Annotated in this window: 53 protein-coding genes and 1 pseudogene (2 of these 54 cut by a window edge); 18 read left to right on the top strand and 36 right to left on the bottom strand. The window is 71.7% G+C overall.

Annotation, left to right across the window (positions count from 1 at the left end; translation table 11 throughout):
- The 5 genes from FB557_RS13595 to hemH all read right to left on the bottom strand — a co-directional run.
- Positions 1 to 572 carry the 5' portion of a DUF3710 domain-containing protein gene (locus FB557_RS13595; RefSeq protein WP_144858153.1) on the bottom strand. The gene continues 82 nt to the left of window position 1, outside the view, so only the first 572 of its 654 coding nucleotides appear in the window; the start codon lies at positions 570 to 572; the stop codon falls past the left edge of the window.
- Positions 559 to 1,041, bottom strand: coding sequence for a dUTP diphosphatase (dut, locus tag FB557_RS13600; RefSeq protein ID WP_144858154.1), 483 nt, complete (start codon positions 1,039 to 1,041; stop codon positions 559 to 561). The genes FB557_RS13595 and dut overlap by 14 nt, the downstream gene beginning before the upstream one ends.
- Positions 1,042 to 1,043: 2 nt before the next feature.
- Positions 1,044 to 1,343: a DUF4193 domain-containing protein gene (locus tag FB557_RS13605; protein ID WP_144858155.1), complete on the bottom strand. Its 300-nt coding sequence runs from the start codon at positions 1,341 to 1,343 to the stop codon at positions 1,044 to 1,046.
- Positions 1,344 to 1,505: 162 nt separating this feature from the next.
- Positions 1,506 to 2,399 carry an inositol monophosphatase family protein gene (locus tag FB557_RS13610; RefSeq protein WP_246074843.1) on the bottom strand — a complete coding sequence of 298 codons (894 nt, stop codon included), beginning with the start codon at positions 2,397 to 2,399 and terminating at the stop codon, positions 1,506 to 1,508.
- Complete coding sequence (gene hemH / locus FB557_RS13615; RefSeq protein WP_144858156.1) at positions 2,396 to 3,493, bottom strand: ferrochelatase; 1,098 nt, start codon at positions 3,491 to 3,493, stop codon at positions 2,396 to 2,398. Before hemH ends, FB557_RS13610 begins: the two co-directional genes overlap by 4 nt.
- A 91-nt stretch (positions 3,494 to 3,584) precedes the next feature.
- Here hemH and sepH point away from each other — a divergent pair, with 91 nt between their 5' ends.
- Positions 3,585 to 4,835 (top strand): septation protein SepH, encoded by a 1,251-nt coding sequence (sepH, locus tag FB557_RS13620; RefSeq protein WP_144858157.1) that lies wholly within the window; start codon positions 3,585 to 3,587, stop codon positions 4,833 to 4,835.
- A gap of 55 nt (positions 4,836 to 4,890) precedes the next feature.
- Here the strand turns inward: sepH and FB557_RS13625 are convergent, their stop codons facing one another.
- From FB557_RS13625 to FB557_RS13640, 4 genes are all read right to left on the bottom strand, one after another.
- Positions 4,891 to 5,598 carry a thymidine kinase gene (locus tag FB557_RS13625; RefSeq protein ID WP_144858158.1) on the bottom strand — a complete coding sequence of 236 codons (708 nt, stop codon included), beginning with the start codon at positions 5,596 to 5,598 and terminating at the stop codon, positions 4,891 to 4,893.
- Between the two features lie 27 nt (positions 5,599 to 5,625).
- Positions 5,626 to 6,780: an alkaline phosphatase family protein gene (locus FB557_RS13630; protein WP_144858159.1), complete on the bottom strand. Its 1,155-nt coding sequence runs from the start codon at positions 6,778 to 6,780 to the stop codon at positions 5,626 to 5,628.
- Between the two features lie 2 nt (positions 6,781 to 6,782).
- Positions 6,783 to 7,379, bottom strand: a complete 597-nt coding sequence (locus FB557_RS13635) for a DUF5998 family protein (RefSeq protein WP_144858160.1) — start codon at positions 7,377 to 7,379, stop codon at positions 6,783 to 6,785.
- Between the two features lie 61 nt (positions 7,380 to 7,440).
- Positions 7,441 to 10,161 (bottom strand): bifunctional acetate--CoA ligase family protein/GNAT family N-acetyltransferase, encoded by a 2,721-nt coding sequence (locus FB557_RS13640; protein ID WP_144858161.1) that lies wholly within the window; start codon positions 10,159 to 10,161, stop codon positions 7,441 to 7,443.
- A 157-nt stretch (positions 10,162 to 10,318) separates the two neighbouring features.
- Here FB557_RS13640 and FB557_RS13645 point away from each other — a divergent pair, with 157 nt between their 5' ends.
- Positions 10,319 to 12,760 (top strand): DNA gyrase/topoisomerase IV subunit A, encoded by a 2,442-nt coding sequence (locus FB557_RS13645; RefSeq protein ID WP_144858162.1) that lies wholly within the window; start codon positions 10,319 to 10,321, stop codon positions 12,758 to 12,760.
- Between the two features lie 81 nt (positions 12,761 to 12,841).
- Here the strand turns inward: FB557_RS13645 and FB557_RS13650 are convergent, their stop codons facing one another.
- Both FB557_RS13650 and FB557_RS13655 read right to left on the bottom strand, forming a co-directional pair.
- A complete protein-coding gene (locus FB557_RS13650) occupies positions 12,842 to 14,299 on the bottom strand; it encodes an APC family permease (RefSeq protein ID WP_144858163.1) in 1,458 nt (485 codons plus the stop codon).
- Between the two features lie 155 nt (positions 14,300 to 14,454).
- Positions 14,455 to 16,611, bottom strand: coding sequence for a DNA gyrase/topoisomerase IV subunit B (locus FB557_RS13655; RefSeq protein ID WP_144858164.1), 2,157 nt, complete (start codon positions 16,609 to 16,611; stop codon positions 14,455 to 14,457).
- A gap of 201 nt (positions 16,612 to 16,812) precedes the next feature.
- Here FB557_RS13655 and FB557_RS13660 point away from each other — a divergent pair, with 201 nt between their 5' ends.
- Together FB557_RS13660 and FB557_RS13665 are read left to right on the top strand one after the other, a co-directional pair.
- Positions 16,813 to 17,037: a DUF7455 domain-containing protein gene (locus FB557_RS13660; RefSeq protein ID WP_144858165.1), complete on the top strand. Its 225-nt coding sequence runs from the start codon at positions 16,813 to 16,815 to the stop codon at positions 17,035 to 17,037.
- A gap of 2 nt (positions 17,038 to 17,039) precedes the next feature.
- Positions 17,040 to 17,594, top strand: a complete 555-nt coding sequence (locus tag FB557_RS13665; RefSeq protein ID WP_144858166.1) for a DUF456 domain-containing protein — start codon at positions 17,040 to 17,042, stop codon at positions 17,592 to 17,594.
- A gap of 101 nt (positions 17,595 to 17,695) precedes the next feature.
- On the opposite strand, the gene FB557_RS13670 is transcribed toward FB557_RS13665, so the two are convergent.
- The 5 genes from FB557_RS13670 to metF all read right to left on the bottom strand — a co-directional run bounded on the left by FB557_RS13670 (position 17,696) and on the right by metF (position 22,067).
- Positions 17,696 to 18,160 carry a DUF3040 domain-containing protein gene (locus tag FB557_RS13670; protein ID WP_144858167.1) on the bottom strand — a complete coding sequence of 155 codons (465 nt, stop codon included), beginning with the start codon at positions 18,158 to 18,160 and terminating at the stop codon, positions 17,696 to 17,698.
- Between the two features lie 62 nt (positions 18,161 to 18,222).
- On the bottom strand, positions 18,223 to 19,482 hold the full coding sequence (gene dinB, locus FB557_RS13675; protein ID WP_144858168.1) for a DNA polymerase IV: 1,260 nt from the start codon (positions 19,480 to 19,482) through the stop codon (positions 18,223 to 18,225).
- 18 nt (positions 19,483 to 19,500) lie between these two features.
- Entirely contained in the window at positions 19,501 to 20,289 is a 789-nt protein-coding gene (locus tag FB557_RS13680) for a methyltransferase domain-containing protein (RefSeq protein WP_246074845.1), read from the bottom strand.
- Between the two features lie 143 nt (positions 20,290 to 20,432).
- Positions 20,433 to 20,990: an SAV_6107 family HEPN domain-containing protein gene (locus FB557_RS13685; protein WP_144858170.1), complete on the bottom strand. Its 558-nt coding sequence runs from the start codon at positions 20,988 to 20,990 to the stop codon at positions 20,433 to 20,435.
- Between the two features lie 138 nt (positions 20,991 to 21,128).
- Complete coding sequence (gene metF, locus FB557_RS13690) at positions 21,129 to 22,067, bottom strand: methylenetetrahydrofolate reductase [NAD(P)H] (RefSeq protein ID WP_144858171.1); 939 nt, start codon at positions 22,065 to 22,067, stop codon at positions 21,129 to 21,131.
- Between the two features lie 94 nt (positions 22,068 to 22,161).
- Between metF and FB557_RS13695 the strand changes: the two genes are divergently transcribed.
- Positions 22,162 to 23,277: a polyprenyl synthetase family protein gene (locus FB557_RS13695; protein ID WP_144858172.1), complete on the top strand. Its 1,116-nt coding sequence runs from the start codon at positions 22,162 to 22,164 to the stop codon at positions 23,275 to 23,277.
- Between the two features lie 20 nt (positions 23,278 to 23,297).
- On the opposite strand, the gene FB557_RS13700 is transcribed toward FB557_RS13695, so the two are convergent.
- The gene (locus tag FB557_RS13700) at positions 23,298 to 23,708 is read right to left on the bottom strand and encodes an Rv2175c family DNA-binding protein (RefSeq protein WP_170236302.1); all 411 of its coding nucleotides are present in this window, start codon (positions 23,706 to 23,708) and stop codon (positions 23,298 to 23,300) included.
- 220 nt (positions 23,709 to 23,928) lie between these two features.
- Between FB557_RS13700 and FB557_RS13705 the strand changes: the two genes are divergently transcribed.
- Positions 23,929 to 25,116: a LysM peptidoglycan-binding domain-containing protein gene (locus FB557_RS13705; RefSeq protein WP_144858173.1), complete on the top strand. Its 1,188-nt coding sequence runs from the start codon at positions 23,929 to 23,931 to the stop codon at positions 25,114 to 25,116.
- Positions 25,117 to 25,122: 6 nt separating this feature from the next.
- On the top strand, positions 25,123 to 27,030 hold the full coding sequence (pknB, locus tag FB557_RS13710; RefSeq protein WP_144858174.1) for a Stk1 family PASTA domain-containing Ser/Thr kinase: 1,908 nt from the start codon (positions 25,123 to 25,125) through the stop codon (positions 27,028 to 27,030).
- 40 nt (positions 27,031 to 27,070) lie between these two features.
- On the opposite strand, the gene FB557_RS13715 is transcribed toward pknB, so the two are convergent.
- Both FB557_RS13715 and FB557_RS13720 read right to left on the bottom strand, forming a co-directional pair.
- Positions 27,071 to 28,408, bottom strand: a complete 1,338-nt coding sequence (locus FB557_RS13715) for a class II 3-deoxy-7-phosphoheptulonate synthase (RefSeq protein WP_144858230.1) — start codon at positions 28,406 to 28,408, stop codon at positions 27,071 to 27,073.
- A gap of 129 nt (positions 28,409 to 28,537) precedes the next feature.
- Positions 28,538 to 29,350, bottom strand: coding sequence for a lysophospholipid acyltransferase family protein (locus tag FB557_RS13720; RefSeq protein WP_144858175.1), 813 nt, complete (start codon positions 29,348 to 29,350; stop codon positions 28,538 to 28,540).
- 73 nt (positions 29,351 to 29,423) lie between these two features.
- Here FB557_RS13720 and FB557_RS13725 point away from each other — a divergent pair, with 73 nt between their 5' ends.
- Positions 29,424 to 29,846: a hypothetical protein gene (locus FB557_RS13725; protein ID WP_144858176.1), complete on the top strand. Its 423-nt coding sequence runs from the start codon at positions 29,424 to 29,426 to the stop codon at positions 29,844 to 29,846.
- 17 nt (positions 29,847 to 29,863) lie between these two features.
- Here the strand turns inward: FB557_RS13725 and FB557_RS13730 are convergent, their stop codons facing one another.
- From FB557_RS13730 to FB557_RS13755, 6 genes are read right to left on the bottom strand one after another with little or no spacing between them, the layout of a single operon-like run.
- The gene (locus FB557_RS13730) at positions 29,864 to 30,577 is read right to left on the bottom strand and encodes an endonuclease/exonuclease/phosphatase family protein (protein ID WP_170236303.1); all 714 of its coding nucleotides are present in this window, start codon (positions 30,575 to 30,577) and stop codon (positions 29,864 to 29,866) included.
- Positions 30,574 to 31,584 carry an ROK family glucokinase gene (locus FB557_RS13735; protein ID WP_144858178.1) on the bottom strand — a complete coding sequence of 337 codons (1,011 nt, stop codon included), beginning with the start codon at positions 31,582 to 31,584 and terminating at the stop codon, positions 30,574 to 30,576. The genes FB557_RS13730 and FB557_RS13735 overlap by 4 nt, the downstream gene beginning before the upstream one ends.
- A complete protein-coding gene (locus FB557_RS13740) occupies positions 31,581 to 32,627 on the bottom strand; it encodes an ROK family glucokinase (RefSeq protein ID WP_144858179.1) in 1,047 nt (348 codons plus the stop codon). Before FB557_RS13740 ends, FB557_RS13735 begins: the two co-directional genes overlap by 4 nt.
- Entirely contained in the window at positions 32,624 to 32,878 is a 255-nt protein-coding gene (locus FB557_RS13745) for a hypothetical protein (RefSeq protein WP_144858180.1), read from the bottom strand. Before FB557_RS13745 ends, FB557_RS13740 begins: the two co-directional genes overlap by 4 nt.
- Before the next feature lie 7 nt (positions 32,879 to 32,885).
- A complete protein-coding gene (locus FB557_RS13750) occupies positions 32,886 to 33,911 on the bottom strand; it encodes a hypothetical protein (protein WP_144858181.1) in 1,026 nt (341 codons plus the stop codon).
- A gap of 32 nt (positions 33,912 to 33,943) precedes the next feature.
- Positions 33,944 to 34,390, bottom strand: a complete 447-nt coding sequence (locus FB557_RS13755) for an SRPBCC family protein (protein ID WP_144858182.1) — start codon at positions 34,388 to 34,390, stop codon at positions 33,944 to 33,946.
- A 182-nt stretch (positions 34,391 to 34,572) separates the two neighbouring features.
- Between FB557_RS13755 and FB557_RS13760 the strand changes: the two genes are divergently transcribed.
- A complete protein-coding gene (locus FB557_RS13760; protein WP_246074847.1) occupies positions 34,573 to 36,360 on the top strand; it encodes an AMP-dependent synthetase/ligase in 1,788 nt (595 codons plus the stop codon).
- A gap of 30 nt (positions 36,361 to 36,390) precedes the next feature.
- Here FB557_RS13760 and FB557_RS13765 read toward each other — a convergent pair whose 3' ends face one another.
- Both FB557_RS13765 and FB557_RS13770 read right to left on the bottom strand, forming a co-directional pair.
- Positions 36,391 to 36,678 carry a hypothetical protein gene (locus FB557_RS13765; RefSeq protein WP_246074848.1) on the bottom strand — a complete coding sequence of 96 codons (288 nt, stop codon included), beginning with the start codon at positions 36,676 to 36,678 and terminating at the stop codon, positions 36,391 to 36,393.
- A gap of 68 nt (positions 36,679 to 36,746) precedes the next feature.
- Complete coding sequence (locus FB557_RS13770; RefSeq protein WP_144858183.1) at positions 36,747 to 37,841, bottom strand: DUF2332 domain-containing protein; 1,095 nt, start codon at positions 37,839 to 37,841, stop codon at positions 36,747 to 36,749.
- Positions 37,842 to 37,904: 63 nt separating this feature from the next.
- On the opposite strand from FB557_RS13770, the gene FB557_RS13775 reads away from it, so the two are divergent.
- Complete coding sequence (locus FB557_RS13775) at positions 37,905 to 39,626, top strand: DEDD exonuclease domain-containing protein (protein ID WP_144858184.1); 1,722 nt, start codon at positions 37,905 to 37,907, stop codon at positions 39,624 to 39,626.
- Complete coding sequence (locus FB557_RS13780) at positions 39,623 to 39,904, top strand: Lrp/AsnC family transcriptional regulator (protein ID WP_144858185.1); 282 nt, start codon at positions 39,623 to 39,625, stop codon at positions 39,902 to 39,904. The genes FB557_RS13775 and FB557_RS13780 overlap by 4 nt, the downstream gene beginning before the upstream one ends.
- 116 nt (positions 39,905 to 40,020) lie before the next feature.
- Here the strand turns inward: FB557_RS13780 and trpD are convergent, their stop codons facing one another.
- Positions 40,021 to 41,139, bottom strand: coding sequence for an anthranilate phosphoribosyltransferase (gene trpD, locus FB557_RS13785; RefSeq protein ID WP_144858186.1), 1,119 nt, complete (start codon positions 41,137 to 41,139; stop codon positions 40,021 to 40,023).
- Positions 41,129 to 41,638: a response regulator transcription factor gene (locus FB557_RS13790; RefSeq protein ID WP_144858187.1), complete on the bottom strand. Its 510-nt coding sequence runs from the start codon at positions 41,636 to 41,638 to the stop codon at positions 41,129 to 41,131. Before FB557_RS13790 ends, trpD begins: the two co-directional genes overlap by 11 nt.
- Positions 41,639 to 41,840: 202 nt before the next feature.
- Here FB557_RS13790 and ctaE point away from each other — a divergent pair, with 202 nt between their 5' ends.
- The 6 genes and pseudogenes from ctaE to FB557_RS13825 all read left to right on the top strand — a co-directional run bounded on the left by ctaE (position 41,841) and on the right by FB557_RS13825 (position 47,886).
- A complete protein-coding gene (gene ctaE, locus FB557_RS13795) occupies positions 41,841 to 42,446 on the top strand; it encodes an aa3-type cytochrome oxidase subunit III (protein WP_484177380.1) in 606 nt (201 codons plus the stop codon).
- Positions 42,447 to 42,490: 44 nt separating this feature from the next.
- On the top strand, positions 42,491 to 43,279 hold the full coding sequence (gene qcrC / locus FB557_RS13800) for a cytochrome bc1 complex diheme cytochrome c subunit (protein WP_246074850.1): 789 nt from the start codon (positions 42,491 to 42,493) through the stop codon (positions 43,277 to 43,279).
- A gap of 40 nt (positions 43,280 to 43,319) precedes the next feature.
- On the top strand, positions 43,320 to 44,438 hold the full coding sequence (gene qcrA, locus FB557_RS13805; RefSeq protein ID WP_144858189.1) for a cytochrome bc1 complex Rieske iron-sulfur subunit: 1,119 nt from the start codon (positions 43,320 to 43,322) through the stop codon (positions 44,436 to 44,438).
- Positions 44,438 to 46,186: a cytochrome bc1 complex cytochrome b subunit gene (qcrB, locus tag FB557_RS13810; RefSeq protein ID WP_144858190.1), complete on the top strand. Its 1,749-nt coding sequence runs from the start codon at positions 44,438 to 44,440 to the stop codon at positions 46,184 to 46,186. Before qcrA ends, qcrB begins: the two co-directional genes overlap by 1 nt.
- Before the next feature lie 223 nt (positions 46,187 to 46,409).
- A pseudogene (locus FB557_RS14835) lies at positions 46,410 to 47,506 on the top strand (multidrug effflux MFS transporter).
- A complete protein-coding gene (locus FB557_RS13825) occupies positions 47,503 to 47,886 on the top strand; it encodes a metallopeptidase family protein (protein WP_144858193.1) in 384 nt (127 codons plus the stop codon). Before FB557_RS14835 ends, FB557_RS13825 begins: the two are co-directional and overlap by 4 nt.
- A 126-nt stretch (positions 47,887 to 48,012) precedes the next feature.
- On the opposite strand, the gene FB557_RS13830 is transcribed toward FB557_RS13825, so the two are convergent.
- The 7 genes from FB557_RS13830 to FB557_RS13860 all read right to left on the bottom strand — a co-directional run bounded on the left by FB557_RS13830 (position 48,013) and on the right by FB557_RS13860 (position 54,615).
- The gene (locus FB557_RS13830; protein WP_144858194.1) at positions 48,013 to 48,414 is read right to left on the bottom strand and encodes a cytochrome c oxidase subunit 4; all 402 of its coding nucleotides are present in this window, start codon (positions 48,412 to 48,414) and stop codon (positions 48,013 to 48,015) included.
- 14 nt (positions 48,415 to 48,428) lie between these two features.
- Complete coding sequence (gene ctaD, locus FB557_RS13835) at positions 48,429 to 50,180, bottom strand: aa3-type cytochrome oxidase subunit I (protein ID WP_144858195.1); 1,752 nt, start codon at positions 50,178 to 50,180, stop codon at positions 48,429 to 48,431.
- The gene (ctaC, locus tag FB557_RS13840; protein WP_246074852.1) at positions 50,180 to 51,073 is read right to left on the bottom strand and encodes an aa3-type cytochrome oxidase subunit II; all 894 of its coding nucleotides are present in this window, start codon (positions 51,071 to 51,073) and stop codon (positions 50,180 to 50,182) included. Before ctaC ends, ctaD begins: the two co-directional genes overlap by 1 nt.
- A 56-nt stretch (positions 51,074 to 51,129) precedes the next feature.
- Positions 51,130 to 51,867, bottom strand: coding sequence for a leucyl/phenylalanyl-tRNA--protein transferase (aat, locus tag FB557_RS13845; protein WP_144858196.1), 738 nt, complete (start codon positions 51,865 to 51,867; stop codon positions 51,130 to 51,132).
- 12 nt (positions 51,868 to 51,879) lie between these two features.
- Positions 51,880 to 52,878: a carbohydrate kinase family protein gene (locus FB557_RS13850; RefSeq protein ID WP_144858197.1), complete on the bottom strand. Its 999-nt coding sequence runs from the start codon at positions 52,876 to 52,878 to the stop codon at positions 51,880 to 51,882.
- Positions 52,879 to 52,980: 102 nt separating this feature from the next.
- Positions 52,981 to 53,337: a HesB/IscA family protein gene (locus FB557_RS13855; protein WP_144858198.1), complete on the bottom strand. Its 357-nt coding sequence runs from the start codon at positions 53,335 to 53,337 to the stop codon at positions 52,981 to 52,983.
- 111 nt (positions 53,338 to 53,448) lie between these two features.
- Positions 53,449 to 54,615: a glycerate kinase family protein gene (locus FB557_RS13860; protein WP_144858199.1), complete on the bottom strand. Its 1,167-nt coding sequence runs from the start codon at positions 54,613 to 54,615 to the stop codon at positions 53,449 to 53,451.
- Between the two features lie 50 nt (positions 54,616 to 54,665).
- Between FB557_RS13860 and FB557_RS13865 the strand changes: the two genes are divergently transcribed.
- Positions 54,666 to 56,202 carry the 5' portion of a molybdopterin-dependent oxidoreductase gene (locus FB557_RS13865; protein WP_144858200.1) on the top strand. It continues 5 nt past the right edge of the window, so the window shows 1,537 of its 1,542 coding nt (coding positions 1–1,537); the start codon lies at positions 54,666 to 54,668; its stop codon lies beyond the right edge, outside the window.

Genomic DNA, 56,202 nt, shown 5'->3' on the forward strand with positions numbered 1-56,202 from the left:
TGGGCGAGCACCTCGTCGAGGACGGCGCGAGCCGCGGGATCGACCGCCGCCTGGCCGGAGTAGACCGCGCGGAGCATCCACCGCGGTCCGTCCACGCCGACGAAGACGGCCGGCGCGAAGACGGTGCGGCCCTCGGGACCGGCCTGCGGGAGCCGGGCGTGCAGCTCGGTGCCGAACGGCCCGAGCTCCTCCTCCGCCGTCCCCTTGCCCGCCTCGATGGCGGCCGCCAGCTCCGAGCGGATCTCGTCCCAGATACCGCTTGAGCGGGGAGCAGCGAAAGCCTGCAGCTGCACGGTGGCCTGGTCCCGGGTGACCTGGACGGCGTTGACCGCGTCCTTGCTCTGGTCGACCTCGAGGCGCAGCTCCATCCCGGCGACCACCTGCAGCCGGAGGCCTCCGAGGTCGACCCGACCGTCGTCGGCCTCGACATCAGCAGCATCGAAGGGGCCGGTGGTCGGGCCTGAGCTGGGCTGCGGCTCGACGGCGCCGGACGACTCCTGCGTCTCAGGGGCGTCGGAGGCCTCAAGGGCCTCGGGAGCGGCCGTGCGTCCCTTGCTCTTACGTCCGAACATCGGTCTCGTCCACCTCCTGCGTCATGAACCCACCGCTGGACCCGTGCCCAGTGTCACCCCGCTGCGACGCGGGAAGCGAATCGACCTCGACGAGCTCGGCGTGGGCGACCTGCTGGATGACGAGCTGCGCGACCCGATCGCCGCGCCGGATGACGACCTCGTCCGTCAGGTCCAGGTTGATGAGGTTGACGAGCACCTCTCCCCGGTAGCCGGAGTCGACCGTGCCGGGAGCATTGACCACCGACACACCGTGCCGAGCGGCCAGCCCGGACCGGGGGTGCACCAGTCCCACCCAGCCCTCCGGCAGGGCGATCGCGATGCCGGTCGGGACGAGGGCACGCTGCCCCGGCCTCAGGGTGACCGAGGCGACCGCGGTGAGGTCCGCGCCCGCGTCCCCGTCCTTGGCGTAGGCGGGAAGCACGGCGTCAGGGTGCAGCCGTCGGACCTGGACCTCGGGTCGGGTGGTCATGCTCAGGCGGCGCACTCCCGGCACACCGGCCCAGAGGAGCCCTCGCCGGCCAGCTGGCTGCGGTGGTGGACGAGGAAGCACTGCGTGCAGGTGAACTCGTCGGCCTGCCGGGGCAGCACCCGCACCGACATCTCCTCGCCGGAGAGGTCCGCACCGGGCAGCTCGAAGCCCTCGGCGGCCTCGGTCTCGTCGACGTCGACGTTGCTTGACTGCTTGTCGGCCCGACGGGACTTCAGCTCCTCGATGGAGTCCTCGTTGATGTCGTCGTCGTTCTTGCGTGGGGCGTCGTAGTCAGTCGCCATGAGTCCTTCGTCTTTCCCCTTCTCGAAGCGTCGTGCCCTGGTCTGCTCGTCAACGCTCCGCAGCCCTGATTTGTGCCCGCGTAGATCACCCGGCGCGCGGATTCTGCCCCACATCGCCTCCCTGGCGCCACCCGGGTCCAGGCTCGGTCGGTGAGCGACCGGTCAGGAGGGCTGCTCGACCCCGACCTGGGCGATGGCGCGCTGCAGCGCGGCCCGCAGCTCGCCCTGCACCGCCGGAGCTCCCGCGACGGTCATCTCGTCGCTCGGCGGGCCTCCGTCGAGGTCGCTCACCAGTGCTCCTGCCTCGGTCGCGACGAGCCACCCGGCGGCCTTGTCCCACGGGTTTAGTCCCCGCTCGAAGTAGACGTCGACCGTCCCGTCGGCGACCCGGCACAGGTCCAGCGCGGCGCTGCCGAGACGCCTGATGTCGCGCACCTGAGGCAGCAGCTCGGCGATCACCCGCCCCTGCCAGCGCCTGCGCTGTGCCGCGTACCCGAAGCCGGTGGCGCAGAGCGCCATCGCCAACGACTCCGGCTCGGCGACCCGCAGCGGCCGCGGGGCACTCCCCCCTTCGCCTCCGCGGGTATGCCCCCACGCGCCCCGTCCCAGCGCGGCGCCGAACTCCTCACCCGACACCGGGTTGACCACCGCGGCGGCGACCGGCCGCCACCCGCCCGGCGCGTCGACGTCACCGACGACCGCCGCGACCGACACTGCGTACGCGGCCAGTCCATAGAGGTAGTTGACCGTCCCGTCGATCGGGTCGACCACCCAGGTGATCCCGGTGGTCCCCTCCGCTCCCCCGCGCTCCTCACCGGCGAAACCGTCGCCTGGACGCCGCCGCAGCAGCTCCGAGCGCAGCAGGTCCTGGCTCGCCTGATCCATCGCGGTCACGACATCGGTGCGGGAGGACTTCGTCTCGGTGACGACGATCTCCTCCGGGCGCTCACGGATGATCAGCTCTCCGGCGGCGACGGCGACCTCGCGGGCCGTCCGGGCGAGGTCGAGGACGTCGACGTCCTCGGGGATGGCGAAGGCGGTGAGCTCGGCGCTCACCTGAGGTCACCGAGCGCCGGGCGGGCCTCACGCAGGTTGGGGCAGCACCCGGGTGCGCAGGGCGTGGGCGGGACCGTGAGGCCGGCCCACGATCGCGGGGGCGGGGACTCCCCGCGGGCCATCGCCGCCCGGTCCATGAGCAGGTCGGCGAGCCCGGAGACGAAGCGCGGGTCGGTCCCGACTGTCGGCACCCGCACGAGGCGGACACCGACGCGCTCAGCGGTGGCGGCCGCCTCGGTGTCGAGGTCGTAGATGACCTCCATGTGGTCCGAGACGAAGCCGATGGGTGCGACGACGACGCTCGTCGCGCCCTCCGCCGCGAGCTCCTCGATCCGGTCGCCCACGTCCGGCTCCAGCCAGGCCATGGTCGGCGGCCCCGAGCGGGAGCAGAAGGTCAGCTCGCCGGTGATCTCGCGCCCGAGACGGCGACTCGCCTCATCGCAGATCGCGGCGCCCAGCGCCGCGTGCGCCCGGGAGTAGTCCCGCTCCTCGTCCTCCCCGGGGCCGGAGGTGAGGTCCATCGCGTCCGGGATGGAGTGGGTGACGAAGAGCAGCCGCGCGTCAGGGTCTCGCTCGAGCGCCTCGGCCAGGGCGTCGATGACCAGCTCGGCGTTGGTCGCGGCGAAGCCCGGGCTCGCGTAGTAGGGGCTGACCTGATCGACCGCGAGACCGTCGAGGCGGGGGTCCTCGAGGGCGTCGGCGAGGTTCTCCCGGTAGGAGCGGCAGCCGGAGTACGAGCGCCAGGCGCTGGTCCGGAGCGCGACGACGTGGTCGGCTCCGCCCGCGACGAGCTCGGCCAGGGCGTCGGTGGTGAACGGCGGCGAGTGACGGTTGCCCAGCGTCACGGGCACCTCGGCACCCCGGTCGGCGAGCTCGGCTCGCAGGTGGCGGGCGAGCTCTCGGCCGAGCTCGTTGATCGGCGAGCGACCACCGAAGAGGTCGTAGTGCTGCCCGACCTCTCGCAGCCTCTCGTCGGGGATGCCCTTGCCGCCGGTCACGCGGCGGAGGAAGGGCAGCACCTCCTCCGGCCCCTCGGGCCCGCCGAAGGAGTGGAGGAGCACGGCGTCGAAGGGAGCGAGCGGGTGGTCGGCCATGGTCGCCACGCTACGCGCGGCGTGGTGACCGCACCACGCAGCCTGCTGGTGGCAGGGTTGGTCATCGAGCTACTACCCCGAGAGGACGGTCATGCGAGATCTTCGACTGGTCGGCGTGCACGACGACGGCGAGCACCTCGTCGCGACGGACGACGACGGGCAGGAGTACCGGATCCGCATCGACGACCAGCTGCGCGCCGCCGCTCGCCGGGACCGTCCGCGGCTGGGCCAGCTGCAGATCGAGATCGACGGCAACGTCCGGCCCCGCGACGTCCAGGCGATGATCCGCGCCGGCGCGAGCGCCGAGGAGGTCGCGGCGCGCACCGGGTGGGACCTGGACAAGATCGCCCGGTTCGAGGGGCCGGTGCTCGCCGAGCGGGAGCACATCGCGAGCGCGGCCCGGCGGGTGCGGATGCGTGGGCAGAGCGCGGGGGCGAACGAGACCCTCGGTGGCCGCGCCTCGGGCCGGCTGGCCCAGCGCGGAGTGGACCAGGACTCCGTGGACTGGGACGCGGCGCGCGACGCGGATGGGCAGTGGACCGTGACCGCGCGCTTCACCGCCGGTGGCAAGGAGCGCGCCGCGTCGTGGTGGTTCGACGTGGCCGGCATGTCGGTGGTGGCCAAGAACGACGAGGCCCGATGGCTCTCGGAGGCGGACACGCCTCAGGGTGCGGTGCCCACGGCTCATCGCCCGACGGCCGTCTTCGACGTCGAGGCCGACGACGCCAAGGCCGCCCAGCGTGGCTCGGACGAGCTGACCGCGACGATGCGAGAGTCCGCCCGGGGGCGTCGGCGTGGACGCCGCAAGTCCCACTCCGAGCCGGTCCTGCCGATCGGCGAGGACGAGTCGGGATCTGACGCCGCCGGCGAGCCTGGCGGCGCCGAGGCCGATGGACGCAGCGCGCAGTCCGTGCCGCCGGCTGCCCGGGGCACCCATCCCGCCGACCTGCCGCAGCTCTCGAGCGACGACGCGGTCGCGGCCGCTGCCCCTGAGCAGGAGTCCGCCGCGAGCGGGCCTGAGGCCGGTCCGGCCACCGCCCCCTCCGACGACGAGGAGCGGACCGCAGGCGACCAGGCGGACACCCGCGACGAGCCGGCTCCGGAGGAGCCCACCAACGCGGACGGGACGCCGGGCGACGGATCGGACCAGCCCGCGACGGACCCGGACGAGGCGAGCGAGGACGGCGCGCTCGAGGGCGCGGCGGATAACGACACCGCAGAAATGGACACCGCTGACGACGACGCGAAGCCGGAAAAGGACACCTCGAAGCGACGCAAGGGCCGCGCCAGCGTGCCCAGCTGGGACGACGTGATGTTCGGCGGCCGCCGGGGCAAGGCCTAGCTCCGGCAGCGCGTGCTTGCTCGGCAGGACCACCCCCGGCGCGTCCGCCGGCTGGCTACGGGGCGGCGGGCAAGCCCACGGCCGGGGGTGGCACCGGACAGGCATCCAGATCGAAGGGCAGCACGTCGGCCGACAGCGCGGCCGCCTGCGCAGCCCGCGAGCTCATCCGGCGCATGTGGTGACGCCGACAGAGCACCTCGTACTCCACCTCGTCCTCGTCGTGGTCGGCGCTGGTCAAAGTGTCCCCGACGACGACCTGCTCGCCCTCGACGACCATGACTCCGCCGACGACCCGGGCGTTGTGCGTGGCCCGCGCCCCGCACCAGCACAGGGCGGCCACCTGCAGCACCTGGGTCCGGTCGGCCAGCTCCACGAGGCGCTGCGAGCCAGGGAAGAGCCGGGTGCGGAAGTCGGCCATGATCCCGAAGGCGAAGACCTCGATGTCGAGCTCGTCGACCAGGCGAGCGAGCTGCTCGACCTGGGCCGGGGTGTAGAACTGCGCCTCGTCGCAGATGACGTAGTCGACCGCGCCGCCGCCGGTGAGCTGGGCGACGACCACCCCCCAGAGGTCGAGATCCTCCTGGACCTCGACGGCGCCGGTGGACAGGCCGAGCCGGGAGGAGAGGACCGACGCCCCGGCCCGGTCCATCCGGGTGAAGATCAGCCCGCGGCGACCGCGTGCGCGGTGGTTGTGATCCATCTGCAAGGCCAGGGTGGACTTGCCGCAGTCCATCGTGCCGGAGAAGAAGACGAGCTCAGCCACAGCCAGCCACCCTATGCATCGCGCGCCTCACGCACCCTCGGCCTCCACCGTGAGCCACGGGACGGCGACCTCCTCGCGGGTCAGCGACCCGTGCAGGCCGATAAGCGCCAGCAGCTCCGGGCGGTGGTGCCGGGAGTCGACCACCGCGACCTCGCCCGTCATCGTGGCGATGACCTCCCCGACCCGAGGCCGGACCCGGTCCTCGACCGGCCCGAACCAGCCGGCGGTGATCGCCTCGTCCCTGGTGACCACGACCGCGTCGGCGCCCAGGCGCTCCTGCCAGGCAGCGAGCACCTCGGCTGCCGCCCCCGGCGCGCAGTGCAGCTGGAGCGACCGCGGCTCACCGGCGAGGTGCTCCACCCCTGCGTCGAGGTCGGGCTCGTGGGCGAGGTCCAGGCGCCGGTGCAGGGGCACGTCGACCATGCCGTGATCGGCGGTGATGTGCACCGCGGTCCCCGGCGGGCGGCCTGAGGCGAGGCGGGCCAGCTCAGCGTCGATGGACTCCAGCTCGTCCCCCCACTGCCACGACGAGCAGCCGTGCACGTGGCCCACCTTGTCCAGGTCCCCCCAGTAGAGATAGACCAGCGCCCGCGGCGAGGAGCGAAGGGCGGTCAGCGCGGCGTCCACGCGGGCCGCCAGGGAGTCTGCGGCGACGAAACGCCCCCCGCGCAGCGCCGCTCGGGTCAGCCCGGACCCGTCGAAGAAGGCCGGTCCGACCCGGACCACGTCGACCCCCTCCGCAGCGGCGGCCTCGAAGACCGTCCGGTGCGGCTGCCAAGTGCGAGGGTCCGGGCCATCCTCCCAGGACAGCTCGTTGAAGACCCGCCCCGTCGCAGGATCGAACGCCTCGTAACCCACGAGCCCGTGGCGTCCGGCCCGCAGGCCGCTGCCGAAGGTGGCCATGGAGGTGGCCGTGGTCGACGGGAAGCCGCTGCCGATCGTCACCGCCCGGCTGGGCTGGCCGGCCAGGCGTCGCAAGAAGGGGGCATGCCCACCCCGGCGGGCGAGCAGCTCGGCACCCAACCCGTCGACGAGGACGACCACCGCCCGGTCGGCATGGGCCAGCGTCCGGTCCCCCGCGGCGCACAGCCCAGTGACGCCCAGGCTGCTCGCCACCGCGGGCAGCAGCCGGTCGAGGCCGCCGTCGAGCTGCTCCGGGAGGCCGGGGACCGGCGAGCGCACGCTCAGCCGCCGACGCGGGCCGAGAGGTCCCGGGCGAAGCTGATCGCCTCGGACAGGGCCGCCGATCCCTCGGCCTCTGCGCTGATCCGCAGCGAGATGTCGTCAGCGGCGACGGTTCCTTCGTACCCGTGGTCGGCCTCGCAGGTCGAGTCCGAGCACGCGGCAGGGACGAGGTCGATCCGGCTCACCGTTCCCCACCCGACGGTCAGGGTGAGCTCCCGGCCCAGGGTCCCCGGCTGGTACTCGCTCGGCGAGGGGACGACGTGGGTGAGCATGACGCCACGGACGGTGCGAAGGGGGATGCACTCGGTCGTCGCGGTGGCGACGTCCGTGCGGTGCGCTGGGTCGTGCGGGAAGTCGTCGGCGTGCGCGATGACGAGTCGGGTCCCGGTGGTGACGAGGACGGTGAGGTGGCGACGGATCGCCTCCTGGTCGAAGGTCGTCTCCTGGTGCACCAGGTGCGTCAGCACCCCTTCGTCCCCCACCGCGGCCCGCACGACGTCGGCGACGAGCTCGGGGTAGTACCCGGCCCGTTCGATCGCGTCGAGCAGCGGCTGGGGCAGCGTCACCTCGGTGATGTCGGCGGGGACCTTCGGCATTCCGCCATTGTGCCTCAGCCTCGGCCGCCCGCCTCGTCGAGCGCTTGGCGCACGGGAGGTCTCAGCCCAGGGCACGGCGGCCGGGGTCGGAGCGCCGCTGCGCGGGTCGGATGAGGATCTCGGCACCGAGGACGGTGGCGCCGTCCTGGTGGGCCATCACCGGGTTCAGCTCGAGCGAGGAGAGCTCGAGGAGGTCGTCGCACATGAGCGAGAGCCGGCCGATGATGTCCTCGAGGGCGCGCCGGTCGGTCGGCGGAGCACCGCGGTAGCCGTCGAGCAGGGGGGCGAGCTTGAGGTCGTCGAGGATCTCGCGGCAGTCGACGTCGGTCATCGGGGGGATCCGGTAGGCGATGTCGTCGAGCAGGTCCGTCGGCGCGCCGGCCAGACCGACCGAGACGACCGGGCCGAAGAGGGGGTCCTCCACGGTGCCGAGCACGCAGGCGATGCCCGAGCGAGCCATCTTCTGCAGGACGAAGTAGTTGGCGTCCAGCGGCGCCAGGTGCTGGTCCATCGCGGTGAAGGCGGCGCGCACCGCGTCCGCATCGCGCAGGTCGACCCTGATGCCGTCGAGCAGCGACTGCCCACGGACCAGGGGGGAGAGTGACTTGACCACGACGGGGTAGCCCAGCTCTTCCGCGGCGTGCACGGCCTCGTCGGCGGTCTCGACCTCGACCCGCTGCCACAGGTCGATGCCGTAGGCCGTGAGCAGGCGGTGCGCCTCGTCGTCGGTGAGTGCCCGGCCGTCGGGGTCGTCGGCGAGCACGGCGTCGATGACCTCGCGGGCGTCGGCGATTCGGGTCCCCTCCCGCACGAGCGGGTCGCCCTTGTCCTTGGCCCGCCACATCCCGTAGCGCGTCGCCAGCGCGAGCGCGCGGACCGCTTCCTCCGGCATGCCGTAGAGAGGGACGGCCTGTCCCGGTCGCTCGGGCGCCTGCTGCGCTACGTCGTCCTGCGTCCCCTCCGCCGCGCCGTCGCTCGCCGGACCGTCCTCGTGGACCAGGCTGCCCGTGTCGACGCCGCGCAGACCGAGCAGGGTCGCGACGCACGGCTTCTCGGAGCGCCGCGCGGACTCCCTGACCGCCTCGACGACGTCCTGGTCGAGCGCTCCGACGGGTGGGATGAAGGCGACGACGACGCTGTCGACGTCCTCGGCGTCGAAGGCCGCCTGCAGTGCCGTCGTGAAGTCCGCGACGGAGGCCTCGGTCCCGACGGCGACCGGGCCGTGCACGACGTCGAGGTCCCACGCGAGCGCGTTGGCGGTGATGATCGAGCCGAGCTGGTGAGAGTTGGTGACGACCGCGACGCGGCGTCCGGCCGGTAGCGGCTGGTGGAGCAGCAGCTGCGCCGCGTCGAACATCTGGTGGACGTTCTCGACGTGGATGACGCCGGCCTGCTTGAGCATCGAGGTGAAGGCGTGCGGCTGCACCCGGGCCGAGCGGACCCGGTGCCCTGGAACGGGCGCGCCCGAGCTGATCACCGACTTCACGACGATGACCGGCTTGTTGGCCGCCAAGGCCCGCGCGATCCGGGAGAACTTGCGCGGGTTGCCCATCGACTCGAGGTAGAGACCCACGGCGTGGGTGCGGTCGTCGTCGATCCAGTACTGCATGACGTCGTTGCCCGAGACGTCGGCACGGTTGCCCGCCGAGGCGAAGACGGAGACTCCGAGGTTGCGGCGGGCGGCAGAGTAGAGGTTGGCCACGGCCAGCGCGCCGCTCTGGGAGTAGAGCCCGAGGAAGCCCGCCGGGGGGACCTGGGGGCTCAGGGTCGCGTTGAGACGCAGCGCCGGGTCGAGGTTGAGCACGCCGAAGGAGTTCGGGCCGATGAGGCGCATGCCGTTGTCCCGGGCGACCCGGAGCACCGAATCCTGCAGCGCGGCACCTCGCTCGTCGACCTCCGCGAAGCCCGAGGAGATGACCAGCGCGCCGTGCACCCCCTTCGCCGCGCACTCCCGAACCACCGCCGGAACCGACTCGGCGGGCACCGCCACCACCGCGAGGTCGACCTCGCCGGGCAGGTCCGAGACGGTGGCCACCGCGGGGAGGCCGAGCACCTCGTCGGCCTCGGGGTTGACCGGGTAGACGGCGCCGGTGAACCCGGTGTCGAGGACGTGAGCGAGCACCTGGTGCCCGATCGCCCGCTCGCGACGGCTGGCCCCGATCACCGCGACGCTGCGCGGGTGCAGCAGCGCGCGCACGCTCGCGGCCTCCGCGCGATGCTCCCGGGCGAAGCGCACGGAGAGCGACTGGGCCGTCGGCGCAATGTCGAAGTGGAGCATGACCACGCCGTCCTCGTAGCGCCGGCTGACCTCGTACCCGGCCTCGGAGAAGACGCCGAGCATCTTGCGGTTCTGCGGCAGCACCTCGGCCTCGAAGCGGGTGATGCCGCGCTCCTGCGCCAGCGCCGCGAGGTGCTCCAGGAGCACCGAGCCGATGCCCTTGCCCTGGTAGCTGTCGCTGATGTTGAAGGCGACCTCGGCGCTGCTCTCGTCGACCCGGTCGTACCGGCCGATACCGATGATGTCGTCCCGGACGAGGGCCACCAGGGCCATCCGGTCGACGTAGTCGACCTGGGTGAAGCGGGCGACGTCCTTGTCGCTCAACCGGCGAATCGGGGCGAAGAAGCGCAGGTAGATGGACTCCTCGGACTGCCCCGAGTGGAAGCGGTGGATGCCCTCGGCGTCGGAGGGGAGGATCGGGCGCAGGCGAGCCACGCTGCCGTCGCGCAGCACGACGTCGGCCTCGGCCAGGTGCGGGTATCCGGCGGGCAGATCCTCGCTCATGGGAGCGATCCTGCCACGTCGCGCCGGTCGCCTCGGCGGACGATGCCGGGGCGGCGAGATCCGCGCGCCGTCGGGGTGTCAGCCCTGGGCGGGCGGTCTCATCGGCGAAGATGGCCGGGCCGACCGTGTCCACCGACCGAGCAGGAGATCCACCCGCATGGCCCGCCGCCGGAGCACCACCACCACGCCCGCAGCCGACGTGCCGGAGCGGATCGTCGACATCGACGTCGCCGACGAGATGCGCGGGGCCTTCCTCGAGTACGCGGTCTCGGTCATCCACGCGCGCGCCCTGCCCGACGCCCGCGATGGCCTCAAGCCGGTGCACCGACGGATCCTCTACGCGATGCACGGCATGGGCCTGCGCCCCGACCGCGGCCACGTGAAGTCCAGCCGCGTCGTCGGCGAGGTCATGGGCAAGTACCACCCGCACGGCGACTCCGCGATCTACGACGCCCTCGTGCGCATGGCCCAGCCCTTCGCCATGCGCCTGCCCCTCGTCGACGGCCACGGCAACTTCGGGTCTCTCGACGACGGTCCGGCCGCCTCGCGGTACACCGAGGCGCGGATGACCTCCGCGGCCCTGCTCATGGTCGGCGGGCTCGAGGAGGACACCGTCCCCTTCGTCCCCAACTACGACGACCAGCTGCTCCAGCCCGAGGTGCTGCCGGCCGCCTATCCCAACCTCCTCGTCAACGGAACGACGGGGATCGCGGTCGGCATGGCCACCCAGATGCCGCCGCACAACCTCGGCGAGGTCATCGGCGCGGCCCGGCATCTGCTCACCCACCCGCAGTGCTCGCTGGACGACCTCATGCGATTCGTCCCGGGTCCGGACCTGCCCGGCGGCGGGCGCATCGTCGGGCTCGACGGCATCCGCGACGCCTACCTCACCGGGCGCGGCAGCTTTCGCACCCGGGCGACGACCCGGATCGAGAAGGTCTCCCCCCGACGCCAGGGAGTCATCGTCACCGAGCTGCCCTACCTCGTCGGCCCGGAGAAGGTGATCGAGAAGATCAAGGACGCGGTCCAGGGCAAGAAGCTCGAGGGCATCGCCGACGTCAAGGACCTCTCCGACCGGACGAAGGGGTTGGAGCTGGTCATCGAGATCAAGAACGGCTTCAACCCCGAGGCGGTCCTGGAGAAGCTCTACCGCCTCACGCCGATGGAGGAGTCCTTCGGGATCAACAACGTCGCCCTCGTCGACGGCACCCCGCGGACGATGGGCCTGAAGGAGCTGCTCACCGTCTACGTCGACTTCCGCGTCGACGTCGTCCGGCGTCGGACCGAGCACCGGCTGGCCAAGCGTCGGGAGCGGCTCCACCTCGTCGACGGCCTGCTCGTCGCGATCCTCGACATCGACGAGGTCATCCAGCTGATCCGCAGCAGCGACGACGCGGCCACGGCCCGCCAGCGCCTCATCGACGTCTTCGACCTCTCCGAGGCCCAGGCGAGCTACATCCTCGAGCTCCAGCTGCGCCGGCTGACCAAGTTCTCCAGGATCGAGCTGGAGCAGGAGCAGGGCGAGCTGCGCCGGGCGATCGCCGAGCTCGAGGAGATCCTGAGCGATGAGTTGGTCCTCACCAAGCTCGTCTCCGGCGAGCTCGCCGAGGTGGGCAAGGCCCACGGCACGCCGCGGCGCACGGTCCTGCTGGAGTCCGCCGGCTCCCCCGCGGCCTCCGCCACGCCGATGGAGGTCGCTGACGACCCGTGCTGGGTGCTGCTCTCCACGACCGGGCTGCTGGCCCGGACGACCACCGAGCACGAGCCGTCCCGCAGCGGTCCGCGGTCCAAGCACGACGCCGTCGTCGCCGCCGTGCGCACGACGGCCCGCGGCGAGGTCGGCGTGGTGACCAGCCGCGGGCGGGTGGCCCGGGTCAGCGCGCTCGAGCTGCCCACGCTGCCCGACACCAACGACGCCCCCTCCCTCTCCGGCGGCGCTCCGGTGGGCGCCTACCTCGACCTCGCGCCGGACGAGCGTGTCCTCACCCTGTCCTCGCTCGCCGAGGACTCCCCCGGGCTCGCCCTGGGCACCGCGCACGGCGTGGTCAAGCGGGTCACGACCGAGCAGCCGAAGGGGTCGCTCTTCGAGGTCATCGCGCTCAAGGACGGCGACGAGGTGGTCGGCGCGGTCGAGCTGCGCACCGGCGAGGAAGAGCTGGTCTTCATCACCGCCGACGCGCGCCTGCTCCACTTCGCGGCGTCGGCGGTCCGCCCGCAGGGGCGCGCCGCCGCCGGTGTGGCGGGGATCAAGACCACCGCCGATGCCCCGGTCGTCCACTTCGGCGCGGTCGACCCAGGCGCCGACGGCATCGTCGTGACGGTCAGCGGCAGCGCCGACAGCCTGCCCGGCACCGATCCGGGAGCGATCAAGGTCACCCCCTTCGCCGAGTACCCCGGCAAGGGCCGCGGCACCTCGGGGGTCCGCGCGCACCGCTTCCTCAAGGGCGAGGACGCTCTGCTGCTGGCCTGGGCCGGCCGGGGCGACGCCCGCGCCAGCGCCGCCAACGGCGTCGCGGTCGAGCTGCCCGCCGCCGACGGGCGGCGCGACGGCTCCGGCACCCCGGCCCAGCGCCCGATCGGCGGCATCGGCGGCTGGTGACGCCGCGCCGGTCGAGGTAGGTCTGGCGCGTCCAGCCGGGCGCGTCTACCTCTACCCGGCGAAGGGGGGAGGAGTTTGGCGTCAGTTGTTGGCGCCGTCGCGCTCCAGGTGCTCCGGGTCGCGCATGAAGGTCTTCTTGCCGAAGACCGCGCGGTTGACCACCCAGGTCAGGGCCCACAGCACGACGCCGAGCAGGAGCAGGCCACCGGCGATCGGGTACTGACCCTGCTGCTCCTCGCTGCGCGCCCACGGGCCGGCGAGGAAGGCGCACAGCAGCGCACCGATCACCGGCAGCGCGGTCGGGGCGTGGAAGTGGCGGCGTCCGACGTCGTCGCGGCGCAGGACGAGGACCGCGATGTTGACGATGGTGAAGACGCACAGCAGCAGCAGCGACGTCGTGCCACCGAGGAGCGCGACGATGTCGCTGTCGCTGTCCAGGGTGACGTAGGTGATGAGCGCGAAGGCGATCGCCGTGGTGAAGAGAATCGAGACCCACGGGGTGCGCCGCTTCGGGGCGACGTGCCCCAGCGGTCGCGGGAGGACGTCCTGGCGGGCCATCCCGTAGAGCAGCCGGCTCGCCATGAGCATGTTGATCAGCGCCGAGTTGGCGACGGCGAACATGGCGATGAAGGGGAAGATCTTGTCGAAGGGCAGGTTCGGCGCCCCGGCGGCGACGACCTGGGTCAGCGCGGACGCCTCATCCGGGTCGGCGAGCTTGCCCACCGGCACCAGCGCGACGGCCGTGATGGAGACGAGGACGTAGATCAGGCCGGTGATCCCCAGCCCGGTGAGCATCACCTTCGGGAAGGTCCCCACCGGGTCCTTGGTCTCCTCGGCCATGTTGACCGAGTCCTCGAAGCCGACCATCGCGAAGAAGGCGAGCGAGGTTGCCATGGTGATCGAGAAGAAGACGCCCTTGTCCTCACCGCTGTCGAAGACGGTGACCTGGGAGAAGTCCGCCTTGCCCTGGGTCACGGCGTAGAGGCCGATGAAGATGATGAGCAGCAGGCCGGAGAGCTCGATGAGGGTCAGCACGACGTTGGCCTTGACCGACTCGCCGACACCGCGCAGGTTGATCAGCGCGACGAGCGTCATGAAACCCAGCGCCGCGAGCAGGATCGGGGCCGCCCCGGCCTCCCACCCGAGCCCGAAGCCGTCGCTGAGGAAGCCGGCGAAGGCATTGGCCGCGGTCGATGCCGAGGTGATGCCCGAGCACATCACCGCGAAGGCGACGATGAAGGTGAGGAAGTGGATGCCGAAGGCCTTGTGGATGAAGGTCGCGGCGCCACCGGCCTGCGGGTACTTCGTCACGAGCTCGAGGTAGCTGAAGGCGGTGACCGTCGCGACCGCGAAGGCGGCGAGGAAGGGCGCCCAGGCGGCGCCTCCGACCTCGGCTGCGACCTTGCCGGTCAGGGCGTAGACACCGGTTCCGAGGATATCTCCGACGATGAAGAGCAGCAGGAGCTTGGGCCCCATCACCCTCTTGAGATCGGTGGCGTCCTCCCCGTCGACTCGCTGCGTCGTCGCGCTCTCGGACATGTGGCCCTCCCTGGTGGCGTTCTGCGCTCACGCGCAGAGACTTACGGTGGCGCAGATCACAGCCGCTGTCCAGAGCACCGCCGCAGGTGTCGCGCATCTGTGATCCGCCGCCTCGAGAACTGCACGCGGGTCGGGGCGAAGGGGGTGTGGCCGGATCAGGCGTCGATCCGCTCCCGGTCGAGCGCGTCGGCCGAGGCGACGATGAACTCGCGGCGGGGTTCGACGTCCTTGCCCATGAGCAGCTCGAAGACCTCGGCGACGGCAGCGACGTCGTCGAGGGTGACCCGGCGAAGGGTGCGCTGAGCGGGGTCCATGGTCGTCTCGGCGAGCTGGTCGGCATCCATCTCGCCGAGGCCCTTGTACCGCTGGATGGGTGACTTCACCGTCTTGCCGCGCTTCTCCAGGCTCGCGAGGGTCTTGCGCAGCTCGGCCTCGGAGTAGGTGTAGATCAGCTCGTTCTTCTTCGAGCCGGCACCCACGACCTCGATCCGGTGCAGCGGCGGGACGGCCGCGTACACCCGGCCCGCCTCGACGAGCGGCCGCATGTGGGTGAAGAACAGGGTGAGCAGCAGGGTGCGGATGTGTGCGCCGTCGACGTCGGCGTCGGTCATGATGATGACCTTGCCGTAGCGGGCGGAGTCGAGGTCGAAGCCGCGTCCGGACCCGGCACCGATCACCTGGATGATCGAGGCGCACTCGGCGTTCTTGAGCATGTCGCCGACCGCGGCCTTCTGCACGTTGAGGATCTTCCCCCGGATCGGGAGCAACGCCTGAAACTCGCTGTTGCGCGCCTCCTTGGCGGTCCCCATCGCCGAGTCTCCCTCGACGATGAAGAGCTCGGTGCCCTCGGTGCCGTTGCTGCGGCAGTCGCGCAGCTTGGGCGGCAACGAGGAGCTCTCCAGCGCGTTCTTGCGGCGCTGGGTCTCCTTGTGCAGGCGCGCGCTGATCCGCGACTTCATTTCGGCGACGACCTTCTCCAGCAGTGCCGTGGCCTGCTGCTTCTCCCCCCGCCGAGGGCTGCTGATCCGCTCGGTGAGCTCCCGCTCGACGACCCTGCTCACGATCGAGCGGACCGCTACGGTGCCGAGGACCTCCTTGGTCTGCCCCTCGAACTGCGGCTCGGCCAGGCGCACGGTGACGACGGCGGTGAGCCCGGCGAGGACGTCGTCCTTGTCGACCTTGTCGCTGCCGACCTTGAGCTTGCGGGCGTTGGCCTCGAGCTGCTTGCGGAAGACCTTGAGCAGGGAGGCCTCGAAGCCGGCGAGGTGGGTCCCGCCCTTCGGCGTGCTGATGATGTTGACGAAGGACCGGACCGTCGTGTCGTACCCGGTGCCCCAGCGCAGCGCGATGTCGACCCCGCACTCGCGCTCGACCTCGGTGGGCGTCATGTGTCCGGACGCGTCGAGGACGGGGACGGTCTCGGTGAAGGTGCCGCTGCCCTGGAGCCGCCAGACGTCGGTCACCGACGGGTCGGGGGCGAGGAACTCGACGAACTCGGTGATCCCGCCGTCGTGCGAGAAGACCTCCTCGACCGGTCCGTCGGCGCCCGGTGTGCCCGGCACGCGCCGCTCGTCGCGGATCACCAAGGTCAGGCCGGGGACGAGGAAGGAGGTCTGTCGCGCCCGGGCGACGAGGGCGTCGTAGTCGAAGCCGGACTCGGTCGGGAAGATGTGCGGGTCTGCCCAGTAGCGGATCCGGGTGCCGGTCGCCCCGCGCCGGGCCTTGCCGACGACGGCCAGCTCGGAGCCCTTCTCGTAGGCGGTGAACTCGTGGTCGGGGTCCTTCTCACCTGCCGACCCGGCGACGTCGCTGAAGACGCCGGGCTCCCCCCTTCGGAACGACATCGCATAGGTCTTGCCGGCCCGGTCGACCTCGACGTCCAGCCGCGAGGACAGGGCATTGACCACCGAGGCACCAACCCCGTGCAGACCGCCGGAGGCCGTGTACGACCCGCCCCCGAACTTGCCCCCCGCGTGCAGCTTGGTGAAGACGACCTCGACACCGGTCAGGCCGGTGCGCGGCTCGATGTCGACCGGGATCCCGCGCGCCTGGTCGCGCACCTCCACCGAGCCATCTCGGTGCAGGATCACCTCGATCCGGTCGCCGTGCCCGCCGAGGGCCTCGTCCACGGCGTTGTCGATGATCTCCCACAGGCAGTGCATCAGCCCGCGGCTGTCGGTCGTGCCGATGTACATGCCCGGACGCTTGCGGACCGCCTCGAGCCCCTCGAGCACCTGCAGGTGGTGGGCGGTGTAGTCCTGGGCGGTCTTGCTCGTCGCCTTCTTGGCGGCGGTCTTCGCTGCGGCTGGCACGGTGGCGCTCTCGTCCTCGCGGGGTGGGGGCTACGGTCTGCCCGCAGGGTAGAACGCACCCACCGACAACCCCGGCAGGCGCGCCACGCCCGGGCCCGAGCAGTGGGCTCCTGACGCACGGGAAGGATCCGGCGTGCTTCACTGTTGACCTGTCCGGACCCGAGACGGGTTCGCACGACGTGAGCACGAAAGAGAGATCAAGTGAACGCAACCCTGGTGTCCCCACTGACCGCGGCCGACCGCTGCGACCGCTGCGGTGCCCAGGCCTACGTCCGCGCCCGACTGCACGCCGGCGGCGAGCTCCTCTTCTGCGCCCACCACGGCCGTGAGCACCTGCCGAAGCTGCGCGACCAGGCCGAGATCGACGACCAGAGCGACCGCCTCCACGAGGACAAGGCCGCCGACGAGGCGCTCGACGAGAGCTGACCATGCCCGGCGCCGCGGCCCACGGCCTGCTCTGGGTCGCCGGGTCGGTCCCTACCGCGACCCCTGACCCGACCCCGGTGGCGATCTGGCCACTGCTGCTCGTCTTCGTCGTCGGGCTGCTCGGCATCGTCGTCCCGGTTCTTCCGGGCCTGATCATCTGCCTCGGCGCGGTCCTCGTCTGGGCCCTCGAGGTCGGTGGGACGCGGGCCTGGGTCACCTTCGCGGTCGCGGCGGCCGTCTTCCTCGTCGGGGTGGTGCTGCAGTACGCCATCCCGGGGCGCCGGATGAAGGCCGAAGGGGTGGGGCGAGCCACGATCGCGGTCGGCCTGGTCGCTGCCGTCGTCGGCTTCTTCGTCGTCCCGGTCGTCGGCGCTCCGCTGTTCTTCGTCCTCGGGATCTACCTCCTCGAGCGGTTCCGCTACCGAGACCCCCGGCGCGCAGCGGCGGCGACACGCTCCGCGGTGAAGGGGGTCATCCGCAGCATCGGAGTGGAGCTCGCCACCGCGCTGAGCATCGCGGTGGTCTGGGCTCTGGGGGTCGCCTCGCACTCGCTCTGAGGAGTCGCTGCGGGGTGCGCGGTGAGGGGCCTACCGATGAGGTGTGACCCGAGTCGGGTGAGGGTCAGTACCCGCTCGAGGACCAGCCGATCAGGTCGTCGTCAGTAGCCGCGCTCGCGGCGCTCGTCCCACCGCTGCTCGAGCCGCTGCATGAAGGTGCCGCTGCGCTGGGGCCGCTTCGCGCCCCGCGACGGCACCGCGCTCGCCCCGCCCTTGGCCCGTCGGCGCCGTCGGGGCGGCCGGGCCGTGGTGATCGAGGTGATCGACCCGTCATCGCCCACGACCCCGAGCGTGGCCTGGTCCTCGTCCGAGCCGGAGGCGACCATGTACGCGATCGAGGCGACGATGACCGCGAACCCGGCGACCCCGACCCACATCGTCGTGATGACGCCGAGGAAGACCAGCCCAACCCCGGCAAGGACGCCGACCAGGCCGAGCACCCTGCGCCTGCGCTGCTCAGGGGTAGGGCCGTCACCCTTCATGCTCGAGGCGAACCGCGGGTCCTCGGCGTAGAGCGCCTGCTCCATCTGATCGAGCATCTGCTGCTCGCGCTCCGACAGGGCCACGTCGACCTCCCTCACACCTGCTCATCCGGTACCCGGGGGCCATCGCTCTCCTCGGGCGGTCCTCAGTCTAGGTCGCCCCGGTCCTCTTCGGTAGCCCGACCTCCCCCCTTCGTCAGCAAGCTGGCCGGTCGCACGCTGCCGGCGCCGAACCGCGACGCCGCCCGGTCGACCGCCCGGTCGGCATCACGCCAGCCGTGCTCGGGCTCGTCGAGGGTCACCTGGACCGGTGTCGAGTCCGACCCCGTCAGACCCTCTACCCGTACGCCGACGAGACGGATCCGGGCGCGCTGCATCCCGAGCGCCTCGTAGAGCTCACGCGCGGCGGCGTAGATGTCGCGGCTGACATCGGTCGCGTCGCGCAGCGACCGGGAGCGCGTCACGGTGGAGAAGTCGGCGAAGCGCACCTTGATGCTCACCGTCCGCCCAACCAGCCGCTGCGCACGCAGACGCGCCCCGACCTTCTCCGAGAGGTCGAGCAGGACCTGACGGATGACCACCGGGTCGCCGACGTCCGCGCCAAAGGTCCGTTCGTGACCGACGCTCTTCTCCCGGCGCACCGGGTCCACGCCTCGTGGGTCCCGCCCCCACGCGAGATCGTGCAGGTGGGTGCCGGTCGCCACGCCGAGAGACTGGGTCAGGGTGGCACGCGGAGTCCGGGCGATGTCGGCGACGGTGCGCAGGCCGAGCCGGGCCAGCGCCTCCTCGGTCTTCTCACCGACCCCCCACAGCGCGGCGACGGGCAGCTGCTGGACGAAGGCGACGACCTCGTCGGCGGGGACGACGAGCATCCCGTCCGGCTTGGCCAGGCCGGAGGCGATCTTGGCGACGAACTTCGTGCTCGACACCCCGACCGAGCAGGTGATCCCCTGCTCGCGAACCACCTGGTCGCGGATCATCTGGGCGATGACCGCAGGAGAGCCCATCAGCCGGACTGCACCCCCGACATCGAGGAAGGCCTCGTCGAGGCTGAGCGGCTCGACGAGGGGGGTGACGCCCTCGAAGACGCGCATCACCGCGCGGGAGATCTCGGCGTAGAGCGCGTGATCCGGCGGGATCACCGTCGCCTGGGGGCACAGGCGGCGGGCCCGCGTCATCGGCATCGCGGAGGTCACGCCGAAGGCGCGGGCCTCGTAGGTGGCCGAGAGGACGACGCTGCGACCTCCGCCGCCGATGATCACCGGGGTACCGACCAGCTCGGGACGGGTGCGCAGCGACGCGGACGCGTAGAAGGCATCCATGTCGACGTGCAGGACGGTGCAGCCGGTGTCGTCGGGCGAGCCGTCGCCGATGCGGCGCGGGACCTGGAACTGGCGACGGCTCACCGCACGGGCTCGGGGAGGTCAGTCCTTGCGGGCGAGGGCATGCAGCTGGGTCCCGAGACGGGAGAGCACGGAGCCGCCGTCGTCGGACACCGCGGCCTGCTCCAGGGCGAGCAGGTCGGAGCGGTCGGCGTCGGAGTCGAGCAGCGCCCCGGGCACGAGGTCGCTGAAGATGCGGACCCCGTGCAGGCCGGCCACGGTGAAGCCGGCGCGGTCGAGCCGGGCCTCGATGTCGTCCTGGTCGAAGCGCCGCGGCATCGGGTCGCTCTCGCCCCAGCGCCCCTCGGGCGTGGCCAGGGCGGCCCGGGCCTGGTCGAAGCGCCCGGCGAGGGCCCGGCCGAGCACGGCGGCCAGGCGCTGCGCGGCGACCAGGCTGAGGTACCCGCCGGGAGCGAGCACGTCGGCGATCCGCCGCAGGGTCTCGTCGGGGTCGTCGACCACCTCGAGGGTGCCATGGCAGCAGACGAGGTCGACGCTGCCCGGGGCAAGAAGGTCGGAGAGGGTGTCGGCGTCACCCTGCACCGCGCTGATCCGACCGGCCGCGCTGGACTCCTCCGCGCGGCGCCGCAGCGAGGCCAGCGCGTCGGGGCTGGGGTCGACGACGGTGACGGTGTGGCCACCCTCGGCAAGGGGGACGGCAAGCCCGCCTGTCCCGCCGCCGAGGTCGAGGACGCGCAGCGCCCGCCCGAGCTCGCGCTCACGCTCGGTGGTCAGCTCGGCGACCTCGGCCCACACCGCCGCGGTGCGCAGGCTGCTCTCGACGCCGCGGCGTCGGGCGCCGCTGCCCGGTGTCGGACGGTCCTGGCTCACGATGCTCCCTTCGGCCCGCAGAGGCGGAGTCCTCGCTGGCTGATCCAGCCTAATGGGGCGTGCGAGCCGACCGGGTCGACCGCTCCTCGGTGGCTGTCCCGGCCGCCACGCCCGGCAGTGATGGTCGCGGTCGGCGATGTCGATCATGACGCCTGCCCCGTGATCTCGTCCTCTCCGGGGTCGGCGCGGAGCTCGCCGGGGACCACGGGCATGCTGGACATCTCGACGGGCACGAGGAGGGCCGGGAGGCTCGGCGCGGGCAGTCCCACCGTCGTCGCGGCGGTGATGAGGAAGTCCTCGCCGGCGCGGAGCAGGTCGTCGACGCCCCGCACGTCGCGCGGGGGGTGGCGGTCGGCGTGCTCGAAGTAGGAGGCCCACTCCCCCAGCTCCGGGGCGACGGTCACGAGCACCCGCCACGCGTCGGTCGGGCGGGCACCGGCCCCGGTCGAACCAGGGCGGCCGCGAGCAGCGAGGACCGCCGCCGCGGTCCGCAGCGTGGCGAGCCGTGTGGCGGCCAGGCGCTCTGCGGCGGACTGGACCCAGTGGGCCTCGGTCAGCGCGTCGGCCGCGACGCACAGGAGTCGGGTGGTCTGCTCGATCCGGCACGCTCCGGGCGCCCTTGGCACCTGTCGCGCCGCACCCTCCGGTGCCCCGTGCTCGTCTGGTGCCGTTCGTGCACCTGCCGCTCCCGGCTCGGTCATCGCACCCGTCCTCGCTCTCCTCGCCCGTGGGGCGCATCATCACCTCGTCCGTGCAGCATACTCGAACATGCGTTCGATCTTTTGCGAGGTGGGCGGCTGACCGGCGGCAGGCAGGACCGGACGCTCAACCGGCAGCGGTCACCGGGTGATCGCCTCCACCGGTCGGGAGGCGGCGGCCAGCTGGCCGGCCAGGTTCTCGTGCACCTCGAGCGTCGCGGTGGAGCGGTTCATCGTGATGAAGTGCAGTCCAGGAGCGCCCTCCGCGAGCAGTCGGCTGGCCAGCTCCGTCGCGATCTCGACCCCCACGGCGCGTACCGCCGCCCGGTCATTCTGGACCGGCCGCAGCCGCTCGAGCACCCGCTCGGGCAGCGGGGTGCCCATGAGCTGGGCCATCCGGTCGACCTGCTTCACGCTGGTCACCGGCATCAGCCCGGGCACGACAGGCAGGTCGCGTCGCGCCGCGAGCGCGTCTCGCAGCCTGAGGTAGCTGTCCACGTCGAAGACCATCTGGGTGATCGCGAAGGTGGCACCGGCGTCGGCCTTGCGCACGAGCGTGTCGATGTCGTCCGCCAGGGAGGCCGAGCTCGGGTGCACGTCGGGGAAGGCCGCCACCCCGACCTCGAAGCCTCCGGTCTCGCCGATCAGGCGGACCAGCTCGTCGGCGTGGCTCAATCCCCCGGGGTGGGCGACCCACTCCCCCCGCGGGTCACCAGGTGGATCTCCCCGAAGCGCGAGGACGTGGTCGATCCCGGCGGCCGCGTACCCCTGGAGCACCTGGCGCAGGTCGGACACGCTCTGCGATACGCAGGTCAGGTGGGCCATCGCCGTCAGCGAGGTCCGCCGGCTGATCTCCTGGGTGATCCGCAGGGTCCGGTCCTGGCTCGAGCCACCCGCCCCGTAGGTGACCGAGACGAAGTCCGGGCGCAGTGGCTCCAACCCCTCGAGCGCCTCCCAGAGGACCGCCTCGCCCACGTCATCGCGTGGCGGCATGAACTCGAAGCTGATCGCCGGGCGGGCGTCCCACAACCGGCGGGTGATCGTCGCCGAGCGCTCGGGGGTGCCGTGCTGCTGGGTCATGGCGCGGACGATAACCGAGCGGCCCACCCGTAGGCTGATCGGGAACGATCTGTGAGACCACCGGCCCGCACGCCCGCGGGCGAGGAGAGATGTCGTGCCCCACCCCTTCGCCGACGACCTGCGCGCTCGGGTCCAGGCCCGCCTCAACGCCGAGCTCGCCCATCAGCAGCAGCACCTGGTCGAGATCGGCCCGGACGTCGGCGACCTCACCGAGGCCATCTCCGCCCTTCTCCTAGGCGGCAAGCGGCTGCGCGCGGCGTTCGCCTACTGGGGCTGGCGCGCCGGTGGGGGCGAGGACCGAGGCGGCGAGCACGCCACCCCGATCGCGCTGGCGGCCGCGATGGAGCTCTTCCAGGCCGCCGCGCTGCTGCACGACGACGTCATGGACGACTCCGACACCCGGCGCGGGCGACCGGCGGCCCATAGAGCCCTCGCAACGGCGCACGCGGAGCGTGGGTGGCGGGGCGATCCCGACGGTCTCGGCCTGGCCGGCGCGATCCTCGCGGGCAACCTCTGCCTGGACTGGTGCGACGACGTCGTCGTCCGCTCCGGGCTGAGCCAGGAGCGGCTCACCGAGACCTGGGCGGTGCTCGAGCGCATGCGCACCCAGCTCATGGCCGGCCAGTACATCGACGTCGTCGAGTCGATGCAGCCGTGGGGGGCGTGGAGCGGGTCGCAGCGGCTGGAGCGGGCCCGCCGGGTGCTGCGCTACAAGAGCGCGAAGTACTCCGTCGAGCACCCGCTGCTCATCGGCGCCGCCGCGGCCGGCGCCGACCCCGGGACCCGCGACGCCCTCTCGGCCTACGGCCTCGCCCTCGGCGAGGCCTTCCAGCTGCGCGATGACATCCTCGGGGTCTTCGGCGACCCGCAGGAGACGGGCAAGCCCGCCGGGGACGACCTGCGTGAGGGCAAGCGGACCGTCCTCGTGGCTCACGCCTGGCTAGCGGCGGAGCGCGCGCAGCGGGAGATGCTCGAGCGTCACCTCGGTGACGCCGACCTCGACGAAGGGGGTGTCGCGGCCTTCCGCGAGATCCTCACCGAGACCGGAGCGGTGGCGCAGGTCGAGGCGGAGATCGACGAGCTCGTGGGGCGTGCGAGGTCGGCGCTGAGCGATCTCTCGTCGCCGACCCACGGACCGGCGGACGGGACGAACGAGGCGCACGACGCGCTGGGCGAGCTGATCGCGCTGGCGACCGCCCGGTCGACCTGAGGCCCGGGGCCGGTCTGGACCTAGAGCGCCTCTTCCATCGCCCGGCGCCGGACCTCGGTCTTGTGGCCGGCCCGGATCGCGGCGATCGGGGTGGGACCGCCCGGGAGCGTGTGGTCAGGGGTGAACAGCCACTCGATGATCTCCTCGTCGCTCATCCGGGCGTCCTGCAGCACGACGACGGTGCCCCGCAGCGCCGGTAGCGGGCCGTCGTCGTCGAAGAACTCTGCGGGGACCGACAGCACGGAGCGCTCCCCGACCCGCACCGCGACCAGCTCGCGCTCCTGGATCATCCGACGCACATCGGTGATCCGCGCCCCGATCCGCTCGGCGACGTCAGGGACGGTCAACCAGTCGTGCACGAGGGAGGCGAGGGGGGCGTGCTCGCCCGACTGCTCGAGCGCCTGACCGGGGAGGTGGGTGCTGCGGTTCATCCCGAGATTCTCTCACCCGCCGGCACCCGAGGGTCCCCGGCGCCGACGCGCGACGCTGCACGACGCGACGCGACCTCGCAGGTCCCCGGTCGAGGCGGTGATCTCCGGTAGCGTCCCCACGGGAGTGATCACCCGTCACATCCGCCACAGCCGTCACAATGGCCACAGCTGGGGTCGGCCCCGAGCCAGTCGCCGGTCATCAGCCATCACGAGGAGACTCATGGTCCTGCCCGTCGTCCTGCCAGCCGCTACCCCGCCCCCGACGCTCGACCTGCCGTCCCACCCCTCCCAGGCGCACAGCGCCGAGCGGTCGGGACGCAGCCATGTCGTCAAGGCGGGTGAGACCCTCTACGGCCTCGCCGATCGCTACGGAACCACCGTCGCGGCGATCCGCGAGCGCAACGGACTCGATCACGGCTTCATCCACCCCGGCCAGGAGCTGCGCATCCCCGCCTCGTCGGGCTCGACGGAGCGCCGCCCCGACTCAGAGCGCCGCTCCGGCCGCACGACGACGTACACCGTCCGCCCCGGTGACACGCTCTCGGGGATCGCCGCCAGGCACGACATCAGCGTGGCCCGCCTCGCCTCGCTGAACTCGATCTCGCCTGCCGACTACATCCATGCCGGGGACCGGCTGCGCGTCGAGGGCTCGGCCGCCATACCGGCGAAGCGTGCGGCGGCCGGACGCAGCGGCGGTGGGACGCACGTGGTCCGCAGCGGCGAGACCCTCAGCGAGATCGCCGCCCGCCACACGATGTCGGTGAGTCGCCTCGCCAAGATCAACGGCATCTCCACGCGCGACTTCATCCACCCCGGCCAGCGACTGAGCCTGTCCGCCTCGTCCGGGCGCGACGCCAGCAAGACCACCCAGAGCAAGGGCACGAGCGGCGGGTCGTCCACCTCTCCCAGCACCCATCAGAAGGGCGATGACCACAACACCTTCGCCGGCCGCACCTACCCCGACTCGATCGTCGGCGCGGCGGCGAAGAACCGCGACATCCTCGGCTCGCGTGCGGTGCCGTCCCGGGACGAGGTCCGGCGGATGATCACCGAGACCGCCCGCCAGCACGGGGTAGACCCCAGGCTGGCCCTGGGACTGTCCTACCAGGAGTCCGGCTGGGACCAGCGACAGGTCTCCGTCGCCAACGCCATCGGCGTGATGCAGGTCATCCCCTCCTCCGGCGACTGGGCGTCGGGGCTGACCGGCAGGGAGCTCGACCTGCTCGACACCCAGGACAACATCACCGCCGGCGTCGTGATCCTCAAGGCCCTGAACCGACTCTCCAGCAGCGAGTCGCAGGCGATCGCCGGGTACTACCAGGGCCTGGCATCGGTCCGGGCGAACGGCATGTACACCGACACCCAGCAGTACGTGAAGAACGTCAAGGCGCTCAAGCAGCGGATGTAGGACTCCATGGCGCGAGCAGCGACGGCCGACCTCGTCGGGGTTCTCCTCGACGGCCGCTACCGCGTGCTCGAGCACCTCGCCGACGGCGGCATGGCGTCGGTCTACCTCGGGACCGACCTGCGCCTCGACCGCGACGTGGCGATCAAGGTGATGCGCCCCGACCTCGCGGCGGACGAGCAGTTCGTCTCCCGGTTCCGTCGCGAGGCCCGCAGCGCGGCCCGGCTGGCGCACCCGAACGTCGTGGCGGTCCACGACCAGGGCGAGTCCGCCGACGGTGTCTTCCTCGTGATGGAGCATGTCCCGGGGCAGACCCTGCGCCAGGTCCTCGACTCCGGCGACGGCCTTCGAGTCCGCGCCGCCCTCGACATCGTCCAGGACGCGCTCGCCGGGCTGGCCGCGGCTCACCGGGCCGGGCTGGTGCACCGCGACATCAAGCCGGAGAACGTGCTCATCCGCGAGGACGGCGCCGTCAAGGTCGCCGACTTCGGCCTGGCCCGCGCGGTGACCTCCCAGACCGCGACCGGCGCGACCGGGGTGCTGCTCGGCACGGTGAGCTATCTCTCCCCGGAGCAGGTCCAGCGCGGCATCGCCGATGCCCGCAGCGATGTCTACGCGATCGGGCTGGTCCTCTTCGAGATGCTCACCGGACGCAAGGCGGTCGACGGTGAGACCCCGATCCATGTCGCCTTCCAGCACGTGCACGGCGATACCCCCACCGTGCACGGGGTCGACCCCCAGGTGCCGCTCGCACTCTGCGAGGTCGTCGACTCCGCGCTGCAGCGCGACCCCGACCTGCGGCCGCGGGACGCAGGAGAGCTGCTCGAGCGGGTCGCTCGGGCCCGAACCGGCCTGACCGATGCCGAGCTGGATCGTCGCCCGGAGCCCGGGCCGCCGGGGACAGACGGGCCCGAGCCGCACCGGACGGAGCGTCAGCTTGGCCGGCCGACCGTGGCACAGCGGTCCGAGCCGACCGAGGGCGCGCTCTCGGGGGTCGTTGTGCCGCAGGACCGCTCGCCCCAGGCCACCGCGCCGCAGCGCCGTTCCCCCCTTCGCTGGCTACCGGTCCTGCTCCTCCTCGCAGCGGGCGCCGCCGCCGGCCTCTGGTACCTCACCATCGGTCAGGTCACGACCGTCCCTGACGTCGCCGGCCAGGAGCTCACCGGCGTCGAGGCGCGAATCGCCGACGCCGAGCTGAGCCTGACGACCCGGGAGGCTTTCGACGAGGAGGTCCCCGCCGGCGTGGCGGTCCGGTCGACCCCGGTCGCGGGCAGCGAGACCCGCAAGGGCAGCGAGGTCGTCGTCATCGTGAGCAAGGGGCCTGAGCGCTTCGCCGTGCCCGACCTCTTGGGGATGACCCAGGCCGAGGCGAGCGAGGCTCTCGGGCGGGTCGAGCTGGCAGCTGGATCGGTGTCCCAGGCCTTCGACGAGGACGTGCCCGAGGGCCAGGTCCGCAGCAGCAGCCCAGAGGCAGGCGCCGAGCTGAGACGCGACGCCACCGTCGACCTCGTCCTGAGCAAGGGTCCAGAGCCGATTCCGATCCCCTCGGTGGTCCAGCAGCCCGTGGCGGCGGCCACGGCCACGCTCGAAGGGGCCGGCTTCGTCGTCACCCGCGCCGAGGACGTCTTCGACCCGAAGGTGCCCAAGGGCGCCGTCGTCTCTCAGGAGCCCGCGTCGGGCACGGGCTACCGCGGCGACACCGTGACCGTCACCGTCTCGAAGGGCCCGGAGATGGTCACCGTGCCCGACGTCGACGGCAAGACCGAGGCTCAGGCACGCTCTGCGCTCGAGGGCGCCGGGCTGACGGTGTCGGTGCAGAAGTTCCTCGGCGGTCCGCTCGACCGGGTCCGCGCCACCAGCCCCGCCAGCGGCACGCGGGTCGTCAAGGGCAGCACGGTGACGATCCTCGTCGTCTGAGGTCCCTGTCGTCTGAGCTGCCTGTCCGAGGAGCCGGGCCCTACGCCTGGGCGAGCATCTCCGCGGTGAGGAAGGCCAGCTCCAGGCTCTGCTGGTGGTTCAGCCGCGGGTCGCAGACCGTCTCGTAGCGACGGTTGAGGTCACCGTCGAGGATCCGCTCGGCACCACCGAGGCACTCGGTGACGTCGTTGCCGGTCAGCTCGACATGGATCCCGCCGGGCACCGTGCCCACCTCGCGGTGGGCGTCGAAGAACCCGCGCACCTCCTCGACGACGTCGTCGAAGTCGCGGGTCTTGTACCCCGACGCCGACTCGAAGGTGTTGCCGTGCATCGGGTCGCAGATCCAGGCAACGCTCGCCCCGCTGCGAGACACCGCCTCAAGGATCGGCGGCAGCGCCTCACGGATCTTCCCCGCGCCCATCCGGGTGATGAAGGTCAGCCGACCCGGCTCGCGCTGGGGGTCGAGCAGGTCGATGACACGGAGCAGCTCGTCGGTGTCGGCCTTGTCGGAGACCTTCATCCCGATCGGGTTGCGGATCTTGCTCACGAAGTCGAGGTGGGCGTGGTCGAGCTGGCGGGTCCGCTCACCCACCCAGAGGAAGTGCCCGGAGGTGCTGTAGAGCTCGCCGGAGCGGGAGTCCACGCGCACGAGCGGCCGCTCGTAGTCCAGCAGCAGGGCCTCGTGCGCGGACCAGAACTCGGTGGACTTCATCGCCTCGAAGTCCGCGCCGCAGGCCGCCATGAACTTCATCGCCTTGTCGATCTCGCGGGCCAGCCCCTCGTAGCGCGCGTTGGCCGCGTTGGCGACGAAGCCACGGTTCCAGTCGTGCACGTGACGCAGGTCGGCGAAGCCGCCTCGGGTGAAGGCGCGCACGAGGTTCAGGGTCGCGGCGCTGGCGTTGTAGGCGCGAAGCAGCCGGTTCGGGTCGGGGGTGCGCGACGCATCGGTGAACTCGAAGTCGTTGACCATGTCACCGCGGTAGGCCGGCAGCTCCACCCCTTCGCGCGTCTCGGTGTCCTTGCTGCGCGGCTTGGCGAACTGGCCGGCCATCCGCCCCATCTTGATCACCGGCATCCCGGCGCCGTAGGTCAGCACCGCAGCCATCTGCAGGATCGTCTTGACCCGGTCGCGGATGTTGTCGGCCGTGGCGTCGGCGAAGGTCTCGGCGCAGTCTCCGCCCTGCAGCACGAAGGCCTCGCCGGCAGCCGCAGCGGCCATCCGGTCACGCAGGTCGTCGCACTCCCCGGCGAAGACGAGCGGCGGGTAGCTCTCGAGGGCGGCGACCGCGCTCGCCAGAGCGTCCCGGTCCGGCCAGGTCGGTTGCTGGGCCGCAGGCAGCTCGGTGGAGAGCCCGTGACGACGCTCGGGGCTGGACATCGCGGCGGGTGCTGCAGGTGGTGCGGTAGTCACCCGAGGCAGTCTAGGCGCGCCGTGCCCGGGGTCGGTCAGGCGTCCAGCAGACGGCCACCCTGCCTGCCGGTGGGCGAAGGGAGATGGGCCGGGTCGTCAGGACCCCTCGGCCCAGGGCGAGGACTCGGGCGGCGCAGGCTGCTCGGCGGCGTCCAGCGCGTCCTCGAGCTCTGGCGCGGCACGGCCGGGCTTGGCCGCCTCCTGCAGCTCCTTCGCCCGGATCCGGGCTCGCTTGAGCAGGCGCTCCTTCATCGACGTCGCGTACATGTCGACGTACTCCTGCTCCGAGAGCCGCATCAGCTCGTACATGATCTCGTCGGTCACCGATCGGAGGACGAAGCGGTCGCCTTCCATGCCCTCGTACCGGGAGAAGTCCAGGGGGGCGCCGATCCGGATGCCGATCTGCATGATCTTGGGCACGATCGTCCCGGTCGGCTGGGCCTTGTCGGTGTCGATCATCGCGACGGGGATGACCGGGACGCCGGCGGTCAGCGCCATCCTCGCCACGCCGGTGCGGCCGCGGTAGAGGCGCGAGTCCGGGGAGCGGGTGCCCTCGGGGTAGAGACCAAGCAGCTCGCCGCGCTCGAGCACCCGCAGCCCGGATCTCAACGCCGCCTCGCTGGCCTTGCCGCCGGACCGGTCGATGGGCAGCTGCCCAACCCCGCGGAAGAACATCGCGGTGAGGCGCCCCTTGACCCCCCTGCCGGTGAAGTAGTCGGCCTTGGCCAGGAAGGTGACCCGGCGCTCGACCACGAGCGGGAGGAAGATGCTGTCCGAGAAGGAGAGGTGGTTGCTCGCGAGGATCGCCGGCCCGTCCGCGGGGACGTGCTCGAGTCCCTCGACCTGGGGCCGGAAGAGCAGGGTGAGTATCGGGCCGAGCACGACCCTCTTCAAGAACCAGTAGAACACCGTTGTCCCTTCCTCGTCGGCGGGTCGAACTCTACCCGGCGGTTGCCTCGACGGGCGTGCGACGATGAGTCGCATGGGCTCAGGGCAGATGGACGAAGGAGAGGTGGACGCGACCTTCGCCGACATCGTCTCCCGGCTCGGCGACGAACCGAGCGTCCCGGCCCAGCGCACCGAGGTGCCGTGGCGGGTCGATCCGACCGGCTCGGTGGCCGATGCGCTGATGTCCCACGACGACGAGCTGCTCGACAGCGCCGACGAGCATTTCGTGCCGCCCCCTCCGCGCGAGCTCCCGCCGGCGACCGACAAGTCGTTCTGGGTGGCGCTGGTCGGCCTCGTCGGCGGGATCGCCCTCCTCCTGCTCACCCTGCTCCTCCAGGACAGCGCTCCGTCGTGGGCCGGCTGGCTGGGGGCGCTCGGTGTCCTCGTCGGCTTCGCCGCGATGGTCCTGCGTCAGCCGAGCCGGCGAGACCACCCGGGCAACGGCGCGCAGGTCTAGCGACTCCCGCAGGTCCGCTACTCCCCCGATCCAGCGCTCGCCGAGGTGGTCCCGGGGACCTCGGGCAGGTCGATGTCGACCCAGACCGGCAGGTGGTCGCTCGCGGCGACGAGGTCGTCCGGGTCGAGCCGCGCGCCGCGCTGCGGGAGCACGGTGATGTCGTCGGTGGCGAAGACGACGTCGAGCACCCGGTCGGGGTGCCGGGCGGGGAAGGTCGGCTCGAGCGGCGAGACCGGCTGCATCCGAGCGGAGATGAGCTGCCACGCCCTGCCGTCCGACTGCTCGTTGAGGTCGCCGGCGAGCAGCGCCGGACCGGGCAGCTCCTCGAGCCGGGCGAGGATGCTCCGGGTGTGCCGGACGCGTTCGTCGGTGTCCAGGCTGAGGTGGACGCTCGCCACGGAGACGTGGGCGTGGCCGAAGGGGGCGACCCGGGTGACCGCGAAGCCGCGCTGGTCCCAGCGAGCCGCGGCCGGCAGGTGGTGGTGGCTGACGGAGAGGACGTTGGTCCGCAGGTTGGTCAGCACCGAGGTCTGTCCGCTGCGCTGCGACCGGCCCGACCACACCAGACCGCAGCGGCGGGCCAGGTCGGTGACCCGGCTGCTCACCGGCGGGATCCACGGCACCTCCTGCAGGCAGAGGACGTCGGGGTCGATCGCGCGGATGACCCTGACGAGGGCGGAGACGTCGTCCTGGAGGGCGCGGATGTTGTAGGTCGCGACGCGCAGGGTCACGACCCGGCTCCCGGCTGCGCCGCCGCGCCGTCGCGGGCCAGCAGGGCGGCGCCGATCATCCCGGCGTCGGCGCCGAGCTCGGCGACGACGAGGTCTGCCTGCGGCCGGTAGCCCCGGCCGGTGAGATGACGGGCGAATGCCTCCCGGGCGGGGTCGAGGAGAAGGTCACCGGCGGCGGACACGCCGCCACCGACGACGAAGACCTCGGGGTCGAAGGCGGCGGCGAGGTTGGCCATCCCGACCCCGAGCCAGGTACCGATCTCGGCGAGCAGCTCGACCGAGGTGGGCTCCCCCGCCTTCGCCGCCCCCGTGATCATCGGGCCGGTCAGCTGGGCCGGGTCGCCGCCGACCCGCGCCAGCAGGTCGCTGGCCATCGGCGACTGGGCCGTGACCAGCGACCGGGCCTCGCGGACGAGTGCGTTGCCCGAGGAGTACTGCTCCCAGCAGCCGCGGTTGCCGCACTCGCACCGCAGCCCGGCGGGGACGACCTGCATGTGCCCGAACTCCCCGGCGATCCCGTAGCGGCCGCGGATCAGCGAGCCGTCGACGAGGAGACCACCGCCGATGCCGGTGCCGAGCGTGATCATCACCGCGTGGCTCGTCGACCGGGCTGCTCCGAGGCGGTGCTCGGCCCAGAGGGCGGCATTGGCGTCGTTCTCGACGATGATCGGCAGCCGCACCCGCTCGCTCACCGACGCCCGGAGCGGCTCGTCCCGCCAGGAGAGATGGGGGGCGAAGACCACGGTGCTCCCGTCGGCGGAGACGAAGCCGGCCGCTCCGATCCCGACGCCCGCGACCGGCGCCTCGCCGTCGGGTCGGCGCTGCATCAGCTCGGCGATGACCGCGACGATGGCGTCCTCGACGACCGAGGGCGCGGTCGAGCGGTGCGGGGTGACCTGGCGAGCCCGGTCGAGGATCGTCCCGTCGTGAGCGACCACCCCGGCGGAGACCTTGGTCCCGCCGATGTCGACGCCGATGGTCGGTGCGTCCGGCGACGGGCCGCTCATGCGCCGGACCCGCCGTCGGACCTGCGGTCGGACCTGCGGTCGGACTCGCCGTGGGCCGAGCCGTCACCCTCCGGATCGGCGTCGCCGAGGAGGACCATCGCTCGGTGGGCCGCCCCGACGACCCCGGCGTCGTTGCCCAGCTCGGCCAGCACGATCTGCGGGCTGGGACGGTGGCCCCGGCCGATCTGGTTGCGCACGAACGCCCTGCGGACCGGGTCGAGGATGAGGTCTCCGGCGGCGGACACCCCGCCGCCGATGACGACGAGCCGAGGGTCGAGGACCGCGCAGATCGAGGCGATGCCGTGCCCGAGCCGGGTCGCGACCTCCTCGAGCAGCTCGACGGCGGCGAGATCACCCTCCTGCGCCAGCTCGGTGACGTCGGTGCCGCGCAGGACCTCCGGGTCACCGCCGCAGCGCTCACGCAGCGCCTCACCGATCGGTGAGGCCGAGGTGACCAGCTCGCGGGCGTTGCGGGTCAGCGCGGTGCCCGATGCGTAGACCTCGAGGCAGCCCTTGTTGCCGCACCCGCAGCGCGGCCCGTCGGGGTCGAGGACGACGTGCCCGAGCTCGCCGGCGATGCCGAAGGCGCCGGTGAGCAGGTTCCCCTTCGACACGCACCCCCCGCCGACTCCGGTGCCGAGCGTGAGCAGCACCATGTCGTCGACATCTCGGCCAGCGCCGAAGACGTACTCGCCCCAGGCGGCCGCGTTGGCGTCGTTCTCCAGCACGACCGGCAGGCCGACCACCTGAGCGACCCGGTCGGCGAGCTCGACGTCGCGCCAGGGCAGGTTCGGGGCGAACCACACGTGACCGCGCGCACCGTCGACGAAGGCGGCGCAGGCCAGTCCCACGCCGAGCACCCCGCGGTCGCCCGCCGCCGCGACGAGCTCGGTCACGACACCGCCGGTCGCCGCGACGATCTCGTCCGTGCTGTCGGTCGGGGTGGAGACGCGGGAGCGCTCGAGGATGGTGCCGTCCGGGGCGACGAGTGCTCCGGCGATCTTCGTCCCGCCGATGTCGATGCCGATCGCGGGTTGGGTCATGAGCTCTTCCTCTGCTGTGCGATGTCGTCGTCGTGGACCGGGATGCTCACGCGCTCGGGCCGCCCGGTCGCCGCGGCGTCGGACGGCTCGCGTCCGGTCGCGAGCGCCTCGCCGAGCAGCACGAGCCCGGTGAGCGCTCGGTCGCCTGCGCCTGGGTCTGCTCGAAGCCGTGCGGCCATCTCCTCGGGGTCGCTCGCCCGGACCCGGGCGAGCAGCGCCTCGAGCAGGGCGACGACCGGCTCCTCGCTCATTGCCTGATCACCGCGGGTCCATCACGGTCGTGGAAGTTCCTGAGCGCCGGGTCGTCGAGCGCGGTGTCGTCGACCTCGGTGTCATCGACCACCGGGTCGGCCACTGCTCCGGGTCGGGCTCGAGCTCGACCTGCAGCACGCCCGAGGACACCCCGGCGCGGACCACCGTGCACCGGCGGTGCATCGCCGACAGGGGGAGGACCCGGCGATGCCGTCCGGCGGAGACGACGAGGTGATCACCCTCGCGGTCCAGGGTGAGATCCGCCGCGCCGAGCCCCGGGACGGGCAGGCTGAGGACGAAGGGGGATCCGTCGTCGCCCTGAGCGGGTGGCGGGCCCGGCGTACGACCCATGAGCGCGAGGGAGATCGTGAGCTCGGCCGTGCGGGCGGCCTCGAGGACCCCGGACCCGGGAAGGTGGTGGATGTGGGCGCGGGTCGCGAGGTGGGTGTCGAGCTCACCGAGCACCTCCGCCGTCTCCCGCAGGGCGGGCAGCACGTGCGGGGCCGGGCGGCTCAGGGAGCCGACCCCGGCGGGCGCCACGAGCGCATCCCACCGGGCCAGCACGGGGATCAGCTCGCTCAGCGCCCGCGCAAGCCGTGCCGGCAGAGCGACGACCCTGGACGGGTCGGCCTCGGGCGGGAGCGCGAGGACCAGGGTGCCCGGCGCCTCCGACGCGATGCGCACGGCGACACCGACCACGGCGCGCACCTCGGGGTCGTCCAGCGCGCCCAGCAGGTCGGCGCTGACGGCTGCGCTCAGGCCGAGCGCCGACAGCAGCCGGTCCCCCGCGTCCCGCAGGTCGGACCAGGCGACCGGCAGGTGCTCGTCGGCCGCGCCGACGGCCGCTGCGCAGCCGGCCAGGCCACCGCCGCCGACCAGGCCGGACCCCCAGGTGAGTAGCTCGCGGGCCGGCCGGGTTCCCCCTTCGCCTGCCGATCGAGCCTCCTGCCGACGGCCGTGCAGCGCGAGGTGGGCGACGAGGGCCCGCCGCCGGGTCTCGTCGCCGCCGCTGACGAGGTGCAGATCGGTCACCCCTCACCGCCCACGTGCCGGCCCAGGCCCCGTCAGGCCTCGCAGCGCTTCTTCAGGTCGCGCAACGCGCTGTCGGTGATGACCTTGGCCGCCTTGCGCTTGATCATGCCGAGCATCGGGACGTTGACGTCCACGACGAGGTCGTAGACGACCTCGGTGCGCCCCTCGCCGGCGTCGCTGAGGGTGTACGAGCCGTCCATCGCCTTGAGGATCGTCGCCTCGACCAGCGACCACGACGCGCGGCCCAGGCCGTCCTCCTCGATCTCCCACTCGTAGTCGAGGGTGTAGGTGTCCTTGATCGCCCCGGCGTCGAGGGTGAAGGTGGCACGGTCGGGCCAGCCGTCGCCGTCCTCGGTGAGGATCTCGACCTGCTTCATCTCCTTGATCCACTCCGGGTAGGACTCGAGGTCGGCGATGACGTCGAGGACCTCCCCCGCCGGCGCGTCGATGACGATGGTCGACCGTGTGCTGTCTGCCATGCGCGGCAGACTACCGGCCCGTCATTGGCGGAGCAGCAGGGCAGAAGCGGCGGACGGGGATCGCCGACCCCGCATCGGAGCCGACCGGAGGATCAGGCTCTGCGGCGCAATCTTCTGTGTCATGGCGCCCGGTGGCATAGGTTGGTCCCGGACCAGCCCGCGGTGAACGAAGGAGATCTCCGGTGCAAGACAGCGTCATGCCGATCCAGGTGACAGGCGAGCCGGGTGACTCGCTCGGCCGCATCCCGCAGGTCAACGCCGAGCGCAGCCCCCAGCGGGTGGCCTTCTCGATCAAGGAGCACGGCTCGTGGCGCGATGTCACCGCCGCCCAGTTCCTCGAGGAGACCCGGGCGCTGGCCAAGGGTTTCATCGCCCACGGGATCGAGCCCGGCGACCGGATCGCCCTGATGGCCCGGACCCGGTACGAGTGGACCCTCGTCGACTTCGCGGCCTGGATGGCCGGAGCCGTCCCGGTCCCGATCTACGAGACCAGCTCCGCGGACCAGGTCGAGTGGATCTGCTCCGACTCCGGCGCCAAGGCGCTCGTCGTCGAGACCGCGCAGCACGCGGCGACCGCTGGCGAGGCCACGCAGGGTCTCGACGGTCTCGAGCACACGTGGGTCATCGACAACGCAGACCTCGACGCGGTGAGCGCAGCCGGCAGCGAGGTCGACGACGCCGATCTCGAGGAGCGTCTCGAAGGCACCGGCCGCGACTCCCTCGCGACGGTGATCTACACCTCGGGCACCACCGGACGGCCGAAGGGGTGCGAGCTCACCCACGACAACTTCCTCGGCCTCGCCGAGAACACCGTCGCGCGGATGGAGGACCTGATCCACACGCCGGGCTCCTCCACCCTGCTCTTCCTCCCTCTGGCCCACGTCTTCGCCCGCTTCATCGAGGTGCTCGCGGTCGTCGGCGAGGTCCGGATGGGGCACAGTGCCGACGTCGCGAACGTCCTCGACGACTTCGCGAACTTCAAGCCCACCTTCATCCTCGCCGTGCCCCGGGTCTTCGAGAAGATCTACAACAAGGCCAACGAGACCGCCACGGCGGACGGCAAGGGCAAGATCTTCGCCAAGGCGGCCGACACCGCCACGGCCTACTCGGAGGCGCTCGCCAAGGGCAAGGTGCCGCTCACCCTCAAGGCGCAGCACGCCCTCTTCGACAAGCTCGTCTACGGCAAGCTGCGCGACCGGATGGGCGGCCAGGTGCAGTACGCGGTCTCCGGCGGCGCTCCGCTCGGCACGCGGCTCGGGCACTTCTTCCGCGGCATCGGGGTGACGATCCTCGAGGGCTACGGGCTGACCGAGACCACCGCGCCGGCGACGGTCAACGTGCCCGGCAGGGTCAAGATCGGCACGGTCGGGCCGCCGCTGCCCGGGACGTCGGTGCGGATCGAGGACGATGGGGAGATCGCGCTCAAGGGCGTCGGCGTGCTGCGCGGGTACCGCGGCAACGAGGACGCGACGAAGGAGTCGCTCCAGGACGGCTGGTTCCGCACCGGCGACCTCGGCGAGCTGGACGAGGACGGCTACCTGAAGATCACCGGCCGTAAGAAGGAGATCCTCGTCACCGCCGGCGGCAAGAACGTCGCACCCGGTGTCCTCGAGGACCGCCTGCGCGCCCACCCGCTCATCAGCCAGTGCATGGTCGTCGGCGACGGCAAGCCCTTCATCGCGGCGCTGCTCACCCTCGACGAGGAGATGCTGCCCGGCTGGGCCGCGAACCACGACCTCGGGACGCTCACTGTCGAGCAGGCTCGGGAGAACCAGACCGTGCTCGACGAGCTGCAGCGGGCCGTCGACGAGGCGAACAAGGCCGTCTCCAAGGCCGAGTCGATCCGCAAGTTCACCGTCCTCTCGGACGACTTCACCGAGGAGAACGGCACCCTCACCCCGTCGATGAAGCTCAAGCGCAACGTCGTGATGCGCGACTACGAGGAGCAGGTCGAGGAGCTCTACGGCTAAAGGCTCACCCCGGCGGGTCCCGGCCCGCGGCTAGCCGGTCTCGTGCAGCTCCTCCCAGATCGCCCACGGCTCACGCCTGGCGCGGGTCGCGTTCGCGGTCGCGGTCGAGACGAGCCCGGCGGCGACGAGCCGCCCCACGGCCTGACGCTCGGCCCGGTCGAGTGTCAGCTCCTCCGGACCCTCGACCTGCAGGCCGGTGTCCGCGCCGGCGGCGCCCACGCCGTCCGGGTCGAGCAGCGCGGTGACCATGCACCCGCCGCAGGCCACTCCTTGCACGGGGCAGGTGCGGCAGTCCATCCGCATGATGTCGCGGTCCATCCCTTCGCCTCCTTCATCTCGCCGGTCGACCCGACCCGCGTGGCCGGGTCCTCGGCCTGGAAGAGACGTTAGGAGGGGGCACCGACAACGACCTCGTCGTCGTCGGTCCCGGCCGCGCACGGACCGCTGTCCCAGGTCAGCGACCGGCCATGACCGTGGGTCCACGCGATGCCCTGCCCGCTCACCCCGAGGCAGAAGCGGCCGGCCGGGGGGTCGGTGCACATCGCGTCGGCGACGGACGGCAGCACCTCGGGGTGCTCGTTGCTGATCCACACCGCGTCGTGCTCGGCGCACAGCTGCGCCATGAGGTCCGGCCAGTCCTCGCGCAGGTCGTCCTCGAAGTACGCGGCGACCGCGGTGTGGAAGACGACGAGCCGGGCCTGCGGCGCCTCCGACCGTGCCCGGGCCATGAGCGAGGACAGGTCGGTGCGCGCATCGCCGCGCACGAGCGTGCGCTCCTCGCCTCCGACGAGCTCGGCCGCGGCGTCGAGCAGGGCCAGCCGGTCCTCGTGCTCGGGCCAGACGAGGGTCCGCAGCCACCGAAGGGTCTCCTCGTCGGTGATGTCGAGGGGGTTGAGGTCGAGCCCCCCGCGCCAGTGCACCTCGGGCAGGGTGCGGGGCAGGGTGGCCGGAAGCTGCTCGCGAGGGACGCCGTCGACCACCGACTCCAGGACGACCGATCGGTCGGCCTCGATCTCGCGGACCACCTCGCCCCGGTCGTCGAGGTAGCGGTAGCCGTACCGGTCCGGGTAGAGGCACAGCCCGCCACTCACGCCGACCTCGAGCAGCGCCAGCGGCGCGTACGAGACGTCGACGAGGACCCGGCCGAGCAGCGGGACCAGGCTGGCGCACCGGCGCACCTCGTTGGTCTGGGTCGACCTGGAGCGCATCGTGGCCGAGACCGCCGCCCACTGGTCGAGGACGCCCTGGCGCATCTGCGCGAAGGGGGCACGGTCGGGCACGCCGTGCCAGCGGGCGGCGGCGAAGAGCAGGTTGGGCTGGCGCTTGGGCGCCTCCAGCTCCCCGAGCCGCGCGATCAGCTCGTCGTCGGCGGCGACGCCGCGGGCCCAGTCGTCGTAGGTGGCCGACTCCCCCTTCGCGTAGTCCTCGGCGAAGCCGGCGTAGTACTCCCGGGTCTGCTCCAAGGACGACATCGGCTGCATGGACCGACGGTACCGGCGCGCCGCCGCCGACGTTGTCAGAGCCTCTGCCTACGGTGCTCTGACATGACCACCCACGCCACGCGACCAGCTCCGAGACCCGAGCCGGTGCAGGACGTGCTCGGGGTGGGCACCGACCTGCGGGAGGTGACCTTCGTCGTCGTCGACCTCGAGACGACCGGCGGATCTCCCCGGGACTGCGGGATCACCGAGATCGGGGCGGTCAAGGTTCGCGCCGGTGAGGTGATCGGCGAGCTGCAGACCTTCGTCGACCCGGGCGAGCCGATCCCGCCGTTCATCCAGTCCCTGACCGGCATCACCGACGCGATGGTCCGCGACGCCCCCGGCGTCACCGCCGCGGTCGCGAGCTTCCTCGAGTTCGCCCGGGGCGCGGTCCTCGTCGCCCACAACGCGCGGTTCGACATCGGCTTCCTCAAGGCGGCGTGCGCTGCGGGCGGGTTGGCCTGGCCCGGTCCCCAGGTGCTCGACACCGTCCATCTCGCCCGGCAGGTGATGCGCCGCGACGAGGTCCGCAACCACAAGCTCGCCACCCTCGCCCGCGCCTTCGGCGCGAGCACCGAGCCCGACCACCGCGCCCTGCACGACGCCCGGGCCACGGTCGACGTCCTCCACGGCCTGATCGGCCGGCTCGGGTCCCTCGGGGTCACGACCCTCGAGGAGCTGGCCTCCTACACCAGCCGGGTCACCCCCGAGCAGCGGCGCAAGCGGCACCTGGCCGACGGGCTGCCGAGCACCCCGGGCGTCTACGTCTTCAAGGACGGCCAGGGGCGTGCGCTCTACGTCGGGGTCTCGGTCGACATCCGTACCCGGGTCGGCTCCTACTTCACCGCCTCGGAGCAGCGCAGCCGGATGGCCGAGATGGTCCGGCTCGCCGAGTCGGTCACCCCGATCCCGTGCTCGACCACCCTCGAGGCCAGGGTGCGCGAGCTGCGGATCATCGCGGCGACCCGGCCTCGGTACAACAAGCGCTCCCGCAACCCGGAGAAGGTGTGGTGGGTGCGCCTGACCGACGAGTCCTTCCCCCGACTGTCCGTGGTCCGGCGGGTCCATCCGGGCGACGAAGGGTGGATGGGCCCCTTCCGCAACCGGGCGTCGGCCGACGACGCCGTGCGGGCCCTCCACGAGGTCGTGCCGTTGCGACAGTGCCTCACCCGGCTCAGCGCGAAGGGAGGAGGCACCGCCTGTGTCCTCGCCGAGATGGGTCGGTGCGCGGCGCCGTGCGTCGGTGGCGTGGACGTCGAGGGCTACGCGCGGACGGTGTCGGACGCCCTCGCGGTGATCGTCGGCGACAGCCGTCCGGTCCTTGCCAGGCTGCGCGAGCGCATGGACCGACTGAGCGAGCAGGAGCGCTACGAGGACGCGGGCGCGGTGCGCGACCGCCTGGCCGCGCTCGTGCGAGGGATCAGTCGGCGCCAGCGGGCGCTGCCGCTGACCCAGACCAGCGAGCTCGTCGCCGCGCGGCGTACCCCGCTCGGGGGCTGGGACCTCGTGTGCATCCGTCACGGTCGGCTCGCCGGCAGCACGAGCGCGCCCCGGGGCGCCGACCCGATGCCCTATCTCTCCGCGCTCCGGGCCAGCGCCGAGGTCGTTGAGCCCTCGACCGTGCCGGGAGCGGTCACCCTGCCCGAGGAGACCGAGCTGCTGCTGCGCTGGCTCGAGGAGCCGGGCACGCGCATCGTCGACATCGACGGCGCCTGGACCTGCCCCGTCGGGGGTGCCGCCGCGGCCCAGGCCGAGCTCGCCCCTGCTCTAGGCTGGGCCTCGTGATCACCGCCATCGTCCTCATCAACGCCGAGGTCAACCGCATCCCCGAGGTGGCCGCGACGATCGCCGAGATCGACGGGGTGAGCGAGGTCTACTCCGTCGCCGGCGACGCCGATCTCATCGCCATGGTGCGGGTGGACGAGCACGAGCGGCTCAACGACGTCATCGCCGACCGGCTCAACAAGGTGGCCGGGGTGACCGGCACGGCCACCCACATCGCCTTCCGCACGTACAGCAAGCACGACCTCGCCGCGGCCTTCGACCTCGGCGTCGGCGACTGAGCGCGTCGATCCCTGGGCGCGTCCACCCGTGGGCGCGTCGTCTCCTGAGCACCGAGATCCCTGAGCACCTCGACCCTTGAGCGAGTCGACCCGTGGACGTGTCGGAGCCCCTGGGATCAGTGGGACTCGGCGAGGCGGGTCGAGGTCTCGACCCAGCGATCCAGCGCGGCGGCCGCCAGGCCGTCGTCGATGACCCGCTCGATCGTCTCGACCGAGGCCGCGATCGCCGCCACCGGGTCGGCGACGGGCTCCCCCTTCGCCATCGCCAGCGCGTGCGCCGCTGCGGCGTTGAGCACCACGGCGTCGCGCGCCGGCAACCGCTCGCCGGCGAAGACCCGGCGGGCGATATCCGCGTTGGCCCCGGCATCGCCGCCCCGCAGGTCGGCCAACGTGCACGGCCTGACCCCGACCTGCTCAGGGCGCAGGGACGCCGCCGTGATCTGGCCCCCGCTCACCCACCACAGGCGCGAGCTGCCCGCCGGGCTCAGCTCGTCCAGCCCCTCGTCACCCCGGAAGACCACGGCCTCGCGCCGTCGCGCGGCGAAGACACCGGCGATGAGGGGGGCGAAGTGGGGGTTGGCCACGCCGACCGCGCTGTAGCGCGGCTGCGCGGGGTTGGTCAGCGGGCCGAGGAGGTTGAACGCCGTCGGGATGCCCAGCCCGCCCCGCACCGGGGCGGCGTGGCGCATCGAGGGGTGGAAGGCGTTGGCGAAGCAGAACGTGATGCCCGCCTGCAGGGCGGACTCGCGAACCGCCTCGCGGGAGAGGGTCAGCGACACGCCGAGCCGCTCGAGGACGTCGGCGGACCCGGAGGAGGAGGAGACCGCACGGTTGCCGTGCTTGACCACGGTCAGCCCCGCCCCGGCGAGCACGACGGCCGACATGGTCGAGATGTTCACGGTGTGGTGACGGTCTCCGCCGGTGCCGACGATGTCGACGGTCTCGCCAGGGACGTCGATCCGCACCGCGCGCCCGAGCATCGCCTCGGCGATCCCTTCGATCTCCGGCACGGTCTCCCCCTTCGCCCGGAGAGCCACGAGGAACCCGGCGACCGGCACCGGGTCGGCCTCACCGGACATCAGCTGGTCCATCGCCCAGCGCGCCTGCGCTGCGGAGAGGTCCTGCCGGTCCAGCAGGAGGGTCAGCAGATCCGGCCAGCTCGGCTCGGCCACGTCGTCGCCCGACGCGGGCACCGAGCGCCCGCTCTCGCCGCTCGACGTCACGTCAGTCGGCATCCGGCCCGGGACGACCCTCGTCGGTGATCGCCTCGGGCCGCACGGTGGCGCTCTGGCCGGTGCGGGCCAGGGTCGCGACGGTGTCGGCCAGGGTCACGGCGTCGATGGGGTGCGGGACGACGGCGTCGGCCAGCGACCAGGTCGCCAGCCAGCCGTCCTGCGGGCGCCCGGTGAGGACGAGGACCGGGGGGCACCGGTAGATCTCGGACTTCAGGGTCCGGCAGAGCCCCATGCCGCCGGTCTTGGCGGCCTCACCGTCGAGGATGAGCAGGTCGAAGTCGCCACCCTCGACCGCCGTCTCGACCGCCGGGGCGGTGGCGCACTCGAGCCAGGACCCGACCTCGACATCGCGCGCCGGTCGCCGTCCCACGGCGGCACGCACGGTGTCGCGCACGGTGATGTTGTCGCTGTAGAGCAGCACCGAGACCGTCGTCCGGTCCCTGCTGGTGGAGCTCGTGCCGTGGGCCTGGCCGGCGGTGGCGGAGGGCGTAGCGCTCATGTCTGCAGATGCTACCCGCGGGCCCGCTCACGGCTGCGATGTGGCCCGCGCGAAGCACCTGCGCAGCAGACTCGCCGCAAACGATCTGGGGGGGTGCACGCACAAGCGGGCCGGCGTCGGCCATAATGCTCTTGTGGCCACAGCACACTCACTGCGCTCTGACGCACCCGCGAAGACCCAGCCCGTGCCGTCCGACCCCGTCATGGGGCCGGTGACGCGACCGAACATGGTCTCCGTCGGGACCATCGTGTGGCTCTCCAGCGAGCTGATGTTCTTCGCCGGTCTCTTCGCCATCTTCTTCACCCTGCGGGCCATGCGCCCCGACCTGTGGGCGGAGCGGGTGCCGATGCTGGACGTGCCCTACGCGGCGATCAACACCCTCATCCTCGTGATCTCCTCCGTCTGGTGCCAGCTGGGCGTGATGAAGGCCGAGGCGCTGCAGCCCAGCCGCACCGGGAGCCTGCTCCAGGTGGGCAAGTGGGGCATGCGGGAGTGGTACGTCCTGACCTACATCTTCGGCGCCGTCTTCGTCTCCGGGCAGGTCGCGGAGTACGCCAAGCTCGTGAGCGAGGGCATCACCATGTCGGCCGACGCCTGGTCGTCGGTCTTCTACCTCACCACCGGCCTGCACGGCATCCACGTCACCGCGGGTCTCATCGCCTTCCTGCTCATCATCGGGCGGACCTTCACCACGCGTCATTACAGCCACGCCCAGGCCACCGGCGCGGTCGTGACCTCCTACTACTGGCACTTCGTCGACGTCGTGTGGATCGCGCTCTTCGCCTCGATCTACCTGCTCGGCGCCTGAGGCCTTCGATGACTCCCCTGACCACGACCGACGAAGGACGACGATTGACCAGGATCGACCGCCGCCACCCCGCCGCGCTGGCGCTGCTCCTCATGCTCGGCTTGATCCTCGCCGGCACGGTCTTCGCCGCTGTCGCGCCGAAGACCGCTGAGGCCAGCGCGCCGGCGCAGTCCGCTGACGTCGTCGAGGAGGGCCGTGAGCTCTTCGTCGCCAACTGCGCCACCTGCCACGGCGAGAACGGCCTCGGCATCAAGGACGTCGGGCCGAGCCTCGCGGGGGTCGGCGCGGCATCGGTCGACTTCCAGATGGAGACCGGGCGGATGCCGATGGCCAAGCCCGGCGTCCAGGCGCCGCGGGTCGAGGACGTGAAGTTCTCCGACGAGCAGATCTCGGCCATCGCCGCCTACGTCGCCTCCCTCGGCGCGGGCCCGGCGATCCCTGACGAGGAGTACACCGACGGCTCGAAGGGGGACGCCGGCAAGGGTGGTGAGATCTTCCGGGTCAACTGCGCCATGTGCCACAACTCCGCCGGCGCCGGCGGTGCCCTGACCCGCGGCAAGTACGCGCCGGAGGTGACCGGTGTCGAGGGCAAGCACATCTACGAGGCAATGCTCACCGGCCCGCAGTCGATGCCCGTCTTCAACGACCAGAACCTCACCCCGGAGGACAAGCGGGACGTCATCGCCTACATCGAGCAGCAGCAGGAGGCCGGCAACCCCGGCGGCAACCCGCTGGGCTCGCTCGGACCGGTCCCCGAGGGGCTCTTCGCCTGGACCATCGGTATCGGCCTGCTCATCACGGCGGCCGTCTGGCTCGGGAAGAAGTCCGCCTGATGCTGCCCGCCGCCACGAAGACGCAGAAGGATCACGTGCGATGAACGACCACACTCCCCAGGGCGAGCACGACAGCACCCCGGTGCCGCTGAACCAGGGCCATGTGCAGGGCACCGGCGGCATCCCGGAGCGCTTCGAGAACCCCGGCCTGCCGCCGCACGTCCACCGGGCATCCGACACCGACGAGCAGGCGGCCAAGCGGGCCGAGCGGACCATCGCCGGACTCTTCGGCCTCTCGATGCTCGGGACCGTCCTCTTCCTCGTCGCCTACTTCATGGTCGACGTCGACGAGATGACCTTCGTCCCCGGCATCGGCGACATGAGCCTGTCCAACCTCCTCCTCGGCCTGGGCCTGGCCCTGGCCCTGCTCGGCATCGGCCTCGGCGCGGTTCAGTGGGCCAAGACGCTCATGCCGGACGAAGAGGTCGTCGAGATGCGTCACCCGATGCGCTCCTCCGACGAGGCCCGCGAGGGGTTCGTCCAGACGATCCTCGATGGGGGCGAGAGCTCGCAGCTCACCCGGCGCCCGCTGATCAAGGCCACCCTTGGTGGTGCGCTCGGGCTCTTCTCCCTCCCGCTGCTCGTTCAGCTCGCGGGCAGCCTCGGACCGCTGCCGCGCAACGACCTGTCGGTGACGTTCTGGAACGGCGAGAAGGGCGAGGACGGCACCTGGACCGCGATGCAGCGCCGGCTGCACCTCGACCCGGAGGACCGGCCGATCAAGGCCAGCGACGTCACCATCGGGTCCGTCTTCCACGTCCTCCCCGAGGGGCTCCAGAGCGAGCTGCACGGGGCGGAGAAGCTCAACGAGATCACCAAGGCGTCCGTGCTCGTCATGCGCCTGAACCCCGACGAATTCCAGGACACCCCTCAGGGCCGCAAGGCCCGAGACTGGGGCTACCAGGGGATCGTCGCCTACTCCAAGGTCTGCACCCACGTCGGCTGCCCCGTCGGCCTGTACGAGCAGACCACACACCACCTGCTGTGCCCCTGCCACCAGTCCACCTTCGACGTGACCAACGACTGCGAGGTCATCTTCGGCCCGGCGGGGCGTCCCCTGCCGCAGCTGAAGATCGGCGTCGACGCGCAGGGATACCTCATCGCCGAGCAGTCCTTCCAGGAACCGGTCGGCCCGAGCTTCTGGGAGCGTGAGTCCTGATGAGCACCACCGCCCGCCCCGCGGACGCCCTCCGCGCAGACGACACCACCCGCCGCGAGCCCGCCTCCCCCGGCCTGAAGAAGGTCGGAGGGGTCGCCGGTTGGATCGACGACCGCACCGGCGCCGCCAAGGGCGTCGGCTACCTCATGAAGAAGGTCTTCCCCGACCACTGGTCCTTCATGCTCGGCGAGATCGCGATGTACTCGATGATCGTCTGCATGCTCACCGGGGTCTTCCTCACCCTGTGGTTCGACCCCACCCAGGGAGAGGTCGTCTACGAGGGCTCCTACGTCCCGCTCCAGGGCGTCGAGATGTCCCGGGCCTATGCCTCCACCCTGGACATCTCCTTCGACGTCAAGGGCGGCCTGCTGATCCGCCAGATCCACCACTGGTCGGCGCTGCTCTTCATCGTGGCCCTTTCGGTGCACATGCTCCGCGTGTTCTTCACCGGCGCCTTCCGCAAGCCGCGCGAGATCAACTGGGTCATCGGCTGCCTCCTGTCGATGCTCGCCCTCATCGAGGGCTTCGCCGGTTACTCCCTCCCCGACGACCTGCTCTCCGGCACCGGGCTGCGCGCGGCCCAGGGCTTCATGCTCAGCGCACCAGTCATCGGCAGCTACCTCAGCTACGCGCTGTTCGGCGGCGGCTTCCCGGGCGAGGACATCATCCCCCGCCTGTACTCCCTGCACATCCTCCTGCTACCCGGCATCCTCATCGCGCTGTTCACCGCACACATCGTGCTGGTCGCGGTCCAGAAACACACCCAGTACCCCGGGCCCGGACGCACCAACGACAACGTCGTGGGCTTCCCGGTCATGCCGGTCTACGCCGCGAAGGCGGGCGGGTTCTTCTTCATCGTCTTCGGTGGCATCGCCCTGATCTCCTCGCTCGTCCAGATCAACGCGGTGTGGGTGCACGGCCCGTACATGCCGAACGCCACCACGGCCGGGGCGCAGCCGGACTGGTACATGCTCTTCCCCGACGGCGCGCTCCGTCTGCTGCCCGGCTGGCTCGAGCACACGACGTTCGGCTTCACCTGGGCGTGGCCGGTGATCATCGGCTCGCTGCTCGTCATCCCGCTCTTCTACGCCGGCATGATCGCCTACCCGTTCATCGAGGCCTGGGTCACCGGCGACCAGCGTGAGCATCACCTGCTCGACCGCCCGCGCAACCGTCCGGTCCGCACCGGCCTCGGTGTCGCCGCCTTCACCCTGTGGGCCGTCCTGACGTTCGCCTCGAGCAACGACATCATGGCGATCAAGTTCGACCTGTCGATCAACGACATCACCAACGCGCTGCGGGTCCTGACCTTCGTCGGTCCGCTCATCGCCTTCTGGGCGACCCGGCGGATCTGCCTCTCGCTCCAGCGGCACGACCGCGAGACGGTGCTGCACGGCCGTGAGAGCGGGATGATCGTGCGGGGTCCTGACGGCGACTTCCACGAGGTGCACGAGCCGCTCGACCCGTACGAGCGCTGGACCCTCGTGCAGCACGAGGCCCACGAGCCGCTGCAGCTCGAGGCCGACGAGGTCGACGAGAACGGCGTGGCCCGCAAGGGCGGTGCGAAGCGCAAGCTGCGCGCCCGGCTCTCGGAGTTCTACTACGGCGGCGCCGTGCACCCGGTCACCCCGGCCGAGCTCGAGGCGGCCCACCACGATGGCCACGAGCACGAGGCGATCGAGAGCGCCAACCGCGCCGACGAGTCCGAGGTCGACCCGGTCCGGTCCGTCGGGGCGGAGCGGCACTGATCAGCCGCTCCCCCGCCTACGCGTACGGGCCCCGGAGGAGATCCTCCGGGGCCCGTCCCGTTGACTCGCGAAGGGAGGGACTCGCGCCATGAACACGGCCCCCGCCCCAGCCGCCCGCTCCACGGGCGAGGACAAGGCGCCCTTCCGGCTGGTCGTCATCCTCGCCGTCCTCGGGATGTTCGGGCCCTTCTCCATCGACACGGCCTTCCCCGCCTTCGCACGCATGGGCGAAGACCTCTCCTCCAGCCCTGCCGCGATGCAGCAGGTGGTCTCGGTCTACATGCTCGCCTTCGCCTCGATGAGCCTCTTCCACGGCCCGCTCTCCGACGCGCTCGGACGCAAGCCGGTGATGATCGCCGGCAGTCTCGGCTACGTCCTTGCCTCGGCGGTCTGCGCCCTGGCACCGACCCTCCCTCTGGTCCTGACCGGACGGGCCCTGCAGGGATTCACCGCCGGCGCCGCGACGATCGTTTCCCGGGCCGTGGTCCGCGACCTCTACGACGGTCCGGCCGCTCAGCGACTCATGAGCGCGATCGCGATGGTCTTCGCCATCGGTCCGGGGGTGGCGCCGGTCTTCGGCGGCTGGCTGCTGCTCACGGGCACCTGGCGGAGCATCTTCTGGGCGCTGAGCATCTACGGCCTCGTCGTGGCGGTCTCGTCGCGCTCGCCCTTCCGGAGTCCCTCCCACAGCATGAGCGTCGTCCGTTCCGACCCGGACCCCTCGTCAGCGACGTCATGACCATCCTGCGTGACCCGGCGTTCCTCCGGGTGAGCGCGGCGTCGGCGTTCTCGTTCGGCGCGTTGTTCTTGTGGATCAGCTCGACCCCGATCCTTCTCCCCCGGCTCGGCCTGGGAGAGCAGGACTTCGGGCTGCTCTTCGTCCCGATGGTCGCGGCGATGGCGACCGGCTCCTTCCTCGCCAACCGGCTGGCGATGAGCACGACGATCGCCCGCCGGGTCGGCATCGGCCAGGCTGTGGCCCTCGCCGCTCTGGTCGTCGGTCTCGCGCTCGTCCTGGTCCCGGCGACGAGCGGGGAGCTGCCCTGGTTCGTCATCGCCCCGGTGGGCCTGGGCTTCGGCACGGGGCTGTACTTCCCGCTCTACCAGCTGGCGATGATCGACCTCTTCCCTGGGTCCCGGGGCGCGGCGGCGAGCGGCGGGACCTTCCTGACCCTGCTGGCGAACTCGGCCGTCGCGGGCGGGCTGGCCTCGCTCGTTGGAGAGTCGCTCATCACGATCTCGGTGACCACGCTGGTCATGCTGGTGCTCGGCATCGCATGCTGGCGGTGGCACGTGCACACGGACGGGAGCCCCGGATGATCGACGTCGACGACGAGACCTTCGCCGCCGCCGTGACCGACGGCATCGCGACCGTCCCCGACGAGCTCATGAAGATGGCCGACAACGTCGCGATCTTCGTCGAGGACGAGCCCGGCCCGGACCACGCGGACCCGGCGCTGACCGACGAGGAGAACGCCGGCCTGCTGGGCATGTATCTCGGGACCCCGCTCACCGAGCGCGACACCTGGTGGTCGGCCGGCTCGCTGCCCGATCAGATCGTCCTCTTCCGCGGCCCCCTGACCCGGATGTGCGACAGCCTCGACCAGCTTCGCGACGAGGTGGCGGTGACGATCGTCCACGAGCTCGCCCACCACTTCGGGATCGAGGAGGAGCGGCTGCACGCCCTCGGCTGGGGATGAAGCGACCGGCTGCCGCTGGCAGCCTGCCGCCCGAGAACCTCACAGCGGACGCGGGCCCGCGCCGTGCCGGGCGCCGTGGCTCGCCACGCCGAGACTCAGCGGCGTGTGCTCGGCTCTCGCCGAGACTCAGCGAGCGTGCTCGCCGTGGAAGGACTCGTACACCCAGCCGACGACCGCGAAGACTCCGAACAGGGCACCGAAGGCGATGATCCACCAGGCGACGGCGGTCCCGAGGAAGATCAGGGCCGACGCGATACCGAGCCACAGCGGCCACCACGAGTACGGGGTGAAGGCCCCGTAGTACCCGGCCTGCTGCTCGATCTCGCCGTCGAGGTCGTCCTCCGGGCGCAGCGGCAGCTTGCGGGCCACCATCCAGAGGTAGAACCCGATCATCGCTCCCAGGCCCGCACAGAGGATGAGCGCAATGACGCCGACCCACTCGGTCCAGTCGGTGACGACGCCGTAGATGACCCCGACGACGAGGAAGAACCCGGCGATGATGTTGAACATCTGAATCTCAGGCTTCATGTCCTGGCCTTCCCTCAGCGCTCGTCAGCGGAGCTCGTCGTGACGCGACCGGCGGCCCGCTCGCGCAGGATCTGCTCACGCTGGTCGCTCGGGGTGATCGATGACGGAGCGTACGCCGGGTGGTTGAGGTCGAAGGCCGGACGCTCGGAGCGGATCTTGGGGATCGACTCGAAGTTGTGTCGCGGCGGCGGGCACGACGTCGCCCACTCCAGCGAGTTGCCGTAGCCCCACGGGTCGTCCTCGGTGACAGTCGGCGCGCTGCGCTGGGTCTTCCACACGTTGTAGAAGAAGGGGAAGAAGGACAGCGCGAGGATGAACGACCCGACCGTGGAGATCTGGTTCGCCAGCTGGATGTTGTCCTCGACCATGTAATCGGCGTACCGACGCGGCATGTTCTGCACGCCCAGCCAGTGCTGGATGAGGAAGGTCGTGTGGAAGCCGATGAAGAGCAGCCAGAAGTGGATCTTGCCGAGCCGCTCGTCGAGCATCCTCCCGGTGAGCTTCGGCCACCAGAAGTAAGTTCCGGCGAAGAAGGAGAACACGATCGTCCCGAAGAGGACGTAGTGGAAGTGGGCGACCACGAAGTAGGTGTCGGAGACCTGGAAGTCCATCGCGGGGCTGGCGAGGATGATCCCGGTCAGCCCACCGAAGAGGAAGGTCACGAGGAACCCGATCGACCACACCATCGGCGTGTCGAAGACAAGCTTGCCGCCCCACATCGTGCCGATCCAGTTGAAGAACTTCACGCCCGTCGGGACCGCGATGAGCATCGTCATGATCGCGAAGAACGGCAAGAAGATCTGGCCGGTGACGTACATGTGGTGCGCCCAGACCGACACCGAGAGCGCCGCGATGGCGATGGTGGCGAAGACGAGCGTCTTGTACCCGAAGATCGGCTTGCGCGAGAAGACGGGGATGATCTCGGAGATCATGCCGAAGAACGGCAGGGCGAGCACGTAGACCTCGGGGTGCCCGAAGAACCAGAAGAGGTGCTGCCACAGGATCGCCCCGCCGCTGGCCGGGTCGAAGATGTGCCCGCCGAAGCGTCGGTCGACGCCGAGGCCGATCAGCGCCGCCGCGAGAACCGGGAAGGCCATGAGGATGAGCACCGAGGTGACGAGGATCGTCCAGGTGAAGATCGGCATCCGGAACATCGTCATGCCGGGAGCACGCATCGTGATGATCGTGGTGATGAAGTTGACCGCACCGAGGATGGTGCCGAAACCACCGAGCGCCAGACCCCACACCCACAGGTCTCCACCGAGGCCTGGGCTGTAGGTCGGGTTCGACAGCGGCGTGTACGCGGTCCAGCCGAACGATGCGGCACCGCCGGGCACGAGCAGGCCCGTGCCGGCGATGACCCCGCCGAAGGCGAACAGCCAGAAGGCGAACATGTTCAGCCGCGGGAAGGAGACGTCCGGCGCCCCGATCTGCAGCGGCATGAGGGCGTTGGCGAAGCCGGCGAAGGCGGGCGTCGCGAAGAGCAGCAGCATCACCGTGCCGTGCATGGTGAACATCTGGTTGAACTGGTCGGGGTTGTCCACGACGTCCAGTCCTGGGGACCACAGCTCGGCGCGGATGACCAGTGCCATCAGCCCGCCGAGGAGGAACCAGACGAAGCTGGTGATGAGGTAGAGGTTGCCGATCACCTTGTGATCGGTCGTCGTGAGGTACTTGAAGACCTGGGTGCCCGCGCGCTCCTTGCGCAGCTCGCGGCGCTCCTGCTGGTCAGCCGTGCGCTGAAGTGCTCCACCGACGCTCGACATCACTGATCTCCTTCGGGAAGCAGGTCCTGGTCGCGAGGCACGATGTCCTCACGGTTGAGGTCGTTGGGCAGCAGGCCCGTCTGGCCACGGTCCTTGAGGTCCTGCATGTGGGCGTCGAACTCGGCCGGCGAGACGACCTTGACGTTGAAAAGCATCTGGCTGTGGTACGCGCCGCAGAGCTCGGCACACTTGCCCTGGTAGGTGCCCTCCTTGTTGGGGGTCACCTGGAGGCGGTTCACCACGCCGGGGACGAGGTCCATCTTCTCGAGGAAGGCGGGGACCCAGAACGAGTGGATGACGTCACGGGAGGTGAGGACGAACTCGACCCGCTCGCCGACCGGCAGGTAGAGGGTCGGCAACGTCTCCTCCGCTCCCTCTTCACCGGAGGCGAGCTCGGCCATCTGGCCGCTGTCGTGCACGTCGGCGTCGACGTAGTTGAAGTCCCAGGTCCACTGCTTGCCGACGACGTTGATCGTCGTGTCGGGCTCCTGGCTCACGTCGTGCAGCTTGCTCTGCGCGTCCTCGGTGAAGTAGAAGAGCGCGCCGACCATGAGCATCGGGACGACGGTGTAGAGCACCTCGAGCGGCACGTTGTACTGCAGCTGGACGGGCAGGCTGCCGTCGTCGTCCTTGCGCCGGCGGTAGGCGACGATGCACCACAGGGTGAGGCCCCAGACGAGGACGCCGACCGCCATCGCCGCGATCCACGAGCCGATCCACAGGTTCTCGACGAGCGGAGCCTCCTCGGTGACCCCCTCGGGGAGGTAGCCGTTGGAGAACTTCGTGTCGATCCCGACGGCGCTGCACGCAGAGAGGGCGACCATGCTGATCGCCAGCCCGAGGACGCCGAGACGGCGTCGGGTCCGGCCGACGTGGCGGTCAGTACGAGGCAAGGGACACCCACCTGGATCCGTTGAGACGTGTACGGGTCCCAAGGTACCCCAGCCGCTCACCTCCATGGTGGCTGGGTGGCCTGGTCGGCCACGGCGCGTCGCCAGTCCACCGGCGGGTCGTCGACCGCACCGGCGACAAGGCGGGAGTAGGTCGGCCGGCTCACCTCGGTCACCCCGAGAGAGGCCAGGTGCGCGGTCTGCCACTGGACGTCGATCACGGCGTTCGGGCGCGAAGGGGTGAGCACGAGCGCGTCGAGCGCGACGAGGGCGACCTTGGAGGCGTCCCGGGCCCGGTGGAACATCGACTCCCCGGCGAAGAGGGAGCCCACGGAGACGCCGTAGAGGCCGCCGACCAGCTCCCCTTCGCCCGGCTCCCCCGCCCACACCTCGACCGAGTGCGCCCAGCCCAGCCGGTGTAGCTCTGCGTAGGCCGCCGCGATCTCGCGGGTGATCCAGGACCCGGGACGGGCGGGGTCGGCACACCCGGCGACCACGGCGTCGAAGGCGCGGTCGACGCTCACCCGGTAGCGCCGCAGCGAGGTACGCAGCGAGCGCGAGACGTGCAGCCCTCCCGGCAGCAGGACGCCACGCGTGTCGGGGCGCCACCAGCCCAGGGGCGCGGTCCCCCCTTCGCCGATCCCCATGGGGAAGATGCCGCGGCGATAGGCCGCGACGAGGGTGGCCGGCGCGAGGTCCGCCCCGACCGCGACAAGGTCGTCGCCGGGCTGGTCGACCACCGAGTCCAGGTCGAACGCGGACGGCCCCGGGTCGATCGGGGGGTAGGGAGAAGGCACCGAGTGCCCCGCTCAGGACGGGTCGTGGCCCTGGGGCAGCATCGCCGCCGCGACGAGATCGGCGCTCTCGTCGCCGTAGGCCTCGCGCAGCCGCTCGAGGAAGGCCGGGACGGTGACGTCGTACTCCTGCGTGCCGACGGTCTCGATGACGTAGGTCGCGAGCATCGAGCCGATCTCGGCGCACTGGCGCAGTGGCAGCTCGAGGGACAGGCCGGTGAGGAAGCCGGCGCGGAAGGCGTCACCCACGCCGGTCGGGTCGGCCTTGCGGACCTCGCCCGCGACGGGGACGTGGATCGGCTCCTCGATCCCCTCCCCGGTGATCCGGGCCCCGTCCTTGCCGAGCGTGGTCACCCGGTAGCGCACCTGCGCGTCGATCTCGGCCTGGCTCCAGCCGGTCTTCTGCTCGGTGAGCGAGGCCTCGTACTCGTTGGTGATGAGGTACTCCGCGCCGGTGATGAGGGTGCGGATGAAGGCTCCGTCGCTGAAGGCGAGCTGCTGGCTGGGGTCGGCGACGAAGGGGATGCCGCGCTCGCGGCACTCGTCGGTGTGGCGGCGCATCGCCTCGGGGTCGTCCGGGCCGACGAGGACGAGGTCCAGGCGGCCCACCCGAGCGGCGACCGGGGCGAGCTCGATCTCGCGGGCCTCGCTCATCGCGCCCGCGTAGAAGGTGGCGATCTGGGCCATGTCGTCGTCTGTGGTGCACACGAAGCGCGCGGTGTGCTGAGTCTGCGAGACGTGCACGGACTCGCAGTCCACCCCGTGCCGCTCGAGCCAGCTGCGGTAGGAGGCGAAGTCCTCCCCCACCGCCCCGAGCAGGACGGGCCGCTGCCCCAGCCGGGCCATCCCGAAGCAGATGTTGGCCGCAACCCCGCCGCGGCGGATCTCCAGCCGGTGCGCGAGGAAGGACAGCGAGATCTTGTCCAGCTGGTCGACGACCAGCGAGTCGCGGAAGCGGCCCGAGAAGGTCATGAGGTGGTCGGTGGCGATGGATCCGGCGATGGCGATGCGCACGCCGCGAACCTTATCCGGCCCGGTCGTCTATGGGCCGCAGACGGCGAAGGGGGTGTGCCGGGTCGTCCCGGCACACCCCCTTCGACTGTCGTCGGCTTTACCTCAGCTGAAGCTGTCGCCGCAGGCGCAGGAGCTGCCCGCGTTGGGGTTGTCGATGGTGAAGCCCTGCTTCTCGATGGTGTCGGCGAAGTCGATCGTCGCGCCCTCGAGGTACGGGCCGCTCATCCGGTCGACGACGACCTCGACGCCGTTGAAGTCGCGCACGAGGTCACCGTCGAGGCTGCGCTCGTCGAAGTAGAGCTGGTAGATCAGCCCGGAGCAGCCACCGGGCTGCACGCCGACGCGCAGGCGCAGGTCGTCGCGGCCCTCCTGCTCGAGCAGCGACTTGACCTTGTCGGCGGCGACGTCGGTGAGGAGCACGCCGTGGGTCTGCTGGCCGGTCTCGTCCTGGACGGTCATGAGGATCTCCTGGGGTTCGCGGTGGTTCTGCGGGGGTAACGACGCGGGTGGGTCGTGTTGTTCCCACCCACCACTGTAGGTGACGTCAGCTCGGGTCAACGCTGCGCCGGCTCATCGCTGCGGCGACCAGGTGGCGGCGACCCGCGCCGCCCGGTCGGCGAGGGAACCGACCGGGTCGAGCAGCGAGGCGTCGACGTCGTCGAGGCGTTCGGCGACCGCGTAGACCCCGCTGGCGCCCATCGCCATCGCCTCGCGGCGGCCGAGGAGCACCCGCCCGGCGATGATGACGACCGGGGTGGCGTGCCGGGCCGCGGCCTCGCACACTCCCGCGGCGACCTTGCCGGCCCGGCTCTGCCAGTCCAGCGACCCCTCACCGGTGATGACGAGGTCGGCGGCAGCCAGCAGCTGGTCGACCCCTACCGCGGTGAGCGTGGTCTCGACCCCGCTCACCCGGTGGCCGCCGAGGGTGAGCAGCCCGTAGCCGATGCCACCGGCGGCACCCGCCCCCGGCTCGCGGTCGAGTCGGCGGGGACGGCCGGTCATGAGGTCGGTCGGCGGGGGGCTGACGGTGGCCACGACGGAGGCGTAGTGCCCGAGCGAGGCCTCGAGCTGCTGGGCCAGCTCGGGCGAGGCGCCCTTCTGCGGGGCGAAGGTGGCGCTCGCGCCGTCGAGGCCGAGCAGCGGCACGTCGACGTCGGTGGCGACGACGAGCTCGACCCCGGCCAGTGCCGCACGGGCGCGCTCGATCGCTGCCAGACAGTCGTCCGCACCGGTCGCGCCCAGGCCGAGTCCCCCACCGGTCAGCACCTGGTTGTCGACCCCCGCGAGGGCGGCGAGCATCCCGGCGCCGGCGTCGTTCGTCCCGGAGCCGCCCAACCCGACGACCAGGCGGTCCACCCCTTCGCTCAGAGCGGCCCGCAGGAGCAGGCCGAGGCCGGCCGAGGTGGTGACCGCGGGGTCCCGCTCGCTCTCGTCCAGCAGGTGAAGGCCCACCGCCTGAGCGCTCTCGACCCAGGCGGTGCGCCGCCCGTCGCTCTCTGTGACGAGCACGGCGGCGGGCACCTGCCGGCCGAGCGGGTCGGTCACCGTCGTCGCGATGCTCTCCCCCGGGACCGCGGCGGCGACGACGTCGAGGAAGCCGGGACCGCCGTCGCTCAGCGGAAGCAGGGTGAGCAGGTCGTGGGGGGCGCTGCGGCGCCAGCCCTGCGCGATCGCCTCGGCGGCCTGGGTGGCGGTGAGGGTGCCGGTGAAGCAGTCGGGGGCGATGAGCACGTGCACGTCGGCGAATCTACCGATTGTCGTGGGTCGGCGCCCCTACGCTGGGCGAGATGACCTCCGCGCCCACGCTCCGCAGCGGCCCGGCCACGCGCGGGCTTCGTGGCCCGGCCGCCCGGGGACTCGTCGCGGGGTGGGCGGGTCTGGCGGTCGCCGAGCTGTCAGCCCGGCTGATCGGCTCGCAGGTGACCCCGCTCGAGGCTGTGGGTGCCTGGGTCGTCGAGCTGTCGCCGGGAGGGCTGGTCCGCGGGTCGATCGAGCTGCTCGGGGCGTGGGACAAGCCGGTACTCGTCGTCGGCATGGTGGTGGTGCTCAGCGCCCTCTACGCCGGGCTGGGGTACGTCGCCGAGCGGGCGCCGCTTCTCGGCGCTGCCGGCTTCGTCGTGCTCGCCGGGGTCGGGGCCGTCGCCGTCCTCACCCGCCCCGACACCTCCCCGGCAGCCGGGTTGAGCCTGCTCCTCGGGCTGGGGGCGAACGCCCTGTCGTGGGCCTGGACGGGGCGCCGGGACCTCGAGCCGGAGGAGGGACCGGGTGCCACGCGGCGGGTCCTGCTCGTCGCGGCAGGTGCCGCGGTGCTCGGGGTGTCGAGCCGGGTGGTCGGCCGGCAGCGCGAGCTCGTCGAGCGGGCCCGGGAGGTGCTGCGCCTTCCCGCCACCCGACCGGCCCCGCCAGCGGCCGCGCAGGTCGCTGCCCTTGAGGGGGTGACTCCCTGGCAGACCCCGAACGCCGACTTCTACCGGATCGACACGGTGCTCACTCCTCCGGCGCTCGACCCGGACCAGTGGCAGCTGCGGGTGCACGGCATGGTCGAGCGGGAGGTCGTGCTGGACCTGGCCGACCTGCTCGAGCGGCAGGTCACCGAGGCCTGGATCACCCTGAGCTGCGTGTCGAACCCGGTCGGTGGGGACCTCGTCGGCACCGCGTGGTGGAGCGGGGTTCGGGTGGCCGACCTGCTGGCCGAGGCTGGCGTGGCTGCTGAGGCCGACGCGATTCTCCAGACCAGCGCCGACGGGTGGACCTGCGCGACCCCGCTGTCAGCGGTGACGGACGATCGGGACGCGCTGCTCGCGGTCGCGATGAACGGCGAGCCGCTGCCGGTGGAGCACGGCTTCCCGGTGCGGATGGTGGTCCCGGGGCTCTACGGCTTCGTCTCGGCGACGAAGTGGATCGTCGACATCGAGGTGACCCGGTTCGCCGATGTCACCGCGTACTGGACGAAGCGGGGGTGGTCGGAGCAGGCACCGGTCCGGCTGGCCAGCCGGGTCGACCTCCCGCGCGCCGGCGCGACGGTGACTCGGGACGAGGCCGGCGCGGTGAGCATCGCCGGCTGCGCCTGGCACCAGCACACCGGCGTCTCGGCCGTCGAGTACTCGATCGACGCCGGGCCGTGGCAGGCCGCTCGCCTCGGCGAGACGCCCTCCGCAGACACCTGGGTGCAGTGGTCGGCGCGAGCGACCCTTGAGCCGGGCGAGCACACCGTGCGCGTGCGGGCGGTGAGCGCGGACGGCGAGGTCCAGACCGGCGAGCAGCGCGCAGTCGCGCCCGACGGGGCGACCGGCTGGGACGAGCACCGGTTCACCGTCAGCGAGA

Origin of the sequence: Marihabitans asiaticum (assembly GCF_007828725.1) — a bacterium.
Lineage (GTDB): Bacteria > Actinomycetota > Actinomycetes > Actinomycetales > Dermatophilaceae > Marihabitans > Marihabitans asiaticum.

Coding starts and splice junctions, on each gene's coding strand:
- FB557_RS13765 (WP_246074848.1), bottom strand. CDS start 36,678: ATGGACCGCGACATCATGCGGATGGACTGCCGCACCTGCCCCGTGCAA.
- FB557_RS13640 (WP_144858161.1), bottom strand. CDS start 10,161: ATGAGCGAGGATCTGCCCGCCGGATACCCGCACCTGGCCGAGGCCGAC.
- FB557_RS13790 (WP_144858187.1), bottom strand. CDS start 41,638: ATGAGCGCTACGCCCTCCGCCACCGCCGGCCAGGCCCACGGCACGAGC.
- FB557_RS13830 (WP_144858194.1), bottom strand. CDS start 48,414: ATGAAGCCTGAGATTCAGATGTTCAACATCATCGCCGGGTTCTTCCTC.
- FB557_RS13855 (WP_144858198.1), bottom strand. CDS start 53,337: ATGACCGTCCAGGACGAGACCGGCCAGCAGACCCACGGCGTGCTCCTC.
- qcrA (WP_144858189.1), top strand. CDS start 43,320: ATGAACGACCACACTCCCCAGGGCGAGCACGACAGCACCCCGGTGCCG.
- FB557_RS13635 (WP_144858160.1), bottom strand. CDS start 7,379: ATGCCGAAGGTCCCCGCCGACATCACCGAGGTGACGCTGCCCCAGCCG.
- FB557_RS13605 (WP_144858155.1), bottom strand. CDS start 1,343: ATGGCGACTGACTACGACGCCCCACGCAAGAACGACGACGACATCAAC.
- FB557_RS13755 (WP_144858182.1), bottom strand. CDS start 34,390: ATGGCAGACAGCACACGGTCGACCATCGTCATCGACGCGCCGGCGGGG.
- ctaD (WP_144858195.1), bottom strand. CDS start 50,180: ATGTCGAGCGTCGGTGGAGCACTTCAGCGCACGGCTGACCAGCAGGAG.
- FB557_RS13775 (WP_144858184.1), top strand. CDS start 37,905: ATGACCACCCACGCCACGCGACCAGCTCCGAGACCCGAGCCGGTGCAG.
- FB557_RS13685 (WP_144858170.1), bottom strand. CDS start 20,990: ATGACCGAGCCGGGAGCGGCAGGTGCACGAACGGCACCAGACGAGCAC.
- FB557_RS13705 (WP_144858173.1), top strand. CDS start 23,929: ATGGTCCTGCCCGTCGTCCTGCCAGCCGCTACCCCGCCCCCGACGCTC.
- FB557_RS13745 (WP_144858180.1), bottom strand. CDS start 32,878: ATGAGCGAGGAGCCGGTCGTCGCCCTGCTCGAGGCGCTGCTCGCCCGG.
- hemH (WP_144858156.1), bottom strand. CDS start 3,493: ATGGCCGACCACCCGCTCGCTCCCTTCGACGCCGTGCTCCTCCACTCC.
- FB557_RS13725 (WP_144858176.1), top strand. CDS start 29,424: ATGGGCTCAGGGCAGATGGACGAAGGAGAGGTGGACGCGACCTTCGCC.
- FB557_RS13735 (WP_144858178.1), bottom strand. CDS start 31,584: ATGAGCGGCCCGTCGCCGGACGCACCGACCATCGGCGTCGACATCGGC.
- pknB (WP_144858174.1), top strand. CDS start 25,123: ATGGCGCGAGCAGCGACGGCCGACCTCGTCGGGGTTCTCCTCGACGGC.
- FB557_RS13715 (WP_144858230.1), bottom strand. CDS start 28,408: ATGTCCAGCCCCGAGCGTCGTCACGGGCTCTCCACCGAGCTGCCTGCG.
- FB557_RS13645 (WP_144858162.1), top strand. CDS start 10,319: ATGGCCCGCCGCCGGAGCACCACCACCACGCCCGCAGCCGACGTGCCG.
- trpD (WP_144858186.1), bottom strand. CDS start 41,139: ATGCCGACTGACGTGACGTCGAGCGGCGAGAGCGGGCGCTCGGTGCCC.
- FB557_RS13650 (WP_144858163.1), bottom strand. CDS start 14,299: ATGTCCGAGAGCGCGACGACGCAGCGAGTCGACGGGGAGGACGCCACC.
- metF (WP_144858171.1), bottom strand. CDS start 22,067: ATGACCCAGCAGCACGGCACCCCCGAGCGCTCGGCGACGATCACCCGC.
- FB557_RS13700 (WP_170236302.1), bottom strand. CDS start 23,708: ATGAACCGCAGCACCCACCTCCCCGGTCAGGCGCTCGAGCAGTCGGGC.
- FB557_RS13740 (WP_144858179.1), bottom strand. CDS start 32,627: ATGACCCAACCCGCGATCGGCATCGACATCGGCGGGACGAAGATCGCC.
- FB557_RS13770 (WP_144858183.1), bottom strand. CDS start 37,841: ATGCAGCCGATGTCGTCCTTGGAGCAGACCCGGGAGTACTACGCCGGC.
- FB557_RS13825 (WP_144858193.1), top strand. CDS start 47,503: ATGATCGACGTCGACGACGAGACCTTCGCCGCCGCCGTGACCGACGGC.
- sepH (WP_144858157.1), top strand. CDS start 3,585: ATGCGAGATCTTCGACTGGTCGGCGTGCACGACGACGGCGAGCACCTC.
- FB557_RS13665 (WP_144858166.1), top strand. CDS start 17,040: ATGCCCGGCGCCGCGGCCCACGGCCTGCTCTGGGTCGCCGGGTCGGTC.
- ctaE (WP_484177380.1), top strand. CDS start 41,841: ATGGGGCCGGTGACGCGACCGAACATGGTCTCCGTCGGGACCATCGTG.
- qcrB (WP_144858190.1), top strand. CDS start 44,438: ATGAGCACCACCGCCCGCCCCGCGGACGCCCTCCGCGCAGACGACACC.
- dut (WP_144858154.1), bottom strand. CDS start 1,041: ATGACCACCCGACCCGAGGTCCAGGTCCGACGGCTGCACCCTGACGCC.